The organism is Pseudomonas sp. 34 E 7 (assembly GCF_900005715.1).
In the GTDB taxonomy this organism is placed as follows: Bacteria; Pseudomonadota; Gammaproteobacteria; order Pseudomonadales; family Pseudomonadaceae; genus Aquipseudomonas; species Aquipseudomonas orientalis_A.
This window is the reverse complement of the sequence record NZ_CVTX01000193.1, coordinates 1-47,172: the sequence shown is the minus strand read 5'-3', so window position 1 is coordinate 47,172 and position 47,172 is coordinate 1. Positions and strand designations below refer to the sequence as shown.

The following is a 47,172-nucleotide window of genomic DNA, read 5'->3' as shown; positions in this document are numbered from 1 at the left end:
TCGGCCAGCGTGGTTTGACGGGGCGCTTAAGATCAAAAGCAGATCAAGATCAAGATCACGAGCGGCTCGCTTCGCATCGTGGTTACGGTTGGGCGCTGCTGAGTTGTGTGGGTACCTATGCTCCAGAGGGAGCAAGGTCACTCGCCACAGGGGGGTGGTTTATTCGACGCGCAGCACAATCTTGCCGATATGGTCGCCACCTTCCATGCGGGCGTGAGCCTGGGCGGCGTCGGTGTATTCGTACACCTTGTCGATGATCGGCAGGCAACGCCCTTCGCTCAGCACCGGCCAAATGTGTTCACGCAACTGCTCGGCGATGGCGGCCTTTTCTTCGCGGGTGCGTGCGCGTAGCAGGGAACCGGTGATGACCGCACGTTTGCCGAGTATGGTCAGCAGGTCCACCTCATTGGCCTTGGCGCCACCGAGGAAGCCCAGTATCACCAGGTGGCCGTCCATGCCCAGGGCCTTGAGGTTGTTGTTGAGGTAGGAGGCACCCATGATGTCGAGAATCACATCGACGCCTTTACCTGCAGTTTTCTCGGCGATGACCTGGGCAAAATCCTCTTCGCGATAATTGATCGGCTGCGCCCCGAGCTTGGCGATCGCCGCGCATTTATCGGCGCTGCCGGCGGTGGCGAATGCCTCGATACCGAATTCCCGGCAGAGCATCAGGGCGGTGGTGCCGATACCGCTGGTGCCGCCGTGGATCAGCGCGCGCTGGCCGTTGCAGGCGCCGCCGAGACCGAACAGGTTGGCCCAGACGGTGAAGAAGGTCTCCGGCACGGCCGCCGCTTGAATCCAGTCCATGCCTTCGGGAATCGGCAGCGCCTGGCTGGCCGGCACCGCGCAGAACTGCGCATAGCCGCCGCCATTGGTCAGTGCGCAGACCTTGTCGCCGAGTTCGTATTGATGCACGCCTTCGCCCAGCGCCACCACTTCACCGGCCACTTCCAGGCCGGGGATCGGGCTCATGCCGGGTTTCATCGGGTATTTGCCGGCACGTTGCAGGGCGTCGGGACGGTTGACCCCGGCGGCATGCACGCGAATCAGGATCTCGCCGGGGCCGGCCACCGGTACGTCTGCGCGACGCGGCTGCAGCACGTCGGGGCCGCCGGGAGCGGTGATTTCGATCAGGGTCATTTCTTGAGGCAGGGTCATGGATGGGTTCCTGTAACGATGAGCGTACGGGTTGGGACCATAACGAGCGGTCGACGGTTCAGCCAGATCATGCCCGCTTCCAGCTGCAGTGCAACCACCATGGCGCCAACCTTCCCCATCGGTCAGGTTTTGCACGAGTGGTTGCGAACCGAACACATTGAGCGTGCGATAGCGTTCATCCTGGTGTCAGAGAGTTCGCCCCTCAGTGCATCTTGCTATGGTCCATGTGGCTATGATCCATCCCATCCAAACCACGCGCTGGCGCTTCCACTTCGATGGTCTGCTCAGTGCCCTTGGCGTCTTTTACCACAAGGGTCAGCGGCACCTGGTCGCCTTCCTTGATCTGGCCGGTCAGGCCCATCAGCATCACGTGGTAGCCATTCGGGTCGAGCTTGACGGCTTTGCCTGCGGGCAGGGCCACCGAGTCCACCGGGCCCATGCGCATTACGTCGTCTTTCATGCTCATTTCATGGATCTGCACGTCTTTGGCCACTGGTGAAGCCACGCGCAGCAACTGGCTGTCAGCGTCGGCGGTGACGGTCATGAACGCGCCGCTGGACGGTTGGCCGGGCACGGTGGCACGTACCCAGGCGTCGCTCACTTGCACCTGGGCGCTGGCGTGGGCGGCGAGGCCGAGCAGGGTGAGGCCGAGGGTGAGACGCTTGAGGTGTTGAACGGCAGTCATTAGCAGACCTCCATGACGGTGAGCAGGTCTTCTGCGCACTCTTTAGCGGTAAGGGATGCCTGCAAGCCAAGGCGCAGGTTGCCACGGGTATCGAACACGAAACTGGTGGCGGTGTGGGACAGGGTGTAGGTGTCGCCGGCGGGGATCTTTTCATAAAAGATCCCGAATTCCTTGGCGGCCACGGCGATTTCTTCCGGGGTGCCATACAGGGCTTCGAAGCTGGGGTCGAAGGCCTTGACGTATTTATCGAGTATCTCGGGGGTGTCTCGCTCGGGGTCCAGGGTGATGAACACCACCTGCATGATTTCACCGTCGCGGCCCATCAGCTTCTTCGCCTGGGCGGCGCGCGCCAGGGTGGTCGGGCAGACCGCCGGGCACTGGGTGAAGCCGAAGAACACCACGGGCATCAGGCCACGGTACGAGCTCAGGGTGACGGTTTCGCCGTCGGTGTTCTTGAGCTTGAAGGTGCGCCCCATGATCTTGTCACTGAGGTCCTTGCCGTAATTGAAATCCAGCTTGGGGCTGTAGTCACAGCCGCCCAGCAGGCTGCCAAGGCCCAACAGGCCCATGCCGGTCAGCACTTTGCGGCGGGTGAATAACGTACTCATCAACTGTGCATCCTGTGAAACGCCTGAATGGCTCTGGAGTTGCCCACCCGGCTTTGAAAAGGAGTAACGAGAAGGGTGCAGAGTCTAGCAACCCTGGGCCCCGGCGTAATCTGCGACGTTCTGCCACAGGGGCGCGCTGCGCTCTATCCTTTTGTGGCTTCGGTGGTAGGGGCGCGGCGATGAAATCGAGCTGCCTCGAGCGGGCGCTGATCGCCTGGGCCCTGTATTCCTGCGTACTGGTGAACCTGTTCCTACGCGGTTTGGGGGCATGGGCACATGGTCGGTCAACAGCTTGATGGCCACGGCGGCCAGTCAGGCGCAGTGGACGGCGGCCAGCCGATAATTTTCCGACAAGGGGTGGGCTGGCCTGTCTTCCAGCAACATCTCGAACTACTTTGCCTGCCCCGTATGCAGGGCTTCAATCGTATTTTGACCGGCCTGGTTGCTGAGGATAAGGCGTCAGGGCCGGTAAACAGGCCCTGACGCTTGCGCCAATCAAAGCGCAGACAACGTGACCAATAGGCCTTACGCAGCCATTGGTTTACTCGTCATGGCCTTTTTATGAGCCGCTTTCATCGCTTCCATTTCAGCCCCGAGTTCCTCCAGCACCGCTTTGCCCAGAAGCTTCCTGGCCTCTGGAAACATCTCGGTTTCTTCTTCTTCGATATGGTGCTCCAGCAGCTCCTTGACCACTTTGACTCGACCGGAAAACTCGGTGGTGGACGGGTCGGTCTGCTTCAGGTCGGGCAGCACCAATGAGTCGACGGTGCGGTGCTCTTCCTTGGCTTCGTGGTACATGATGTCTTGTTCCTTGCCGCCGGCTTTTCTGAAAGCAGGGTAGAGAATTTCTTCTTCCAGCTTGGTGTGCAGGGTGATTTCCATCTCCAGCTTGGCCAGCAAGTCGGTGCGTTTTTTCACCCCGCGTTCGGTGGATTCGCTCAATTGGGTCAGCAGGGTCTTGACGCGTTCGTGGTCGGCTTTGAGAAGGTCGATGGCATTCATGTGGAACCTCACGGGTAATGGTCGGGCATGTCGAAACGCACGCCTCGTGAGTAAGCTCATTGCATCACGCGTACCAACTTCTCAGGCCAGTAAATTATGTTTTAAATCAAATGGATGGCGTCAACCCGTCGGGTGGTTGTCGTGCAGCTTGCATGATCGGGGGTTGCCGGGATTGCACAACGCACAACCGCCGCCGCTGTTGAAGTGCGTTGCTGAACAATTCGATGGAACCCCTGGCGCATTTGCTTGACCTAACCCTTAGACTTCAGGAGGTGAAGCATGCAAATTGAATATATCTGGATCGTACTGGCAGTGATTCTGCTGCTGTTGGAACTGTGGGCCATCAACATCGTGTTGCGCAGTACCGGCGGCTGGGAGACCAAGGGCTTATGGGTGGTGGTGCTGATCTTCGTACCCCTGCTGGGGCTGATCGCCTGGGCGATGTTCGGGCCCAAGCGCGAGATGGCGCAACCACGTAAACACTGAAGCGTTCAGTTAAAAAAACAGGCGCCCCATGGGGCGCCTGTTTTTATTGCGGTGGACGGATCAACCCGCAACAGCCTGGGCAATCGCCTCATTGAACGCCGGCAAATCGTCCGGCGTGCGTGAGGTGATCAAGGTCCAGCCATTGGCCTTGCATTCCTTCACCTGGGCGTCGACCACACTGGCGGCGCCAGCGTTCTCCAGATCGATACGCACGCTTTTAAACGCAGTCAGGGTCTTGCCTTTGACCACGCCCGCGTCGATCAACGTCCACGGGCCGTGGCAGATGGCCGCGATGGTCTTGCCGGCCTGGGCGAACTCGCTGATCAAGCGCAGCGCGGCGCTGTCCTGGCGCAGGGTATCGGCATTGACGGTGCCGCCAGGGATGACCAGCGCGTCGAAGTCGCTGCCGATCACGTCCGACAGTTGCACGTCGGATTCCACGGTCTGGTCCTTTTCCGTATCGCCCACGAAGGTCTGGGTAGTGCCACCTTTGCTGGAGGCGTGCGTCACGGTCGCGCCGAAACCACGCAGGGCTTGCAGAGGCTTGAGCAGTTCATCGCGCTCGATGCCGGTATTGGAGGTGATGATCAGGATTTTCTTACCGTTGAGTTGCGCACTCATAAGCGGGTGTCTCCTGTTTGGGTAAGTGAATTAATGGGCGTATTTGCCTTGCAGCGCCTTGGCTTTTTCCAGGTGTGCTTCAAGGGTCGGCAGGGTCTTGGTGGCGAAAGCTTTCAACTCGGCGTTGTCCGAGGACTCTGCTTCCTTCTTGAACAGTGCGACGGTTTTCTCGTGGGCGTCCACCTGGTTGTTGGCGTAGGCCTTGTCGAACGATTCATCGCGCATTTCCAGGATGGCTTTCTTCGCCTTGTCAGTCAGGGCGGCGTCATCCGGTACTTCGATATCGAGTTTTTTCGCCAGTGCCATCAGTTCCTGGTTGGCCTTGGTATGGTCGGTAATCATGTGCTGCGCGAAGGTCTTCACGTCCGCCGAACTGCTTTTTTCCAGCGCCAGTTTGCCGGCTTCCACCTCGGTGATACCGCCCTGGGCGGCGCTCTCGACAAAGTCGTTGGAGGTGGCGGCCATCGCGGTGGAAATCGAGCCTGCAACCAGCGCGAATGTCAGGCCCATGTGTTTCATCAGTCGAGTCGTCATGGTGTCTCTCCTTGGAAATGGCGTGTTGCCGTTACGAGACTGTTGAACCGGCGCCCGGGTAAAAGGTTTAAATTTTTTTTGCACGCATTGACCGAACGGCAAGCGTGGCAATTTCCTTGAACTAATCCAAATTCACAGGGTTCTGCTGCATAGGGTCGCCACTGTGGGTGACCTGTCATTACCAGGAGATAGCACCGTGACTGATCACAAGCCCGCCGATAAAACCCCCGCGCCCGTCAGTTCCGAAGACGCGCAAAAGGGCAATGCCGACGACACTAAAGGGCAGTCCCTGGAACGTCCGAACCCCAGGACCGAAACCATCGATAAAGTGGTGACGCCGACCTCGATCAAGGACCTTGAGCGCCAGACCGATGCGATCAATGAGAAGCTCAGCAAGGGACAGCTCAGCAAGGGGCAGTGAGCATGGCCCGTTCCATCAGCGCGTCGGAACTGGGAATCGAGCTCAAGCCTGGCGATGACAGCAGCCTGTTCAAGTGGTTTATCGCCAGCTTCCTGATGGGCAAGCGCATTCAGGCGCCGATTGCCGCGCAGGCGTACAGGGTGATCATTGAAGAGGAGGGCCGCGACACGCCGCGTAAATTGCAGCACTGCACGTCGCGGCAACTGGTCGCCATGTTGGGGCGCGCGCATTACGTGCGTTACGACGAAACCACGGCCCAGCGCCTGTTGGACCTGAGCGCAAAACTCAATGCCGATTACAGCGGCAGCATCACCCGGATGCTTGAGGCCAGCGACGACCGCCAGGCGTTCGAAAGGCGCCTGGGTGAGTTCGACGGCGTCGGGCCCAAGACCATCGAGATTTTCATGCGCGATGCGGCCACGGTGCTGTTTTGACAGCACCGCTGTATGTGGGCTGTGCTGGCTGGAGCCTGCCCCGCGAGCATTGGCCGGCCTTCCTTGGGCAAGGCACGCATCTGCAGCGCTACGCTTCGCGTTTCAATGCGGTGGAAATCAACAGTTCGTTTTATCGGCCCCACTTGCCGAAAACCTACGCGCGCTGGCGCGATTCGGTGCCTGCGGGGTTTCGTTTTTCGGTCAAGATGCCCAAGCGGATCACCCACGAGCTGCGCTTGCAGCAGTGCGCCAGCGCCCTGAACGAGTTTCTCGCGCAATGCCTGCAACTGCACGAAAAGCTCGGTTGCCTGCTGGTTCAGCTGCCGCCGTCCTTGAGTTATGAACCGCTGGTTGCCCGCGCCTTTTTCGAGGCGCTGCGCCAGGGTTTTGCCGGCGCCGTAGTGCTGGAGCCGCGCCATGCCAGTTGGCTGGCGGCTGGGAGTCTGTTGCGAGCCCTGGAGATTGGCTGGGTCACCGCCGACCCCGATGTCATTGCCGCAGGCGATGCCTGGCACGGCGTGCATTATTGGCGCCTGCATGGCTCGCCTCGCATTTATCACAGCGCTTATGGGCATGAGCGGGTGCAGGCGTATGCGCGGTTGTTGCGCCAGTCGATGGAGGAGGGCATTCCCACTTGGTGCATCTTCGATAACACCGCCAGCGGCCATGCGATCGCCGATGCCCTGGACCTGCTGGACCTTCATCGGTCGCACCTCCCGACCTGATTGAAAAAAGCCTCGCCGGTTTACCTGGGCCGGGGCAGGGCGCCGCCGTGTACAGCTCGCGAGATAAACGCAATGGCTGGTTGCCTGGGCGATCGCCGGTTACTCTCTGGGTTCAGTTCAGGGAGAGGTGACCCGATGTCGTTGATCACAACCATCGAAGACTTACGCAAGCTTGCGCAAAAACGTGTGCCCCGCATGTTCTACGACTACGCCGATTCCGGCTCCTGGACTGAGAGCACCTACCGGGCCAATGAAAGCGATTTTGCCCGTATCAAATTCCGTCAACGCGTGGCGCGCAATATCGATGAACGTTCGATCCGCGCCAGCATGATTGGCCAGGACATGGCCATGCCGGTGGCGCTGGCACCTACCGGCCTTGCGGGCATGCAGCACGCCGATGGCGAGATCCTCACCGCGCGCGCCGCTGCGGCTTTTGGCCTGCGCTATACCTTGTCGACCATGAGCATCTGTTCGCTGGAAGACATCGCCGAGCACGTCGGCCAGCCCTTCTGGTTCCAGTTGTATGTGATGCGCGATCGCGGGTTTATCGAGCGCTTGATCGAGCGGGCCAAGGCGGCGGGTGTTGATGCGTTGGTGTTGACGCTGGACCTGCAGATCCTCGGGCAGCGTCACAAGGATTTGATCAATGGCTTGTCGGCGCCGCCCAGGCTGACCCTGCCGAACATCCTCAACATGATGACCAAGCCGCGCTGGGTGATGGGCATGCTCGGCACGCAGCGTCGTGGTTTCGGCAATATCGTCGGGCATGTGACGGGCGTGGCCGACATGAGTTCGCTGTCGGCGTGGACTGCCCAACAATTTGACCCGCGCTTGAGCTGGGACGATGTGGAGTGGATCAAGAAGTGCTGGGGCGGCAAGCTGATCATCAAGGGCATCCTCGATGTGGAAGACGCACGCCTGGCGGTCAATACCGGCGCCGATGCGTTGGTGGTGAGCAACCACGGTGGCCGTCAGCTGGATGGTGCGCCGTCGAGCATCAGCCAGTTGCCGGCGATTGTGGAGGCGGTGGGCAATCGCATAGAGGTGTGGCTCGATGGTGGCATTCGCTCCGGCCAGGACGTACTCAAGGCCATGGCGCTGGGCGCCAGGGGCACGATGATCGGACGCCCGCATCTGTATGGCTTGGGCGCGATGGGCGAAGCGGGCGTGACCAGAGCGCTGGAGATCATCGCCCGTGAGTTGGATGTGTCGATGGCGCTGTGTGGCTATAACGATATACGTGATGTGAATCGCGAGATCCTGCTGCCTGGCACGTTTCCTGACGGCGTTTGATGGGCAAAAAGAAACGGAAAAGTAAAAAGAGTTGTCCACGAAAACCGTGGGTATCTCTGTGGATAACTTTGCAAGGCCCCGGCAGCATTGGCGATTTAACCTGCGATCAATATTTGATCAACTTTCAATGACGGCCAATACGGGCAGGGTTTGCGCTTGACAGGCCTTGGCCAAGCCAGTGCCGAAAAGTGCGTTTATGAGTCACCGTCTCGGCCTGTGGAGTGGCTGACCACCGGTGATGGCATCGTCGTTTGCATCAGCTTGTCCAGCGCCACGCCATAATTGCGCCCGGCCAGGCTCATGCTGTTGTTGTGGCCGGCCCCCGGCACCAGTAACAGCCGCTTGGGTTCCTGGGCGGCTTCGAATAACTGCTGGCTGAAACGCGGTGGTACGTAGCGGTCATCAAGGCCGTGCACCACCAGCAATGGCATATGGATATCGGCCATCTTGTCGATGGAATCGAATTTCTGCGACAGCAACCAGCGCACCGGCAGTGAGGTATCGGCAACGGCCGTGGCGACATCCCCCAGGGACGTGAACGTGGATTCGATTACCAGCCCGCGTACCGGCAACGGCACCTGCCTGCTCAACTCGGCCGCGAGGTCGATGGCCACCGCGCCACCCAGGGAATGGCCGTAGATCAGGCGTTTACCGGGGTCCGGCTGCAAGGTTTGAAAGCGTTCCCAGGCGATGCGCGCGTCTTCATACACCGTGGTTTCCGAAGGCAGGTCGCCCTGGCTTTTGCCAAAACCGCGATAGTCGATGGCCAGCACCGAATAGCCCAGGGCGTGCAACTGTTCGATGCGAAACAGCTGGCCGGTGAGGTTCCAGCGCACGCCGTGCAGATAGAGGATCGCAGGCGCATCCTTGCGCGCGGCCGGGTACCACCAGCCATGGATATTCTGGCCGGATTTGAACGTGGCGGGCTTGATATCGAACTCCTGCACGGCGCTTGGCAGGCCGGTGTACCAGCCTGCGGTGCCCGGCTCGATGCGAAACACCAGTTCGCGCTCCTTGTGTTGCAGCACGGCGCAGCCGACCGGCAGGCCGACGATCAGCAGGGCCATGCACAGCAGCACAAACCGGCGCAGGCCCCGGCGGGGTATGGAAAAAGCTGACATGAAGATTCCAGTACAAAAGCCAAGCTCGGGTTGTACCAGATGGCCCGGGCAGAGCAAAAATTAATACGACGGCCGTGACGCAGGATTGCTTGCAAAGTGTTGCAGCGACCCATCCGGGCAACCGGCTTGACGCTGCATGGCCTGCACGCGATGCTCCGCTTCTTTGAGCAAAGGCCCGACCATGGACAACAGCCCCGTGCGCATCACCGCCGAAGAAACCCTTTCGGACAACTGGTACCTCTTGAAGAAATACAGCTTCGACCTGCGCCGTCGCGACGGCAGTTGGCAAGCCCAGACCCGCGAGGTGTATGACCGGGGCAACGGTGCGACCATCCTGTTGTACAACCGCGAGCAGCGCACGGTGCTGCTGATCCGCCAGTTCCGCATGCCGACTTTCGTCAATGATTACCCCGGTTACCTGATCGAAGCGGCGGCCGGGTTGCTCGACAACGCCAGTCCCGAAGAACGCATCCGCCTGGAAGCCGAGGAAGAGACCGGCTACCGCGTGGGGCATGTCGAAAAAGTCTATGCGGCCTTCATGAGCCCGGGGTCGGTGACCGAGCGCATTCACTTCTTTACCGGCGAATACCAGGCGGGCGACCGGGTTGGCGCCGGCGGCGGCCTGGCGGAAGAGGGCGAGGACATCGAAGTGCTGGAACTGGGGTTCGAGCAGGCGTTGGGGATGGTGGCCAGCGGAGAGATTGTGGATGGCAAGACCATCATGCTGTTGCAGCATCTGGAACTGCGGATGTTGAAAGAGCGTTGGTAGGGGGGAGCCTGACGAGCAAAATGAGGGAGGGGCGGTGCGACGATTCGTCTTGCCCCCGATGGCCATAGATATCGACACAACGCAGTAGCGCCCACCCGTAACCACGATGCGAAGCGAGTCGCTCTGGCTCTGGCTTTTGATCTTGATCTCAGGCGCCCCGTTAAACCACGCTGGCCGAACGCAGGCTTGAATCCGTGGGCAACCCGGCAGGACGCCGGGTTAGCCGCACTGGGCCAAGGATGGCCCATTGCGGCGGCCCACGGATTCAAGCCTGCGTTCGGGCACACCGAGCCCAAGCGAGGTGCCGAGTGGTGGGGCAAGAGCCCTTTGGTTACTTTGGGGCTTTTCCAAAGTGACCCGCCGTCAGGGCGGAACCCTAAGCAGCCGTTACCGCAGAAACGGATATGTACTCGATCTGATCCAACATCCTGGTCGGCCCTGAGGCCGCCATCGGGGGCAAGCCCCCTCCCACATTTGGACCTCGGAGTGTCAGGTAAATACGCGTTGGCTGTTCGGCCGTCATTGGGGGCAAGCCCCCTCCCACCAAAACCAACAAACCCAACCGAAGACCCCCCTCACGCCACCATAATAATCTTCGACACCAACTCCACCACCGTCTTGGCCTGCAATTTCCTCATCAACCGTGCCCGATGCACTTCAACCGTGCGGTGGGAAATCCCCAGGCGCAGGGCGATTTCCTTTGATTTGAGCCCGTTCACGATATGCATGGCAATCTCGCGCTCCCGCGGCGTCAAGTCCCCGGTGCCCTGGTGACTGCGGTCCAGGCGTTCGAAGTGCCAGATCATCAGCTTGAACGGGTCCCTGGGCGTAAGCGTGTAGCCATGGGATTTGGCCCAGAACACCTCGCCGTTGCGATGCTGCATGAAGCGCTCGTCGGAATAAAAACCGTTGTCGCTGTCGAGCAACCAATCATGGCTGCGCTTGCCGATGGCGTGGTAGTCGGCCTTGGACGGGTAGATCAGCAAGGTCAACTGATTGACCAGCGCCTCGCGGGCATAGCCGAACAGTTTCAGGAACGCGTCGTTGCAGTCGAGTATCACGCGGTTGCTGGTGACCAACTGCGGAGCGGGGGACAGTTTGAACGCCAGGCGTTCGAGGTCTTGCAAGGGCTGGGTAAACACGGTCATGGGCATCCTGCCTCGTTGTTCAACTCACTGGCGAATACTTATCCTTGTAACTACTTATCCATGTAAGTAGTTACACGAATTGGCGTGCGGCCAGAGCTGGTTCATTGTAGGGGAAGTCCGGTTGAAGAACAGAAGAAATTGATTATGCCTGTTGATTGCGTGTCTATCGTTGCCGCTGGTCATTCGCGTTTTGGTCGTCTGGAAGGCACCACGCTGGAGGATCTGATTGTTCAGGTCACGCGTGAGGCCCTCGGCGATGCCGACCTTGAGGCATCGCAAATCGATGCGCTGTTCCTTGGCCACTTCAATGCCGGGCTGGTGCCCGACGGTTTTGCCGCGTCATTGCTGCTGCAGGCCGACCCCGGGCTGCGCTTCAAGCCGGCCACGCGCTGTGAAAACGCTTGTGCGTCCGGTTCGGCGGCGATCCAGGCCGGGGTCAATGCGATTCTCTCCGGCAGCGCCGAGTTGGTGCTGGTGGTGGGCGCCGAAAAAATGACCCACACCTCCACGGCTGCGGTCACCCAGGCGCTGGCCGGTGCCGGTTACCAGAACGATGCCGCCGAGGCCGGCCTGAGTTTCCCGCAGCTGTTCGGCCGTGCCGCGCGCCAATATGCCGAGCGTTACCACAGCCCGCTGGGCTCGATGGCGGCGATTGCCACCAAGAATCACTCCAATGCCATGGCCAACCCGTTGGCGCAGATGCACCGGGAGATGAATTTCGAGCACTGCAACAATGTGTCCCAGAGCAACCCGTTCGTGGCCGATTCGCTGCGCCTTACCGATTGCTCGCTGATCAGCGACGGTGCGGCGGCAATCATCCTGGCTTCACCCAAGCGGGCGCGGGCGTTTCGTCGCGATGTGCAGATTCGCGCGATGACCCAGGTTAATGACACCTTGCCTATCGCCCAGCGCGACATCCTCGCGTTTGAAGGCCCGCAGCGGGCCATTCACTCAGCCTTGCGCGGGGCCAGTGTGACCCTGGCCGACCTGAGTTTCGCCGAGGTGCATGATTGCTTCACCATCGCCGAACTGCTGATCTACGAAGCCATGGGCCTGGCGCCCAAAGGCGAGGGGCACCGTGTACTCGACAGCGGCGTGGTGCGCGCGGGCGGGCGCTTGCCGGTGAACCTTTCCGGTGGGCTCAAGGCCAAGGGCCATCCCGTCGGCGCGACGGGTGTCTCGATGCATGCCCTGGCGTTCCGGCAATTGACCGGCGAGCCGATCGGCCTGGCGGTGCCCAACGCGGAGTTCGGGCTGGTGTTCAACATGGGTGGAATGGCGGTGGCCAACTACGCCTCGGTCCTGCATGCGCGCCGGTACTGAGCCATGAACATTGCCAATTGGTTGCACGATACCCAACGTCGCGACCCGCAACGCCCGGCACTGTTCGACGGCGCCCGGCAAGTGGCCGACTACGCCACCTTCACCGCCCATGTGCGCCAGCGCGCCGCGCAGTTGCAGGACCAGCACGGCGTGCAGCCGGGGGATGCGGTGGCGGTGCTGATGAAAAACAGCTGCGACTACCTGGAGTTGCTCTACGCCATCTGGTGGATGGGTGCGGTGGCGGTGCCGATCAACGCCAAGCTGCATCCGACCGAGGCGGCGTGGATCGCCGATAACGCCCAGGCCCGCCTGATCTTTACCGATGGCGGCCGGGTGTTTTCAGCGCAGGACCTACCCCTGCGCTGCACAGAGCTCGATGGCCACGTGCTGCCGCCTGACCCTGGCGGGCCGACACGGGAGCAACCGGTGCCGCGCCAGGATCACGATCTCGCCTGGCTGTTTTACACCTCCGGCACCACCGGGCGTTCCAAGGGGGTGATGCTGTCCCATGGCAATCTGATCGCCATGTCGTTGTGTTACGCCACCGATGTCGATCCGGTGAGCGCCGACGATGCGGCGCTGTATGCCGCGCCGATGTCCCATGGCGCCGGGCTCTATAACTTCATTCACGTACGCTGCGGCGCGCGCCATGTGGTGCCGGCGTCCAATGGTTTTGACGCCGCCGAGCTGTTTGGCCTGGCGGCCGAGCTGGGCAGTGTTTCGCTGTTTGCCGCGCCGACCATGGTCAAGCGCATGGTCGAGCAGGCGCGGCGCCAGGGCTACAGCGGCGCAGGCATCAAGACCATAGTCTACGGCGGTGGCCCGATGTACCTGGCCGACTTGCGCGATGCTGTCGACACCTTTGGCGCCCGCCTGGTGCAGATCTACGGCCAGGGCGAGAGCCCGATGACCATCAGCGTGCTGCCCCGTGGGCTGATTGCCGACCGTCAACGCCCTGATTGGGCGACCCTGGCCGCGTCCGTCGGCCATGCGCAAGCCTGTGTGGAAATCCGCATCCTTGATACCGGGCACCAACCGCTGCCCATGGGAACGCGCGGCGAAATTGCCGTACGTGGCGCTACGGTGATGCAGGGGTATTGGCGCAACCCCGAGGCCACGCGCCAGGCCCTGGTCGATGGCTGGTTGCTGACCGGCGACATCGGTTTCCTCGACCCCGCCGGCTACCTGACCCTCACGGATCGCTCCAAGGACGTGATCATCAGCGGCGGCAGCAATGTCTACCCGCGCGAAGTCGAGGAGGTGCTGGCCCAGCATCCCGAGGTGTTTGAGGTGTGCGTGGTGGGTGAACCGGACCCGCAGTGGGGCGAGTCGGTGGTGGCGTTTGTGGTGACGCGCAGCGGCCAGCCCCTCGACGAAGCCGAGCTGACGGCCTGGTTCCTGGCGCGCATGGCATCGTTCAAGAAACCCAAGAAATATGTGTGGCGCAGCGAATTGCCCAAGAACAGCTACGGCAAAATCCTCAAGACCGACTTGCGGCAATCGCTCAAAGCGGCGAGTATCGCCGCGTTTTAGCATGGATCGACAAACAGACAAGGAGTCCCCCTCGATGGGCAATCACGCGCACGACACTGTCCGCAAACGCCGCCGCGCGTTTCTCGGTGCCACCTCCGGCCACTTGATCGAGTGGTACGACTATGGCGTCTACGGCTTTCTTGCCGTCTATATCGGCCAGGCGTTCTTCGTCTCCGACGACCCCACCACCAGCCTGCTGGCCAGTTTTGCCGCGTTCGCCCTGAGCTTCTTCATCCGGCCCCTGGGCGGGCTGTTCTTCGGCCCGCTGGCGGACAAGATCGGCCGGCGTAAAACCCTGATCATGGCGCTGGTGATGATGACCGGCTCCACGGTGATGCTCGGTTTGCTGCCCACGTACGCGACCCTGGGCATCGCCGCCCCGATTCTGTTGATCCTGGTGCGCTGTGTACAAGGCTTCTCGGCGGGCGGTGAAATCGGCACGGTCACCAGCTTCATTTCCGAATACGCCGGTCCCGGCCGACGCGGCTTTGCCACCTGCTGGTTGATGGTCACCGCCGTGCTTGGCCTGCTGCTGGGCGGCGCCGTGGCCAATGGCATGACCTGGGTGCTGGGCGCCGACATGATGCAGGACTGGGCCTGGCGCGTGCCGTTCCTGATCGCCGCGCCGCTGGGCTTCATTTCCATGTACATCCGCCTCAAGCTCGAAGACAGCCCCGAGTTCCTTGCCCTGCAACGCGCCGGGCAAACTTCTCGCGCACCCCTGCGCGAAGTCTGGCAGTGGAAGCGCGCGATTGCCCTGGTGTTCTTCATCATCACCTTGCACAGCTCGATCTTTTACCTGGTGCTGACCTTTGCCTCGACCTACATGGCCAAGATTCTCAAGTTCGACAGCGGCACCACCTTGCTTTATGTGTTCGTCGCCAGCTTCTCGGCGGCCTTCGTCATGCCGTTCGGCGGCGCCTTCACCGATAGGTACGGGCGCAAGCCGTTCCTGATGGTGATCGGCACACTGGCGACCCTGGCGATGTTCTGGCTGTTCAAGATGGCACCGACCGCCACGCCGGCAACCTTCTTCGCGCCGTTGATGGCGGTGGCGATTCTGTTCGGCCTGTACGCTTCGTCCACCTATGCGCTGATGAGCGAACTGCTGCCCACGCGCATCCGTTCCACCGGGATTGCCGTGGCGTACAACGTGCCCGTTGCGGTGTTTGGCGGCAGCGCGCCGCTGATCTCCACCTGGCTGATCAAGGTGACCGGTGACATCACCTCGCCCTGGTACTTCTATGTGGCGACCGGGGTGGTGTCGCTGATCGCTTTGGTGCTGCTGCGCAAGGAGGACTTTGTGGCCAGCACCAGCCCGGCGGCAGTGCCTGCGGCGGCGGCATTGGCTTGAGGGCGCGGTCGCCGGGCGTTGCATCGAGGCGTTAACTGCGCCAGGCTTGGCAGCCTGATCCCGGCGGAGCGAATGGCGTGCAGGCTACCCGATTGACCCTGATCTGCCATGCGGCCACGGCGGCGCAGAAACAGGCACGTTTTGCCGATGACGAGTCGCTGCTCATGGACTGGCAAGGCTCGCAACTGTCTTTGGCAGGCCATTACCCCAAGGCTGCGCGCCTGGTGTGCGGGCCGGAGGCACGAGCCCGGCAGACGGCGGCGTTATTCGGTGCGCAGCCGTGCATCGAAGCGGCCCTGCGCGACCTGGACCTGGGGCGCTGGAAAGGCCAGGCTATCGGCGATCTCGACAGCGATCAGATGAACGCCTGGCTCAACGACAGTGCCGCCGCGCCCCATGGTGGCGAGACGCTGGGGCAGTTGTGCCGGCGGGTCGGGGACTGGATCAAGTCCCAGGAACGTCAGCCCGGCCATGTGCTGGCAGTGACCCATCCGTTCGTTATCCGCGCTGCGCTGCTGTTCGTCATGCAGTGCCCGGTCTCGATGTTCTACCGGATCGACGTTGAACCGCTGTCGCGCACCGAACTGCGCTTCAATGCAGTCTGGCGCCTGCGTCTGGAAACTCACGCCTGACCCCCTGATCATGGCAAAATCCACGCTCCGCAATGAGAGCAACCCATGAAACGCATCTTGATCATCGGCATCGGCGCCGGCAACCCCGACTACATCACGATGCAGGCCGTGAAGGCGCTGAACCGCACCGACGTGTTTTTCCTGATGGACAAGGGCCAGAGCAAGGACAAACTGATCGACCTGCGGCGTGAAATCTGCGAGACCTATATCACCGAGCCCGGCTATCGCTTCGTCGAGGCCGATTGCCCTGAGCGCGCGCGCGGTGATATCGACTACACCACCGCCGTGCGTGACCTCAACCGCGACAAGCAGCAAACCTTCGAGCGTATGATCAACGAGGAAATGGCCGACGGCGAAGTGGGCGCGTTTCTGGCCTGGGGTGACCCGGCGTTGTACGACAGCACCATTCGCATCCTGCAGGCGATCCTGGCCGACGGCCGCTGTGAATTCGAGTTTGAGGTGATCCCCGGCATCACCAGCGTGCAGGCTCTGGCGGCCCGGCATAAAGTGCCGTTGAACCGGATCGGTAAATCCATTGAAATCACCACCGGGCGGCGCCTGGCGGCGGGGCAGGCGAGTGATGCCGACACCCTGGTGGTGATGCTCGATGCCGAAGACTCCTACCGCAGCGTGGCCGATCAAGACCTGGACATCTATTGGGGCGCCTACCTGGGCACGCCGGATGAAATCCTGATCAGCGGCAAAGTGGCTGATGTGGCGCAAGACATCCAACGGGTACGCAAGGCTGCGCGGCTCGCCAATGGCTGGATCATGGACACCTATTTGTTGCGCAAACCCTGAGGGACAGTTCCCATGCTCAAATTGCTCGCGCTCACCCTGACCCTGCTGGCCGGTGTCGCCCAGGCGGATGCCGACCTGCACACCGACTTGCCGCTGTCGTACCTGGAGCAAACCCAGGGCGATTCACGCAACCAGCCGCTGGTGATTTTCCTGCATGGCTTTGGCAGCAACGAGGAAGACCTGTTCGGCATCAAGGATGCGCTGCCTTCCACCTGGACCTACCTGTCGGTGCGTGCGCCGCTGCCGGTGGAGCCACGTGGCTATCGCTGGTTCACCAAGGCCCCCGGTGACGGTGATTACGATGGCGTGACCGCCGATCTGCAGAGCAGCGCCAGGCTGATTGAAGACTTCGTGGCCAAGGCCACCGCCAAGTATCACACCATGAGTGATCGTGTGTTTCTGGTCGGGTTCAGCCAGGGCGCGATCATGTCCTATGAAGTGGGCTTGCGCAGACCCGAGCTGCTGCGTGGCATAGCGGCCCTGAGCGGCAGTGTGTTGCCGGTGCTAAAGGCCGAGCTCAAGCAGGGTGAAGCGTTGGGCAAGCTGGCGATCTTTATCGGCCATGGCACGTTGGACCAGGCGCTGCCTTATGCGTTGGGGACGCGGGCGAATGCGGTGCTCGAGGGGATTGGGTTGAAGCCGGAATTTCATGGGTATCCCGGGATGAACCATACGATCAGCGAAGCGGAAATCCAGGATTTAAAAGCCTGGCTGGAGAAAAGTTTGAAGTGAAACGCAGTTGAAAATGTGGGAGGGGGCTTGCCCCCGATAGCGATCTTTCAGTCAAAGATATTGAGACTGACACACCGCTATCGGGGGCAAGCCCCCTCCGACATTGGAGATTGGCTTACTTGCCGCCGGTAATCTGCTTGACCAGCGCAGCATGCCCCTTTACATCATCCGCTCGCGAAATCGCCTGGATCACCAGCAGCTGATTGCCGGAACCGCCGAGAAAGGTGGAGTTCAACGTCTTGCCGCCGCCCTGGGTGGCGGTGCTGTCGACTTGCCGCAGGCCGAGGCCTTTGTAGGTGAGTTTTTTCTCGTTTTGCTTCTTGAAGTCGGGCAGGGCGGCGCTCTGGTTCTTGACGAAGTCGGCTACGGCGCCATCGAGGAACTGCGGGTCGTTGTCCTTGATGGCTACCCCATCGTTACGTACGGTTTCGGCGACGATCACCACGCTTTTGGTGGTGGCGTTGGCGTACAGGGTGCCCTGGGTATCGGCGGTGCCATCATCGGCTTTACCGGAAGGCAGGGTGTCGGCGGTGTAGGCCTTGGGCAGGTCGAAGGTGAACTTGCCGCCCAGGGTGGAGATGGTTTGCGTGGTCGCCTTGGAGGCAGCCCATACGCTGCCGGCGGTAAGCGCGAGGGCCAGCAGCAGTGCGGTCTTGGTGAACGTGGCCATGAAGCGCTCCAGAGATGAACGAAATTGCGGCGTATTCTGTCAGAAAAATCGCAAGATCGTTCACCTGCCACCTCACACCTTGTCGGACTCTTCTTGCAGTCGATCCATCTCGAACAGGCGCGCCAGTTCGGTACGGGCTTCCTGGGCAGTCTGCATGACTTTGGCCGCATCGTCGTACACCGCATGCTGGGCGGCGAGGACCTGCTGGTCGTGGGCCTTGAAGCGGTCGATGCGCGCATCGGCCTGAGCCTGGCTCAAGCCGAGGCCGACCAGGGTGCGTCGGCTCATCTCCAGGCTGGAATAAAAGGTTTCACGCACCGGTGAGGCGTCCAGGTCCACCAGGCGGTGTACGTGCTGGCGGTTACGCGCGCGGGCGATGATCTTCATGTGCGGGTAGAGGTTGCGCACCAGTTCGGCGGTCTTGATGTTGATCTCCGGGTCATCCATGGCGATCACGAAGAACTCCGCCTGTTCGACCTTGGCCGCATGCAGGATTTCCGGGCGTTGCGGGTCGCCGTAGAACACCGGCATGCCGCCGAAACTGCGGGTCAGTTCGATGGTTTCCACCGAGGTGTCCAGGGCAATGAACGAGACGTTCTGCGCGCGCAGGATACGCGCGACGATCTGGCCCATCCGGCCCATGCCGGCGATCACCACACGCGGTGCATCGCCTTCGATGGCGCGGTATTCCTCGGGTACGTCCACCGACTTGACCTTGGGTTTGAACAGCTTCGGGCATATCAACAGCAGCAGCGGTGTCACGGCCATGGACAGGGTGATGGTCAGCACCAGCACATCGTAGAGATGCGGCTCGAACAGGCCCTGGTCGCGCCCGATCTTGAACACCACAAAAGCAAACTCACCGCCGGCCGCCAGCACCACGCCCAGGCGCAGGGCACTTTCACGATTGAGCTCACCCACCTTGCGACCCACGGCGTACAACAGCGGCAGTTTCAACCCGATCAACAGCAAGGTCAGCCCGATCACCACCAGCGGTGTGCTGAGCAGCAGGCTGAGGTTGGCGCCCATGCCCACGCTGATAAAGAACAGACCCAGCAGCAGGCCCTTGAACGGTTCGATCTGGGATTCCAGTTCGTGGCGGTATTCGGAGTCCGCCAGCAGCAGCCCGGCGAGGAAAGCGCCGAGAGCCATGGACACGCCCACCAGTTCCATCAGCCAGGCGGTACCGATCACCACCAGCAACGCGGTGGCGGTGGAGACTTCGCGCAGGCCGGTCTTGGCGACGATGCGAAACACCGGGCGCAACAGGTAGCGCCCGCCGATGATCACTACGGCGATGCTGCCCAGGATCTGCAAGACGTGCTGCACGCCCTGGGCTTCGGTGGTCGGATGATCGCTGCCGGCCAGCAGCGGCACCATGGCGATCAAGGGGATTGCCGCGATGTCCTGGAACAACAGGATCGCAAAGGCCAGGCGCCCATGGGGTTGGTTGAGTTCCTTGCGCTCGGCCAGGCTTTGCAGGCCGAACGCGGTGGAGGACAGCGCCAGGCCCAGGCCCAGCACAATCGCGCTGTTCCATGACTGGCCAAACAGCCACAGCGCCACCACGCCCATGACCAGCCCGGTGAGCAGCACCTGGGCCAGACCGACACCGAATACCGCCTTGCGCATCACCCACAAGCGTTTGGGCGAAAGCTCCAGGCCGATGATGAACAGCAGCAGCACCACGCCCAATTCGGAGAACTGCGCCACGCTTTGCGGGTTGCCGATCAGGCCCAGGACCGAGGGGCCGATGATCACACCGGCGAACAGATAGCCCAGCACCGCGCCCAGTTGCAGGCGCTTGGCCAGGGGCACGGCCAGCACGGCGGCGAACAGGAATACCACGGCTGCTTGTAACAGGTTGCCTTCATGGGGCATTACGAACTCCAGGATGCTCAAAACCAAATCGACTGGCGCGTATTAGAGCGCTTTTTACCGCGTGATAATTGTGTTTTTGCCGCGTGGGGTGGCATGTTTGCCTGGATTAGGGCATTGAATACACAGGATTACATCGGCATGTCGCGCAACTGCCATCCGCGCGATGGGCGGTGAGTTGGCGATCATTGCGACGTTTTCCGGTGGTCAGGTGAAGATCGATTATATTGGATAAGTCAACCTCATGAACCAGCTCCTTGCCCTACGCGCTTTCGTCCGTGTCGTCGACACCGGTTCATTCAGCCGTGCGTCTGACCAACTGGGGCTGCCACGTTCCACCGTCAGCAAGTTGATCATCGACCTTGAGAAGCACCTGGGCGTCCAGTTGATGCACCGCACCACCCGTGTCCTGACGCCGACGTCCGATGGGTTGGAGTATTGCCAGCAGGCCCGTCGCCTGGTGGCGGAGCTGGATGAAGTGGACAGTGCCATGCGCGGTCAGTTGCTCAAACCCGGCGGGCACCTGCGGGTGGATGCGCCGGCGTCGTTTGCCAACTGCCTGCTGATTCCCGCGCTGGTGGATTTTCATCGTGAGTATCCGGATATCACCGTCGCCCTGGGGATCAGTGATCGTGCGGTCAATATCGTGGGGGAGGGCGTGGATTGCGTGATCCGCGCCGGCAAGCTTGATGACATGGCGATGATCGGCCGCAAAGTGGCGGACCTGCAATACCTGACCTGCGCCGCGCCCAGTTACCTGGCGCGTCGGGGGCTGCCGGTATCCCCGGAAGACCTGGCGCACAACCACCTCAAGGCCGGCTATTTCTCTGCCGGGTCGGGTAAGGCCCAGCCGCTGGTTTTCGAGCGGGACGGCAGGTGCATCGAGGTGGGCGATTGCGCCTACTCCAGCAATGACGGCAACGGCCTCAAGGAAATGCTGCTGGCAGGCTTGGGCGTCGGGCAGCATTTCAAGTCAATCGTGCAGCACTACGTGGACAATGGCCAATTGGTCAGCGTGTTGTCGGACTGGTCACGCCCGGCCACGCCGCTGCACATTCTCTACCCACCCAATCGCCATCAGAGCGCGCGACTCAGGGTGTTTGTCGAGTGGGTGATTCATACGTTCGGGGTCAGGGAATAATCGCAGTCACGCGGATTTCCACGCGCATCGCCGGCAAGCCCAGGGCTTCGACACCCACCTGCGTCCAGATCGGCGCATGGTTGGGCATGTACTGACGGTAGTGCTTGACCATCGCCTCGTTGACCTCGGGCGGAAAACCGCCGACGTGGTAGGAATTGACGTGAATCACGTGCTCCCAGCACGTGCCGGCGGTCGCGAGGGTGCGTTCCAGGTTATGGAAGGCCTGGGCGATTTCGTCCGCCAGGTCGGCGGGAATCTGGAACTCATCGTCCCAGCCGCCCTGGCCTGAGGTTTCCACGTGATCGCCGACTTTTACCGCTTGCGAATAATGCAGGTGCTGGCGCATGTAATCGCCGTAGCCTGGGGTGACAAAAAATTCGGGCTTGCTCATGGTGATTCCTCGGTTCGGTAAAGGACTGAACCCAGGCTATAGCAGCCAATACGCGAACAAAATCCCGAATTTATGCCATGACTTTCCATCCACCTGGATAATCGGCGAATCCTTGTGGGGTGGCTGCGGTGCAGGTTCACGCAAGAAAGAGGGCGCCAGCGCAGGCCTTTTCCCCCTGCGGCACGACGTTCAACCCTGGCCTTTGATACTATCCTCCTCCCTCGTCACCAGGAGTCACCGCCCCATGCAGCACCAGTGGGATGAAATGCACCGTACCCGCAAGCCCACGTTTGTACTGTGCGGCGAGCCCCAGGGGGACGTGCTCAATCTCTATGTTCACGGTTATTCGGCGTTTTTCAGCCGGCAGCAGTTGGCTGGCTTCAAGGAACAGTTGGCGGGCATTGAAGGCTCGACCAACCTGATGCTGTTCTGGCCGGCGGGGCACTTTCTGGAAAACCTGTTTGCGCCGTTCAAGGAGGTGATCGCCTCGATGCTGGGCGGAGGCGGCCTGGGCGCGGCGACGGTGGGGGTGGGCAAGGCGATTGCTTACTTTCTCGACCATTACAAAAGTGTCGAGGCGCGTGTCGATGAAGTGGCCAGGACCTTGTTGCCCGAGCTTGCGAGCTACCTGCACGCCGAATCGCTCCAGGTGCGGCAAATCAATCTCATCGGTCACTCTCTGGGTGCGCGGATCGTGGTCAAGAGTGTGCTGGCCAGCCCTGAAATCGCCCATGAACTGCCGTTGAACAATCTGTTGCTGATGGGCGGGGCGATTTGTACGTCGAGCCCGTGGGAGGCGGTGACGGCGCCGCTCAGGGGGCGGGTGATCAATTGCCACTCCAGCAAGGACTGGGCACTGGCGATGAAACCGGACACCGAGCGTTGCATTGGCCGCTATGCCATCGCAGTGACGCCGGCCCTGAAGGCCAAGGTCACCAATGTTCACCTGGCCAGTTTCGACCATGCCGCCTACTGGCCGCAGTTGAAAACAGTGGTGCAGTACACCGATCTGCTGCAGGAGCGCCGGGGCATGATCCGCGCCGACCTGCGCAGCAGTGAAGTGCGCTTTGCCGAAGAGGATGCGGACTTGTTCCCGATCCTGATGCAGGCGCGACCGGATGAGTTGAAATTTCTCGCCGAGTTGATGGCACAAAAGCGCAGTGCCTCGATTGATGCCGGAGTGCGCGAACCGCGCAAGCTCGCCATCGAGTTGCAGCGCATGGGCGGCGACAGCTTTATGAACCTGGCCCGTGGTCACGGTGTGGCCTATCGGCAGATCGCCGAAGCGGTGGCGCAACGCCTGGGCATCAAGTTCGACGATGCCGTTGCCAGCGTTGCCCTGGCGGATATCGAAGCGCAGGTTGCGCAAACGCTGATCGAGCAGTACCAGGACAAACTCAGCGCTGCCGACCGTCAGGCGTTCGAGGCCGAACTCAAGGCCGCGATGCACAAAGAGCAAGGCTTGTTCAGGCGTTTCAACGTTGGCCGTTCGGCCACCACCGCCTTGAGCGGCACCGCATTGGCCGGGCTTACCGGGTTTATTGTGCGACGCGGTGCCGCCACGGCGATTCCGGTGGTGGGCCAGGCGGTGGCGGCCGCAATGTTGCTGGTCAGCGGCGTACGGGCGTTTTCCGGACCGGCTTATTCGATCACAACCCTGGCGGTGCTGGTGGTCGGCGTGATTCGCCAGCGCCTGGAACGTGAGGCGCTGAATCAGGAACTGGACCTTGTGGTGCAAGTGGTTGAAACGTTTGACCTGCCCCGGGAGACGGTGATGCGCACGGTCGCGTCGGACTGCTAAGCTGGCGCCCTGACTTGTGTGTTTGCCTGGGATACCGCGTGAAATTCAGCCTGCCGAAAATTGCTACCGCCCCCTTCTGCCCGCCGGAAGTGGCCGGCTCCGTTGCCGTTGACCCCAAAGCGTCGTTTTTCAAGCGCGCCCTGATGTTCGCCGGCCCCGGCCTGTTGATCTCCATCGGCTACATGGACCCCGGCAACTGGGCGACCGCCATCGAAGCCGGGTCGCGCTATGGCTACAGCCTGTTATTTGTAGTGTTGCTGGCGAGCCTGGCGGGGATGGCGGTGCAGTGCCTGTGCTCGCGGCTGGGTATCGCGACCGGCAAGGACCTGGCGCAACTGTGCCGCGAGCGCTACAGCACGCGCTCGGCACGCACACAGTGGGCGCTGGCGGAAGTTTCCATCATCGCCACCGACCTCGCCGAGGTGCTCGGCTGCGCCCTGGCGTTTCACCTGCTGCTCGGTGTGTCGCTGACCACCGGTATCGTCATCACCGCCTTCGACACGTTGTTGATCCTGGCCTTGCAGAACCGTGGTTTCCGCCGACTGGAAGCAATCATGCTGGCGCTGGTTGCGACCATTGGCGTGTGTTTCTTCATCGAACTGGTGTTGATCAAACCCTACTGGCCGGACGTGCTCAGTGGCTTCACCCCATCCCTGTCGGCCATCAGCGATGCCGCGCCGCTGTATCTGGCCATCGGTATCCTCGGTGCGACCGTGATGCCGCATAACCTCTACCTGCACACCTCCATTGTGCAGACCCGCCTGATCGGCAAGGACCTGGCCAGCAAACAGGACGCGGTCAAGCTGGCACGCATCGACACCATCGGCTCGCTGGCCCTGGCCCTGCTGGTCAACGCGGCCATCCTGGTGCTGGCCGCCGCAGCGTTCCACAAGACCGGCCATACCGAGGTGGTGGAGATTCAGGACGCCTATCATCTGCTCGACCCGCTGGTGGGCGGCGCGTTCGCCAGCATCCTGTTCGGCATCGCCTTGCTGGCCTCCGGCCAGAGTTCGACCTTCACCGGCACGATCGCCGGGCAGGTGATCATGGAGGGCTACCTGAACCTGCGCATCCCGTGCTGGCAGCGCCGCCTGATCACCCGTGGGCTGGCGCTGATCCCGGCGTTTCTCGGAGTGTGGCTGATGGGCGACGACGCCATCGGCAAGCTGCTGATTCTGAGCCAGGTGGTCCTGAGCCTGCAGTTGCCCTTCGCGCTATACCCGCTGATCCGCATGACCGGCGACAAGCAGCTGATGGGACCATTCGTTAACCGCCTGCCCACCCGATTGCTGGCATGGTTTTTATTTGCGGTGATCAGTGGAGCGAATGCCTGGTTGATCGGGCAGTGGGTGTTCTGAGTGACCTGTCTGCTGCTGGGCCATGACCTACACCAGAATGGCGAGAGGGCTGTAATGGGCAACTTGCGGATCAGAGGTCAACAGTTTCATGGGTTCACTAATTGCTGTGGCGACAATCAGTCGATCGAAGGGATCTTTTTGATGTGGCTCGAGCTCCTTGACCGCAATAGCGTGCTCTGAGGTGATCGGCAATTGGATAAACCCGCTCTCCAAACAGTGATCACGGATTTCGTCCAGATCGACATCGAGCTTCCCCATGCTGACCTTGATGGCCATTTCCCAGAATGTCGCGGCGCTCACGTAAACATCGGCGGCATTTTCAATCAATCTGAGCGCTTTGCTGGATAACCTCGGGTCATCATTGAGTGCCCAAAGCAGAATATGGGTATCCAGCAGCACCCTCATGAATGGGCACCTTCGAACGCATCCAGCAGGTCTTTCGACAGCGGTGCGTCAAAGTCCTGGGGGATGACCAGCTTGCCTTTCATAGCGCCGATTCGCCGAGCCTTGGACTTGCCGATGGGAACAAGCTGCGCCATTGCGCGCCCGTGCTTGGCGATGGTAATGACTTTGCCGGCGGCAGCCTCATCGACCCATTTCGACAGATTATTTTTTGCCTCGCCCAAAGGTATGATGGTCATCTGGTTTTCCCCGTGTTTTGGCCAAAAACAGCCAAAACTACGTGAGCTATCAAAAATGGCTGAACCACCTGCTGAAGCCGCTCGTTCAGTGGGCGACGGTTTGCAGTACATGACATCCATGGCATTACTCCAAAATAGGTTTCGCCGAGAGTCTGCCGCAGCTCGGCGTACCAGGGAATGCTGGCCCGGAAAAACAGAATGAGCCTACATTTTTCCGTAGGAATTCCCCTCACAGATGTCCGTTCGACGTTCAGGGGAACTCACCGATCCCAATACGGCACCGTCCCAAAACACTCCACGAAATAATCGATCACCGTGCGCACCTTGAGCGAGAGCCTGCGGCTGCCCGGCCATAACGCCGCGATCTGCTGGGGCTCCAGGGTGGTTGCCACCTCGTACTCGGTCAGCACCGCCTGCAAGGTACCGGCGCGCAGGCTCTCGCCGATCAGCCAGGAGGGAAACACCACCAGCCCCAGGCCTTGCTCGGCGGCGTGGGTCAGGGTGTCGGCGTGGTTGCCGGTAATCGGGCCCTTGACGCTGTAGGCGCTCCAGTCGCCCTGGTCGCGACGCAAGAACCAGCGCTCCTGGCCTTTGATGCCCTTGTAGGCCAGGCATCGGTGATTGACCAGTTCGTCGGGATGGCGCGGCGTGCCGTGCCGCGCCAGGTAGGCGGGGCTGGCGGCGAGGCGAAAGCGTTGCGGCGCGAAGATCCGCGCCTGCATGCTGGAATCATTGAGTACGCCGATGCGAAACAGCAGGTCGGTGCCGTCTTGCAGCGGGTCGACGAAGGTATCGGTTTGCTGGATGTCCAGTTGCAGCTTCGGATAGCGTCGGCACAGTTCCCCCAGCCACGGCGAAAGGTGGCGCTGGCCGAACACCATTGGCGCATTGATGCGCACCAGTCCGCTGGGTTCGCTGTCCTGCTCTTGCAGGGCCTGGCTGGCAGTCTCCAGTTGCTCGAGCATCAGCCGCGCATGCCGCCCGAGCAGGCGACCGGCTTCGGTGGGGCTCACGGCGCGGGTGTGGCGGTACAGCAACTGCTGGCCGAGGGCTTGCTCCATCAGTTGGATCTGCCGCGAAATGGAGGAGGGCGCAAGGCCTTCGCGGCGCGCTACCTCGGAAAAACTGCCTTGGTCCAGCACCGCGACGAACAGGCGCAGCGCCTTGAAACTCAACTCGTTCAAACCTTGCATGGCGGCTCCGGGCTGTGCGTTTTGCGCAAAGGTGTTGTCTGCATGCTGCCATTTATCGCACAACTCGACCACCGGATAATGCACCCCTGTTTTTTTCTTGAAGTGCGGGTGATGTATGCAGGCAGGTTCTATCGAAGGTACGGCCCAGTCGCGGCCGAAGCGGAACATGCTTCGGTTGCTGTTGCTGCCGTTGGTCATCCTGGCAGGCATGGGCCTGTCGGTGGAGGCCGGTTTGCTCGGGCCATTGGGGGTGCAGGTCGGGCATTTATGGGCCACGTTGAGCATCTTTGGCGTCGGCTCGGCGATCCTGTTTCTGCTGTTGTTGTTCAGCGGCCCGCAAAAGGGCCCGGCTTTCACGCAACTGCCGCGCTGGCAGTTGATCGGCGGTTTCCTGGGGCCGATGTACGTGGTGGTGCTGACCCTGGCCACGCCCCATATCGGTGTGGCCATGACGATGATTGCGATCCTCTCCGGCCAAGTGGGCAAGAGCGTGCTGATCGACCATTTCGGCTGGTTCGGCACGGCGCGCAAGCGGGTCAATGTGGAGCGCTGGATAGCCCTGGCGTTGATTGTGGCGGCACTTGTTCTGATTGCACGAGGGTAAGGCGATGAATCTGATTGTGTTGTTGGTCGTGGTGGTCGCCGCAGGTGCGGTATTGAGCGTGCAGGCCGCCATTAACGGTCGTCTGGGTCAGACCGTCGGAGTGTTGCGCAGCAGCCTGCTGACCTTTGCGGTCGGTGCGCTCACCACCGCGCTGCTGATTTTTTTCTTTGAGCCCGCCCAGGCTGTCAGTTTGCTGGAGGTGCCCAAGTGGCAGTTGACCGGTGCCCTGTTTGGCGTGGTGTACATGATGGTAATGGTCGGTGCCGTGCCGGTGGTGGGTACGGCGGTTGCCACGGTAGCGGTGATCGTGGGGCAATTGGGCATGGGCATGCTGATCGACAACTTCGGCTGGCTGGGCAACCCTGCGATCGAGTTGTCCGGTAGCCGGATCGTGGCGATGCTGTGCCTGGCCCTGGCCCTGGTATTTATGTATCGCAGCAATACGCGTCAGGCTGACTGATGGCGCTGAACCTTGGCGCCGTGCCTGGAGTCACTGTTTAAGGTGTGGCATTCGCCGCGCCGTGACGACCATGAAGAAGGAGTCTGACCATGCCGGATCAAACCTGTGCCTGCCCACACTGCAAATGCGTACTGGGTGTCGACGCGATAATGAAGGACGGCAAGGGCTACTGCTGCCAGGGCTGCGCCGAGCATCATGCGCACGGTGAGCCGTGCGCGGCGGCAACGGGTTGCGAATGCGCCAAGTCGTCTGCCAACGCCTGAGATGATTGATCGGCGGGCCCTTGCCCCGATAGCGGTGATCAGCCAATCACGTACTGGCTGATGCATCGCTTTCGGGAGCAAGCCCCCTCCCACAGTTGGATCTGTATCAGGCCTCTGGAACGCCTTTTTCCCAGGCCGACCAGTTGTTCAGGATCGCCTGTACCAGCGGATTGCCCGTGCGGTAGAGGTTCTCCAACGCCGGTACAAACCCACCCTGGTCGGCGTACTTGAGCAGGTTGTCCACTTCGCTGTAGCCCGGGTACGGGCGGTCAAAGTCGGAGCCTGCACGCACCACCGCCAGGCGCTGGATGTCCACCAGCCCTTCGCGGCTGGCGCGCAGCAGCGCTTCATAGGTGGAGTTGTCTTCCTGCTGGGTGGTGCAGTATTCGCCTTTGTTGTCCGTAAGCAGTTTGGTCCACACCTCGGCGCGTTCGCTCAGGCGGGTGCCGGAAAACCAGGTATTGCCCGCCAGGGTGTCGCAGCGTGTGACCTGGGGCGGCTGATTGGCCGGGGCGGCGGGGTAGTGCTTGCGCCAGGCGGCGGACTCCTTGCTTTCAGTCAACTCAACCTTGTGCGACAAGGCAAACGCCTTGGCCTGAAGCTTTGGGTTGAGCTCGAAGACTTCGGTCTTGTAGTCCAGCGGCGGTTTTTCATTGGGGCCCTTGGTGTTGATGCCGATATAACCCGTCGGCCAATCCTTGGGCGCGTCGCGGGAATCCAGCTCCCACTGCGTACCGAATTCCACCAGGTAATGCGCCCAGGCGGCTGTGCCGATGGTGCCATGCTTGGGGCTGATACCGGCAATCCCGGCGATCAGGAAATAGCTCTGGCGCAGGTCGAACCTGGGCGACAGGGCCAGTGCCAGGGTGGAGGCGGCGGCGTTGGTCTGGCCCATGCCGGTCACCAGCAGGCACACGTCCTGGGTGTTGCAGCGAATCGCCGGGTACTCGGCGGACAAGCCGGGCACGCGTACCTCCTGTTTGAGCTCCAGGCGATCGATCCAGGTTTGCGCCTCGGGGGCGAACATGGTGATCAACATCACCTTGGGCTTGATCGGCGCAGCGCTGTCCGCCAGCACCACGTGGGGCAGCAGGGCGAGGCCGATGGCCATCGAGAGGCGGGTTAAAGTTTTCATCTGCAGCTCCTTGATCAGAATTGGTAGCCCACGCCGGCGTAGTAACCCCAGCCGTCGGAGCGGGCGCGAAAGTTGCCTTCGCCGAAATTCAACTCGCTGCCATCCTCCCAGTTGCCGCCGTTATGAAAGTAACGGCCGACCAGGGTGAAGCGCAGATGGGTGAACGAGTACAACAACACGTTGGTGGCCACCAGGGAATTGGCGGTGCGCGCCGGGTTGTCCTTGTGCAGGTCCGAGCCGAAATCGTAGTTGGTAAAACCGATGTAGGTCAGCGAGGCGCCGTTGTCGAATTTGCCGATGGGCACGATGTATTTCATCTGCGCGCGGTAGCCGTCCCAGGAATATTCATTGCTGGCGCCGTAGTTTTCCCACTGGTAGCGCCCGTAGAAGTTGGCCGACAGGTTGACCCGCGAGTGGGTGTCGATGTCGGTGCCAAGGCCGCTGTACAGGGTATTGGCGCGATTCTCTTTGTTGCTGCCGTGGTCGTAGATCCAGTCGAACGCCACATACCATTCCTTGAACGGCCCGATCGCCAGGCTGCGACCGGCCAGGTAGTCGATGGAGATACGCGGCTCATGTTCCATGAACACGGGCGAGCCGTGGTCCCACGCGCCTTTGTCGTTACTGTTACCGATGCCGAGGATCTTTGGCACGTCGATGTAGCCGTACAGCTCGAATGGCCCCTTGCGGCCGAAATACTCGTATTCCAGGTAGACGTCGTCCTGGGGCTTGGGACCGAAGCTGATGTCCTTGCTGCCGATCAGCGTGAGGTCCTGGTTGAACCATTCCGACAGGTAAGCGCCTTTTTTCGCCGGCGGGCTGGCCTCGGGGCTGAGGGTTTCGCCCTGTGCCGAGTCATCCGAAGGTTGGTCGTGCGCCAAAATGGGTGCACTGAGTAGTCCCGTAACGGCGGCCAGTAGCAAGGAAACACCAAGGCAAGCACGAGGCGTTGAGGTGGGGTGCATTGAAAATCCCTATTCGTACGCGGTTTGAACCCGATTGCTCGGGCAGGGTGAACCTGGCGACCAGGTTCGTTCCGCAAACGTTTGCACAGGCTGTACCAACTTTCGTCAATGGTCTGAATCGACTGAGAAAAGGCGGAAATAACCGTCTCTTTGATCAGAAAATGACAGGGTGTCATTCAGCCGAGGTGACTGACCGCGTGCAGGCCGGTCTCACGCCGATATTCACTCGGCGTCTGGTTCATCTCGATCCGAAAATGCCGGTTGAAGTTGGACAGGTTGGCGTAGCCCACTTCAAAACAGATGTCCGCTACCGATCTGTCGCTTTGCAGCAACAGCCGGCAGGCGCGCTGCACGCGAAATTTGCGCATCAGTTCGATAAAACCATGGCCGGTATTGCGTTTGAAAAAGCGCGAGAAGCCTGGTTCGCTCATTTCCAGCTGCCGGGCGATATCCGACACGCGCACCTCGCCGCTCAATTCACGCATGAGGTAGTCGAAGGCCTGGTTGATGCGGTCGGCGCTGCGCGGGTCCAGGGTCGGTGCGTAGCGCGGGCTGGCCAGGACCTTGATCTGTCGGGGCGGGGCGTTCTTGAGGGTGTCGAGCAGTTGCAGGAACAGCACCAGGCGTTGCAGGCCCTGGGCGTTGCCGATGGCTTCCATCAGCCGCGCCGCCTGCGCCGCTGTTTCGTGCTTGAACTCCAGGCCGCGTCGCGCCTGTTCAAACAGCGGCTGCAGGTTGCCAAGTTCCGGCAGGGCCTCGCGCAGGGCAAGGAGGGCGGCGCCGTCGAATTGCAGTACCACGTCACGGCCGCGCTGGTACTCGCCGGGTGCCAGGTCGCCAATCCAGTCGTGGGGCAGGTCGGGACCGATCAGCGCGACATGCCCGGCACCGAATGCACCGATATAGTCGCCCGCCACCAGCTTGCCGCTGCCGTGGCGGATCAGGTGGATTTCGAATTCCGGGTGGTGGTTCCAGCGCGCCAAGTCAATCGGGTAGTCATGCTCGAACCAGCGAAAACAGTGCTGCGGCTCGGGCAGGATCACTTCACGTTCGGCGCGGCGTTGCTCGAACAGGGGAGCGCGGATGGGCATGCGGCTGCCTCTTGTGCGTTGGATAACCGCCAAAATACGCGCCTTGGCAGGCTCGGCGCTACCCACGGTGCTATCGGGCGCTGATACTTTTTTGCACGTTTGAGGTCGGTTAAAAAAGTACCGGTCGAGCGTGTGCGGTGCGTTTGTGAGAGGTCGTCTCCAACTGCTGTAATCAGCCGTGCAGGAATCCGACATGATTGCAAAGGACACCGCCATGAAACGACTTGAAGGTAAAAGCGCACTGATCACCGGATCGGCGCGCGGCATTGGTCGCGCGTTTGCCCAGGCCTATATTCACGAAGGCGCCACGGTCGCCGTTGCCGATATCAACCTGCAGCGCGCCGAGCAGACCGCTGCCGAACTGGGCCCCCAGGCTTACGCGGTGGCAATGGACGTCACCGACCAGGCCTCCATTGACGCAGCCATCGCCGCCGTGGTCGCCCACGCCGGCAAGCTGGATATTCTGATCAATAACGCGGCACTCTTCGACCTGGCACCCATCGTCGAGATCACCCGCGACAGCTATGAACGGTTATTTTCGATCAACGTCGCGGGTACGCTGTTTACCTTGCAGGCCGCCGCGCGGCAGATGATCCGCCAGGGCCACGGCGGCAAGATCATCAACATGGCCAGCCAGGCCGGGCGGCGCGGCGAGGCGCTGGTGGCGGTGTATTGCGCGACCAAGGCGGCGGTGATCAGCCTGACGCAATCGGCGGGGTTGAACCTGATCAGGCAGGGCATCAACGTCAATGCCATCGCCCCGGGCGTGGTGGACGGTGAGCACTGGGATGGAGTGGATGCACTCTTCGCCCGGCATGAAGGCCTGGCGCCGGGCGAGAAGAAGAAACGGGTAGGGGACGAGGTGCCTTACGGGCGCATGGGCACGGCTGAAGACCTGATCGGCATGGCGATCTTCCTGGCGTCGAAAGAGGCTGACTATGTCGTCGCGCAGACCTACAACGTCGATGGCGGTAACTGGATGAACTAGTGGCGTGCACCGATCAACACGGTGGGCACGGACAACCAGCCCCACCCCGTTGATATTCGTTGTTCGGTTACTCGGCAAAGCTGCGATCAAAGAAGTAGATCTCTCCTGGCTTCAACATGTCTACCGTCGCCTGGGGCCGGCCGCCTTCACCCTGCTTTTTGCGCCCGGTTTCGCGCAGATACCCGGCCTCGGTCAGTTTCAGCAAGCGCTGGCGGATACTGGTCTTGAGCACCGGCCGGGCGAGTACCAAAGAAAAAATCGTAGTCGCCTCCGGTGCGCTGAACTCACGGCCCAGGAACATCAACGGCAGGCTGCTGTACAGCGATTTGGAAAACAATCGCTCCTGTACGGCCGCCACAAGCCTGTTGTGATCAAACGGTAACTTGATACTGCCATCGGCTACCGCACTCAACGAATACCAGGCCTGATGGCCGCCCAGCGCGACTTCTTCGGCCACGATCGCCAGGTAGTAAGTGGACGATGACCAGCAGCGCGGGTCGCGAAACGCATCGCCCACGGTGCCCACCTGTTCGTTCCAGACCAGATCGAGGCCGACCTTGTCACTGGCGCGAAGTCGCTCCACCGCATCCTGCAGGCTCAGGTCCTGCACATCGCCATTGACCACCACACCCGGCAATGCCCAATGTCCGGCAAAGGGCTCGGCATCGCGCTTGTTGAGCAACAGCTTCAATTCCCCGCAGGCACGGGAGTAACACAGTACGCACAAGTCGACGGTGTGCAGGTAGGGGCTCAATGGCATGTGACGTCCTTCTTACAACGTAGGCACCTAGTCTAACGCTTCGGACAGATATGTCATGTACTCGAGCTCAGGCAGTCGTGAAAATACTTGTTGCCTTGAAAGTACATGACATGTACTTTTGTTTCCAGGCCACCGGAGAATCACCATGACCCTCGCCAAAACTGCCATTGCCTCATTCGATGTGGATGCCCAGAAGAGTTTCACGCCGCTGTGCCCCGACGAACTGCCCGTAGCCGGAGGAGACCTGATCGGTGCCGAACTCAACTACATGGCCAGCCTTGCCGGGCGCCGTATCGGCAGCAAGGACGCCCACAGCCCGCAGGCGCCCTGGGTGGTCGAGCAGCACAGCCAGATGCTGCAACCTACCGGCCTGGCTCACGCCGATGTCACCTGGGTCAGCCACTGCGTGCCGGGTACCGAGGGCTTCACCTTGCTGGCTGAATTGCCCAGCCCTTATGACTACGACTACTTCGTGTGGAAGGGCGTCGAACCCGACCTGCACCCCTACGGCGCTTGCTACCACGACCTGCACGACAAGCTGTCGACCGGCGTCATTGAATACCTCAAGGCCCGGGGCATCGTCCGCGTGCTCGTCGGTGGCCTGGCCCTGGACTACTGCGTCAAGACCACCGCCCTGCAACTGCTCAAGGCCGGGCTGCAGGTGGTGTTGCACCTGCCGGGGTGTCGAGGGATCACTGAAGAGGGCGGCGTGCAGGCCGTCAACGAATTGCTCAAGGCCGGTGCCGCTATCAGCCGCACCCGCGAAGAACTGGCCGCGATGGCCACGCTTAAGGAGATCCACCATGGAAAGCGCCTATGACACCGAGTCCCCGGTCATCCAGGGCTTGCTCGACACCGATTACTACACCTTCACCATGATGCAGGCGGTGCTGCACCAGCACCCCAATGTGGATGTGGAGTACAACTTCATCGTCCGCTCCAGGGAAAAACTCGGCCATCTGATCCCGCAGCTGCGCGCCGAGCTGGAACAGCTGGCCGGCCTGCAGATGCGTGAAGGCGAGCTGCGCTTCCTGTTCAACCCGCGCTTTCGCGAATACCTCACGCCGGATTACGAGCGCTTCCTCGGGCTGTTTCGCTTCAACCTGCGTTATATCCACGTCAGTGAAGTGGACGGGCAATTGAACATCCGGGTGATCGGCCCGATGCTGCACTGCATCATGTTCGAGCAACCGGTACTGGCGCTGGTCAGCGAGCTGCGCAACCGCGACAAGTACCCCGACGTCACCCTCGAAGACGTCACCCGCAAGCTCTACCAGAAGTTCGACTGGCTGGAGAAAAACCTCAGCCGCGACGAACTGGCCGACCTGCGCGTCTCCGACTTTTCCACGCGGCGGCGCCTGTCATTCAAGGCCCAGCGCGAAGTGGTGGACATCATGCGCCGCGACTTCCCCGGCCAGTTCCTCGGCACCAGCAACGCACACCTGGCCTATGAATTCGACTTGCCGCTGATCGGCACCATGGCCCACCAATGGCTGATGGTGCACCAGCAACTGGGGCGCCTGCGCGAAAGCCAGAACGCCGCACTGGAAAACTGGGTGCGCGAGTACCGCGGCCGTCTTGGCATGGCCCTGACCGATTGCATCAGCACCGATTTCTTCCTCAAGGATTTCGATCTGTACTTCGCCAAGCTCTACGACGGCCTGCGCCAGGATTCCGGGGACCCCATCGTGTGGGCCGACAAGGTGCTGGCCAGATACAAGGCGCTCGGTATCGACCCGATGACCAAAGACCTTATGTTCTCCGATGGTCTGAATTTCGAAAAATGCCTGCCGATCCTGCGGCATATCCGCGGCAAGGCCAGGTTCGGCTTCGGCATGGGCACCAGCCTTGCCTGTGATGTGGACGGCGTGGAGCCATTGAGTATCGTGATGAAGCTGGTGCGAGTACACGGCGAGCCTGTGGTGAAATTTTCCGATGACCCGGTCAAGAACGTCTGCGAAGACCCATCGTTCCTGCAGTACGCAGCACAGGTATTCAACGTTGGTAGCGTGGAGGCATGACATGCACACTCAAGAACGCATCGCCCGTGAGTTGAACGTAGACCGCTTGCTGGTCGCAGGTGGCGAGGCCCGGGAAATTCAACGACGCATCGATTTCATCAAGCGCGTGTTGCGCGCTTCTGCCTGCAAGGCGCTGGTACTGGGTATCAGCGGCGGTGTCGACTCATTGCTCGCAGGCCGCCTGTGCCAGTTGGCGGTGCAGCAACTGCGCGACGAAGACTACGCCGCGCGCTTTATCGCCATGCGTCTGCCCTACAAAACCCAGGGCGACGAACACGATGCCCAGGCCTCCCTGGATTTTATCCTGCCGGACCATGTCGACACCCTGGACATTGCCGTCAGTGTCGACGGCCTGATGGCCAACCTGGCCGCTGCGCAAGCCAGTGCCGCACAACGCGATTTCATCAAGGGCAATGTCAAGGCCCGCGCGCGCATGATCGCGCAGTATGCACTCGCCAACCTGCACAATGGCCTGGTGGTCGGCACCGACCAGGCGGCCGAAGCGCTGATGGGGTTCTTCACTAAATTCGGCGACGGCGCCTGCGACCTGGCGCCGTTGTCTGGCCTGACCAAATCCCAGGTGCGCCTGCTTGCCACCGCACTCGGTGCCCCGGCAAAACTGGCGCAAAAGCCGCCGACTGCCGATCTTGAAGAACTGGCACCGGGAAAACTCGATGAGGACGCCTACGGTTGCTCGTACGCCGAGATCGACGCGTACTTGATGGGCGAACCGGTGAGCGAGCGGGTGAGGGCGATTGTCGAGGCGGCATATGGCAAGACAGCGCATAAACGTGCGCTGCCGATTGCCCCGCAGTAGGCGCGGGCTGCAAGCCATATCAGGAAGTGTCTCGCCATGAAATGGAATTTTTCCTACATTATTGAAGGATGAGGATTCTTTACGCTCTGAGCTTTCAATGAGTTCAGGATCAACGGAATGGCTTCCAGCGTATTGAAAGCGAGTGACTCAATTGCTGGCGTCTTGCGCCGCTACCTGCCAGTGCTTCTCGGCACGACGGCCATGGCGATTTTGTCAGGCATCCTGGTGACGGTATTGGATGATGCGACCTATCTGCGCCGGTTCGACCCGTCGCTCAAAGCGCAGATGTCGGGGTGGAGTCTTGTCGCATTGGCGACTGTTGCCGTGTTTTCCAATGCCATGATGGTGTGCGGTCGGCGTTGGGCGGGTGTTGTCCTGGCAAGCTATTTTGCGATGTGTCTGATGCTGGTGGTACCGACCCTGCAGTACCATCCCCACACCTTGGCCTATACGTTGGGTGTCGTATGTCCGCTGTGCGGATTGCTGCTGCTCAATAGCGAACGCCACCGCGAGATGCGCCACTCGCTGCTCAAGCTACGTGTTCTGCGCCACGACGGCGGTCGGGCCGCAGATCGCTCCGCTTGACCCTGCACTTCGCCGGCCCTCGCAGGCGTTTGGTGGATAGTCCGATTCTGATGCGAAACCCTATGTGTGTTTGGAACTGCACTGTTTCAGTTGCCACCAACAGGCAGCCGAACCGAGCGCTTGTTTGTTTGGCCAGGCCGTTGTTACGTCCAAGACATGAGGTGTTGCCATGATGAATACTTACTTAAACCAGCCGTTCTATTCGCCTCCGCCTGTGCAGAACCGCGAATTTCCCTCAGCGGGTAATGCGATGGCGAATATGCCCAGCGTAATGACCAGCAATTATTCCCACTCGGCCGTTGCAGACATGCTGCTGCAAAACTTCGAGTATTTCAGATCGCCTGGCAGTTCTTTCGCGTCTCGAGAGTCGCTGGCTGATGTGGCCAATCGTCCATTGGGGATGGGCGGTCATGATGATCAGATGACGTTGCTTGCCAGGGATATATTGGGTCGGCCCGGTCTCGCAAGCCTGTTTGACGGTGTTCAAAATGGCGCTCAGGAAGATGGCCTGATTAACCGCGAGGATATGCAACTGGCTATCGGTCAGTTGTCTCAGCAGGAGGCGGGCGGCTATTCCCCACTGTCAGGCAATCGATTTGCCGGGGGCGATTACGGCGCGATGCAACAGCAGAGAATAAATCAGCAATGCTCTCCTCAGTTCAACGCGCAACCTGCATTTGGTGGTGGGCCGCAAGGCATGCAAGGCTGGCAGGCGTCGCAGCCCCCGTCTTATATGGGTGTGCAAGGTAGCCAGCCATGGAGCCCGGTGATGGCCGCAGGTCGACCCTATGCCAATGACAGTGACGAGGCGTTCTCGGCCAAGGTGCTTTCCCATTTCGGTGCCCTGCAAGATCCTTCACGAGGTAGCATCACGGATGAGTCGCTGAGCGCCGCTGCGTCGGGACATACCCTGGATGGACGGCCCATCAGTGCGGCCGATACTGCTGTCGCGCAGGAATTGATGGAGCGAGGACAACTGTTCAAGACACTGGATCAAGGCCGCAGTGGCGTGCTTGACGGCAGTATCTCCCGGCAGGACCTGGGGGATGCATCAAATACATTCAGGACGATGAGCGACGAAGGGCTGCTGCATGCCGTCAAAAATAATTTCAGACAGTTTACCGCCGGTGCGGATGACAAGTACGTCAATGTGAATGAGCTGAAAGAGGCGGCGGGTCTTACCCCGTCCACACGAACCTTCAGTCCGCAAGCGCGCGAAGTGGCCCTGGAATTGCTCAATCGTCCTGGCTTGTTGCGTGAGCTGGATATCGGCGTTCGGGAGGAGGGCAAGCCGGGCGCTGAAGACCAACGCTTTGATATGGTCAACATCGACCATATGATCGACCAGCAATCCTCCCGTGCGCCAAGCAAACCCTACGCCAGCGCGTATGCGGGTAACTTCTCCGTATCCGCCGGCGGGTAATATTTGCGGCTATCAAAGGCTGCTTTCCGGTAGGCGGATAGCAGCCGTCCCTGGCACCTGCCTCGTTGCACGCAACTACCTGCCCTCTGGAGTGGTCCATCGATCTCGGCGTACCATTGGCGGTTCAGCGCCAACAGCCTCAAGCGATTGACCACTCCACTGCCACCCAGGGGCCCAAACCATCATGGAAGTCACCCAGCAACGACCGTTGTGGCAGGTTTACCTGTTCTTTCTGGCACCGATGGTGCTCTCCAATTTTCTGCAAAGCTTCTCCGGTACGCTCAACGGTATCTATGTCGGGCAGATGCTCGGTACCCACGCGCTGGCGGCGGTGTCGGGCATGTTCCCCATCGTGTTTTTCTTCATCGCCCTGGTGATTGGCCTGGGTGCCGGCGCCTCGGTGCTGATCGGCCAGGCCTGGGGCGCCGGGGAGACTGGACTGGTCAAGGTGATCACCGGCGCCACGCTGACCCTGGGCGCACTGATAGGCTTGCTCGCGGCCGTACTGGGTGGGCTGTTTGCGCGCCCCGCGTTGCAGGCCCTGGGAACCCCCGTCGATGTGCTGGACGATGCGGTGGGCTACGCCCAGGTGATGATGCTGATCATGCCGCTGCTGCTGGTCTTTATCCTTTATACCCAGCTGCTGCGCGGCGTCAGCGACACGGTTTCGCCGTTGTTGGCGCTGATGGTATCGACCCTGGTGGGCTTGTTGCTGACGCCGGCGCTGATCCGCGGTTGGATCGGCCTGCCGCCCATGGGCATCCAGAGTGCGGCGTACGCCGGGCTGGCGGGGAATGCCCTGGCGATGCTGTTCCTGATTCTGCGCCTGCGCCACAAGCACCATGTGATGGCGCCGGATCGCGACATGCTCGCAGCCCTGCGCCTGGACCGGGTGATCCTCGGCAAGGTCCTGCGCATCGGGTTGCCTACCGGCTTGCAGATGGTGGTGCTGTCGTTGTCCGAATTGGTCATCCTGGCGCTGGTCAACGGCCATGGTTCCCAGGCAACGGCGGCGTACGGCGCGGTGACGCAGATCGTCAATTACGTGCAGTTTCCGGCGCTGTCGATTGCCATCACCGCCTCGATCCTGGGCGCGCAGGCCATTGGCGCCGGTCGCCTGGAGCGCATCGGGCCGATCCTGCGCACCGGGCTGTTGATCAATACCGGCCTCACCGGTGGCCTGATCGTGCTCGGCTACGGGTTGTCGCATTGGCTGCTGGGTCTGTTCATCACCGACGCCGCCGCGCGCGTCAACGCCGAGCACCTGTTGCATATCATGCTGTGGAGCATCCTGGTGTTCGGCTTCCAGGCCGTGATCGGCGGGATCATGCGTGCCAGCGGCGTGGTGCTGATGCCGGTCGCTATCTCGATTTTCTGTGTGCTGTGCGTGGAATTGCCGGTGGCGTACCTGTTCAATGCGCACTTTGGCCTGGAAGGCGTATGGATGGCATTTCCGGTGACTTACCTGGCGATGCTGGTGTTGCAGACAGCCTATTACCGCCTGGTATGGCGGCATAAGCAGATCAAGCGGCTGGTGTGATACAAGGTTGCCCCACCTAAGGACAGAAGGCGCTTTATCAATGGCAAATCCCTACGCCGCGTTGTTTCAGGTTCCCGGCGCTCGCGCTTTTGTCCTGGCGGGCATGCTGGCACGCATGCCGATATCCATGACCGGTATCGGCCTGATCACCATGCTCTCGCAGGTGCATGGCGGTTATGGCCTGGCGGGCTCGGTGGCGGCGGTGTTCGCGTTGGCCACGGCATTTTGTGCGCCGCAGGTATCGCGTCTGGTGGATCGATACGGCCAGGGCAGGGTGCTGCCGATCGCCGCGCTGATCGGTGGGGGCGCGTTGTTGATGGTGCTGCTGTGCACGCGTGTGCAGGCGCCGAACTGGACGTTGTTCCTGTTCGCCGCGCTGGCCGGTTGCATGCCCAACATGTCGGCCATGGTGCGAGCGCGCTGGACCGAGTTGTACCGCGGCCAGCCCAGGCTGCAAACCGCGTTCGCCCTGGAGTCGGTGCTCGATGAGGTGTGCTTTATCATCGGCCCGCCCATTTCGGTCGGTCTGAGCGTGGTGCTGTTTGCCGAGGCCGGGCCTTTGGCGGCGGCGCTGTTGCTGGCGGTGGGCGTGACCACTTTCGTGCTGCAACGCGAGACCGAGCCGCCGGTGCACCCACGCCACGACCACCATGGACGCTGGCTGATCGCCTCGCCTTCGGTGCTGATCCTGATGACCCTGTTGCTGGCCATGGGTGTAATTGTCGGGGTGGTGGATGTGGTCAGCGTCGCCTTTGCCCAGCATCAGGGTCAACCCGCCGCGGCGAGTATCGTGCTGTCGGTCTACGCCATCGGCTCCTGCCTGGCCGGCCTGGCTTTCGGCACGCTCAAGCTCAAGGCCTCGTTGCCCCGGCAGTTTCTGTTCTGCGGCGTGGCCACGGCGTTGACCACCTTGCCGTTGCTGTGGGTGACCGATATTCCGGGCCTGGCCGTGGCGATCTTTATCTCCGGCCTGTTCTTCGCCCCGACCCTGATCGTGTCCATGGCGCTGGTGGAGCAAGTGGTCCCACCGAGCCGCCTCACTGAAGGCATGACCTGGCTGATCACCGGCCTGAGCATCGGCGTGGCGATTGGCGCCGCCAGCTCGGGCTGGATGATTGACCACTCCGGCGCCGCCAGCGGGTTCTGGGTGGCGCTGGCGGCGGGGTTGGTGGTGTTGGGTTCGGCCGTGCTGGGGTATCGGCGGTTGGGCAGTCAGCCAATCGCCGGGCAATGATGTTGTAAAAACTCATTCAGCGCCTGGCGTGTCAGATCGTTCAACGTCACTTTCTTGCGGGTCGCCGCCAGCGCTGCCGCCAAATGCAGATCATGACCCACGCGTACGTTGAACGAGCCCTTGCAAGGCTTTTCCGGCGTTTGCCCGAGGGCCTGGCAGGTGGCGAGGTAATCGTCCACCGCCTCTCTGAAGGCCGCGTCCAGCTCGGCGACGGTTTTGCCTTCGTAGCTCACCAACGCCTTGATGAACAGGATTTTGCCGAACAGGCAGTTGTCTTCGAGGCTGGCTTCGATGGAGCCGATGTAGCCTTTGTGTTTCAGCTGGTTGTTCACTGAATCAGTTCTCCTGATTTCAATTGTTCGATGATTTGGCGCCGAATGTAGTGTTTCAGTTCGTTGCCGGGGTGAGGCTTGTGCAGGGTAATCAGTGCACTGGGGTCGCCGATATCGAATTTGACCCGGCTTCCAGCCCCTTCAATCTGTGTGTAGCCCAGTCGGCGTAACAGCGTTACGAGTTCAGACCAGGTGAATGCCACGTGCTCATCGAGCAGTTTGGCGAGCAGCTTTTCATTTTTGGACACGGCGTTCCCTGCGTGTAACTAAATGTAGTTGCAAAAAGTGGTGTACGTCAATGCTAGCTTGGGTTGACGTGTCTTTCTCAAGATTGATGTAACCCTTGATGACACCTCGCTTGCAGCCCCCATTGCTCGCTAATTTTTCCCTCTGCGGTTCGTTTTATAGGGACGACGTGCCTTTGTGCTTCCTGCCTATTGCTCCGGACTCCAACAAATGAATGCTGAAGACTCCTTGAAACTTGCTCGCCGGTTTATCGGGTTGCCCCTGGAAAAGCGCCAAGTGTTCCTGCAGGCCCTGCAGAAAGAAGGCGTGGATTTTTCCCGGTTTCCGATTCCGGCGGGGGTGGAGGCAGAGGACCGCCAGGCGCTGTCCTACGCGCAGCAGCGCATGTGGTTTCTGTGGCAGTTGGACCCGGCCAGCGGCGCCTATAACCTGCCCGGCGCCGTACGCTTGAAGGGTGCGCTGAGCCTGGACTCCCTGGACCAGGCGTTCGCCAGCCTGGTGGCGCGCCACGAAACCTTGCGCACGGTGTTTCAGCGCCAGGCGGATGAGCGGCTGGCCCAGGTTCCAATCGAACCGTCAGGGGTAGTCGAGCACCTGGACCTCAGTAACTTGGCCCCCGCTGACCGTGAGCAGGCCGTCAACGCGTCGGCAACGCGTCAGTCGCTGTTGCCGTTCGACCTGGAACACGGCCCGCTGCTGCGCGTGCAACTGCTCAAGCTCGATGCACACGAGCACGTGTTGCTGCTGACCTTGCACCACATCGTCTCCGACGGTTGGTCGATGAATGTGTTGATCGACGAATTCATCCGTTTCTATGACGCTCACGAGCGCAACGAAGCGCCGCAATTGCCGGCGCTGGCGATCCAGTACAGCGACTACGCCCTCTGGCAGCGTCGCTGGCTGGAAGCCGGCGAGCAGGCGCGCCAGCTGCAATACTGGCAGGCGCGCCTGGGCGATGAACACCCGGTGCTGGAGCTGCCGACCGACCGTCCACTCCCGGCCATGCCCAGCTACCAGGGCACGCGCCACACCTTCGAGATCGACCCGGCGCTGGCCGCGCAATTGCGCACGTGCGCGCAAACGCACAACGTCACCTTGTTCATGCTGCTGCTCGGCGCGTTCAATGTGCTGCTGCATCGCTACACGGGGCAGGGCGATATACGCGTCGGCGTGCCCATCGCCAACCGCAATCGCACTGAAGTCGAAGGGCTGATCGGTTTCTTCGTCAATACCCAGGTGCTGCGCACCGAACTGACCGGACAAACCCGCGTCGCCGAACTGCTGCAAGGCATCAAGGAACACGCCCTGGGTGCCCAGGCGCATCAGGAATTGCCGTTCGAACGCTTGGTGGAAGCCTTGAAAGTCGAGCGTAGCCTGAGCCATACGCCGCTGTTCCAGGTGATGTACAACCATCAGCCGGTGGTGGCGGACATCGCCTCCGTCAGCACCGCCTCCGGCCTGGAACTGGCCCTGGTGGAATGGCAGGGTCGCACCACGCAGTTCGACCTTACCCTCGACACCTATGAAAAATCAGGCACCCTGCATGCCGCGCTGACATACGCCAACGACCTGTTCGACGCGCCTTCCATCCAGCGCATGGCCCGCCATTGGATCAGCCTGTTGCAGGCGATGGTGGCGGACGGTGAACAGCGCATCGGCGAGTTGCCGATGCTGGGCGCTGACGAGCAGCAGGTATTGGTCAAGGCCTGGAACCACACCGCCGCGCCGTACCCGACCGAACGCGCGATCCATCACCTGATTGAAGACCAGGCCCAACGCACGCCGGATGCCCCGGCGCTGGTATTCGGTGAGGTCACCCTGACCTATGCCCAGCTTGACGCGCGCGCCAACCGGTTAGCCCATGCATTGCGCGAGCGAGGCGTCGGCCCGGATGTGCTGGTGGGGATCTGTGTCGAGCGTTCCATCGACATGGTCGTGGGCCTGTTGGCCATCCTCAAGGCAGGCGGCGCCTACGTCCCGCTGGACCCGGAATACCCTGGGGAACGCCTGGCCTACATGATCGACGACAGCGGCATCACGCTGCTGCTCAGCCAGCAAAACCTGTTGGCGCGACTGCCGACCGCAGGCATCCAGGTGATAGCCCTGGACCAGCCCGCCGACTGGCTCGACGCCTACAGCAGCGAGTCCCCGAACGTCACCCTCCATGGGTTGAACCTGGCCTATGTGATCTACACCTCCGGCTCCACCGGCAAGCCCAAGGGCGCCGGTAACAGCCATCGTGCGCTGGTCAACCGCCTGTGCTGGATGCAGCAGGCCTACGCACTCGATGGCAGCGACGCGGTGCTGCAGAAAACGCCGTTCAGCTTCGACGTTTCGGTGTGGGAGTTTTTCTGGCCGCTGATGACCGGCGCGCGCCTGGTGGTCGCCGCACCGGGAGAGCACCGTGAACCGGCCCGCCTGATCGAGACCATCAAGCGGCACGCCATCACCACCCTGCATTTCGTGCCGTCCATGTTGCAGGCGTTCATCCATGAGCCAGGCGTAGGCGCCTGCGCCAGCCTCAAGCGCATTGTCTGCAGCGGCGAAGCCTTGCCGTTGGACGCGCAACTGCAGGTGTTCGCCAAGCTGGCGAATGCGGCCTTGTACAACCTCTACGGCCCGACCGAAGCCGCGATCGACGTGACCCACTGGACCTGCATCGATGAAGGCGCCGACAGCGTGCCGATTGGCCGGCCGATCGCCAACCTCGGCACCTACGTGCTCGATGCCCAGCTCAACCCGGTACCGGCCGGTGTTGCGGGTGAGCTTTACCTGGGCGGCACCGGTCTGGCGCGCAGCTACCATCGTCGCCCGGCGCTGACCGCCGAGCGCTTTGTGCCGAGCCCCTTCGTGGCCGCTGAGCGCCTGTACCGTACCGGCGACCGTGTGCGTCAGCGCGCCGATGGGGTGATCGAATACCTCGGCCGCCTCGACCACCAGGTCAAGCTGCGCGGCTTGCGCATCGAACTGGGCGAGATCGAAACACGCTTGATGCAGCACCCGCAGGTGCGCGAAGCAGTGGTCCTGGTACAGGGCGGCAAGCAGCTGGTGGCCTATCTGGTCCTTGAAAGCGAGGCCGTCGGCGACCTCAAGGCCTGGCTGCTCAACAGCCTGCCGGAATACATGGTGCCGACCCATTTCATCACCCTGGCCAGGCTGCCGGTGACCGCCAACGGCAAGCTCGATCGCAAGGCGCTGCCACTGCCGGACACTGCGCCGCAGCAGGCTTTCGCCGCGCCTGAAAACCCCCTGCAACAAGCCTTGGCCGCGATCTGGAGCAGTGTGCTAGGCATCGAAGCCGTAGGCCTGGACGATAACTTTTTCGAGCTGGGCGGCGATTCGATCATTTCCATCCAGGTGGTCAGCCGTGCCCGTCAGGCCGGTATCCGCCTCAGCCCGCGCGACCTGTTCCAATACCAGAGCGTGCGCAGCCTGGCGCTGGTGGCGAGCTTCGATGAGCTCAATGCGATCGATCAAGGCCCGGTCAGCGGTGAGGTCATCCTGACGCCGGTGCAGCAGGGCTTTTTCGCCCAGACCATCCCGGCGCGTCAGCATTGGAACCAGTCATTGCTGCTGACGCCGCGTGAAACCCTGGAGTTCTCTCGACTCGATGCGGCGGTGATGCAATTGATCCGGCATCACGACGCCCTGCGTCTGCGCTTCGTGGCGCAGGGCGAGGGTTGGCAACAGCATCACGCCGCGCAGGTCGGCGCATCGGTGTTGTGGCAGGCCAGTGCCGGCAGCGACGCCGAATTCGCCGCGCTGTGCGATGAGGCCCAGCGCAGCCTGGACCTGGAGCACGGCCCGCTGCTGCGCGCCGCCCTGGTCGATATGGCCGACGGTACCCAGCGTTTGCTGTTGGTGGTGCACCATTTGGTGGTGGATGGCGTGTCCTGGCGCATCCTGCTGGAAGACCTGCAACAGGCTTATCGCGAACAGACATTGCCGGCAAAGACCAGCGCCTACCAGCACTGGGCGCAGCGCCTGCAAGACCACGCGCAGGCCCTCGATCACCAACTGCCGTACTGGCAGGCGCAATCCATCGATGCCGAGTTGCCTTGCGATCACCCCGAGGGTGGCCTGCAAAATCGCCTGGGCGCCAAGCTTGAAACGCGCCTCGATGCCGAGCACACGCGCCAGTTGCTGCAAGAGGCGCCGGCGGCCTATCGCACCCAGGTCAATGACCTGTTGCTCACCGCCCTGGCACGGGTGGTCAGCCGTTGGAGCGGTCATCCCGCCGCGCTGATCCAGCTGGAAGGACATGGTCGCGAGGACCTGTTCGATGGCATCGACCTGACCCGCACCGTCGGCTGGTTCACCAGCCTGTTTCCATTGCGCCTGCAAGCCGATGGCGAGCTGTCCGGTGCAATTAAGGCGGTCAAGGAGCAACTGCGCGCCGTCCCCGACAAGGGCCTGGGCTATGGCCTGCTGCGCTACCTCGGCGCGCCGCAAGCGCGCGAATCCCTGGCCGGGCTGGCCGCGCCACGCATCACCTTCAACTACTTGGGCCAGTTCGACCGCCAGTTCGATGAGTCGGCGCTGTTCGTACCGGCCGGCGAGGGCAGTGGCCAGGCTCAGGACCCCGAGGCGCCGCTGGCCAACTGGCTGACGGTGGAAGGGCAGGTGTATGGCGGTGAGTTGGCCTTGCAGTGGGGCTTCAGTCGCGAGATGTTCGAACCCTCGACCATCCAGCGCCTGGCGGACGAATACGCCGCTGAACTCAAGGCCCTGATCGAACATTGCTGTGCCACGCCGGCCGGGCAGGTCACGCCATCGGATTTCCCCCTGGCACGCGTCACCCAGGCGCAACTGGATGCATTGCCGGTGGCCGGGCCGGCCATCGCAGACCTTTACCCCTTGTCGCCGATGCAGCAGGGCATGCTGTTCCACACGCTGTTGGAACCCGAGGCCCAGGCCTATATCAACCAGCTGCGTCTGGACATCGACGGCCTCGACCTGCTTGCGTTCGGGCGCGCCTGGCAGGCCGCGCTGGACCGTCACGACATCCTGCGCAGCAGCTTCCATTGGCTGGGCCTGGACAGCGCGCATCAAGTGATTCGCCGCCAGGTCGACCTGCAACTGCAAGTGATTGAAGACCCCCGCGCCGATTTCGATGCACTGGCCAATGCCGAGCGTGAGCGCGGCTTCGAACTCAATGCCGCGCCGCTGTTTCGCCTGGTGCTGGTGCGTGGCGCGGGCACGACCTGGCAGCTGATTTTCACCAGCCACCACATCCTGATGGATGGCTGGAGCAACGCCCAGTTGCTCGGCGAAGTGCTTGCTCATTACGCGGGCCAGGCCGTGCCTGCACCGCTTGGGCAATTTCGCGATTACCTGGGCTGGCTGCAACAGCAAGGCAATGGCGAAGCATTCTGGAAAGCCGAGCTGGCGCCATTGCCGGCGCCGACCCGGTTAGCCCAGGCGCTGCGCGCGCCGGTTGACGGTGCGGGGACTGCAGAGCATCACGTCGTGTTGGGCAGTGACTTCACCCAGCGCCTCGGTGAGTTCGCCCGCCAGCATAAAGTGACCCTCAACACCCTGTTGCAGGGCGCCTGGGGCCTGCTGCTGCAACGCTACACCGGGCAGGCTTGCGTGGCTTTCGGCGCCACCGTGGCCGGGCGTTCCGCGCCGTTGCCGGGGATCGAGCAACAGTTGGGCCTGTTCATCAATACCTTGCCGATCATCAGCGCCGCCTCGCCGGCGCAATCCGCCGCCAGTTGGCTCAGCCAGTTGCAGGCGCAGAACCTCAGCCTGCGCGATCACGAGCATGTGCCGCTCTACGACATCCAGGGCTGGGCCGGCCAGCAAGGCGCCGCGCTGTTCGATACCCTGCTGGTGTTTGAAAACTTCCCGGTGGCCGAAGCGCTGAAACAGGGCGCGCCGGCCGGCCTGACCTTCGGGCCGCTGCATAACCATGAGCGCACCCATTACCCATTGACCCTTGGCATCGAACTGGGCACCGGACTGGGCCTGGAGTTCAGCTACGACCGCGCGCAGTTCAGCGCGTCTCAGGTCACGCGGCTGGGGGACAACCTGCACCATCTGCTGGCGCAACTGCTGGCCGACGCTCACGTCCCCCTGGGCAATCTGCGCCTGCTCGACGCCACCGCGCAGCGCGACGTGCTTGCCCTCAGCCAGTTGCCGGCGACCGCCGGAGGTCATCAACACGCCCATGAGCGCATCGCGGCCCAGGCCCAGGCCACGCCTGACGCACTGGCGGTGCAGGCCGGCAGCGAACGCTTGAGTTACGCCCAA

48 protein-coding genes and 1 pseudogene are annotated in these 47,172 nt (G+C 61.6%); 29 read left to right on the top strand and 20 right to left on the bottom strand.

Translation table 11 applies throughout. The features are described from left to right. Nucleotides 1–159 precede the first annotated feature (159 nt). The 3 genes from BFP96_RS28125 to BFP96_RS28115 all read right to left on the bottom strand — a co-directional run bounded on the left by BFP96_RS28125 (nt 160) and on the right by BFP96_RS28115 (nt 2,451). Nucleotides 160–1,158, bottom strand: coding sequence for an NAD(P)H-quinone oxidoreductase (locus tag BFP96_RS28125; RefSeq protein WP_065884735.1), 999 nt, complete (start codon nt 1,156–1,158; stop codon nt 160–162). A gap of 202 nt (nt 1,159–1,360) precedes the next feature. Further along, nucleotides 1,361–1,843 carry a copper chaperone PCu(A)C gene (locus BFP96_RS28120; RefSeq protein WP_065937431.1) on the bottom strand — a complete coding sequence of 161 codons (483 nt, stop codon included), beginning with the start codon at nt 1,841–1,843 and terminating at the stop codon, nt 1,361–1,363. Further along, on the bottom strand, nt 1,843–2,451 hold the full coding sequence (locus BFP96_RS28115) for an SCO family protein (protein WP_065937430.1): 609 nt from the start codon (nt 2,449–2,451) through the stop codon (nt 1,843–1,845). Before BFP96_RS28115 ends, BFP96_RS28120 begins: the two co-directional genes overlap by 1 nt. Before the next feature lie 179 nt (nt 2,452–2,630). Between BFP96_RS28115 and BFP96_RS31930 the strand changes: the two are divergent. Continuing rightward, a pseudogene (locus BFP96_RS31930) lies at nt 2,631–2,878 on the top strand (DUF2946 domain-containing protein); the annotation flags it as partial. A gap of 98 nt (nt 2,879–2,976) precedes the next feature. Here the strand turns inward: BFP96_RS31930 and BFP96_RS28105 are convergent. Next, nucleotides 2,977–3,453 carry a hemerythrin domain-containing protein gene (locus BFP96_RS28105; protein WP_065894243.1) on the bottom strand — a complete coding sequence of 159 codons (477 nt, stop codon included), beginning with the start codon at nt 3,451–3,453 and terminating at the stop codon, nt 2,977–2,979. 279 nt (nt 3,454–3,732) lie between these two features. Between BFP96_RS28105 and BFP96_RS28100 the strand changes: the two genes are divergently transcribed. Further along, nucleotides 3,733–3,939: a PLD nuclease N-terminal domain-containing protein gene (locus BFP96_RS28100; RefSeq protein WP_065884730.1), complete on the top strand. Its 207-nt coding sequence runs from the start codon at nt 3,733–3,735 to the stop codon at nt 3,937–3,939. Between the two features lie 60 nt (nt 3,940–3,999). Here BFP96_RS28100 and BFP96_RS28095 read toward each other — a convergent pair whose 3' ends face one another. Together BFP96_RS28095 and BFP96_RS28090 are read right to left on the bottom strand one after the other, a co-directional pair. Beyond that, nucleotides 4,000–4,560 (bottom strand): type 1 glutamine amidotransferase domain-containing protein, encoded by a 561-nt coding sequence (locus tag BFP96_RS28095; protein ID WP_065937428.1) that lies wholly within the window; start codon nt 4,558–4,560, stop codon nt 4,000–4,002. A gap of 30 nt (nt 4,561–4,590) precedes the next feature. Beyond that, nucleotides 4,591–5,094, bottom strand: coding sequence for a DUF4142 domain-containing protein (locus tag BFP96_RS28090; protein ID WP_065884728.1), 504 nt, complete (start codon nt 5,092–5,094; stop codon nt 4,591–4,593). 196 nt (nt 5,095–5,290) lie between these two features. Between BFP96_RS28090 and BFP96_RS28085 the strand changes: the two genes are divergently transcribed. The 4 genes from BFP96_RS28085 (at nt 5,291) to BFP96_RS28070 (ending at nt 7,967) form a co-directional block, all read left to right on the top strand. Further along, nucleotides 5,291–5,515: a hypothetical protein gene (locus BFP96_RS28085; protein ID WP_065894245.1), complete on the top strand. Its 225-nt coding sequence runs from the start codon at nt 5,291–5,293 to the stop codon at nt 5,513–5,515. A gap of 2 nt (nt 5,516–5,517) precedes the next feature. Beyond that, nucleotides 5,518–5,949: a DNA methylase gene (locus tag BFP96_RS28080; RefSeq protein WP_065894246.1), complete on the top strand. Its 432-nt coding sequence runs from the start codon at nt 5,518–5,520 to the stop codon at nt 5,947–5,949. Beyond that, nucleotides 5,946–6,674, top strand: coding sequence for a DUF72 domain-containing protein (locus BFP96_RS28075; protein WP_139113461.1), 729 nt, complete (start codon nt 5,946–5,948; stop codon nt 6,672–6,674). The genes BFP96_RS28080 and BFP96_RS28075 overlap by 4 nt, the downstream gene beginning before the upstream one ends. A gap of 135 nt (nt 6,675–6,809) precedes the next feature. After that, the gene (locus BFP96_RS28070) at nt 6,810–7,967 is read left to right on the top strand and encodes an alpha-hydroxy acid oxidase (RefSeq protein ID WP_065897153.1); all 1,158 of its coding nucleotides are present in this window, start codon (nt 6,810–6,812) and stop codon (nt 7,965–7,967) included. Nucleotides 7,968–8,161: 194 nt separating this feature from the next. On the opposite strand, the gene BFP96_RS28065 is transcribed toward BFP96_RS28070, so the two are convergent. Then, nucleotides 8,162–9,088 (bottom strand): alpha/beta hydrolase, encoded by a 927-nt coding sequence (locus BFP96_RS28065; RefSeq protein ID WP_065894251.1) that lies wholly within the window; start codon nt 9,086–9,088, stop codon nt 8,162–8,164. A gap of 181 nt (nt 9,089–9,269) precedes the next feature. On the opposite strand from BFP96_RS28065, the gene BFP96_RS28060 reads away from it, so the two are divergent. Continuing rightward, nucleotides 9,270–9,857: an NUDIX domain-containing protein gene (locus tag BFP96_RS28060; RefSeq protein WP_065884722.1), complete on the top strand. Its 588-nt coding sequence runs from the start codon at nt 9,270–9,272 to the stop codon at nt 9,855–9,857. 575 nt (nt 9,858–10,432) lie between these two features. Here the strand turns inward: BFP96_RS28060 and BFP96_RS28055 are convergent. Further along, on the bottom strand, nt 10,433–11,005 hold the full coding sequence (locus BFP96_RS28055) for a LuxR C-terminal-related transcriptional regulator (protein WP_065884721.1): 573 nt from the start codon (nt 11,003–11,005) through the stop codon (nt 10,433–10,435). A gap of 144 nt (nt 11,006–11,149) precedes the next feature. On the opposite strand from BFP96_RS28055, the gene BFP96_RS28050 reads away from it, so the two are divergent. The 6 genes from BFP96_RS28050 to BFP96_RS28025 all read left to right on the top strand — a co-directional run bounded on the left by BFP96_RS28050 (nt 11,150) and on the right by BFP96_RS28025 (nt 17,380). Continuing rightward, nucleotides 11,150–12,328, top strand: a complete 1,179-nt coding sequence (locus tag BFP96_RS28050) for an acetyl-CoA acetyltransferase (RefSeq protein WP_065897151.1) — start codon at nt 11,150–11,152, stop codon at nt 12,326–12,328. A gap of 3 nt (nt 12,329–12,331) precedes the next feature. After that, complete coding sequence (locus tag BFP96_RS28045; protein WP_065937427.1) at nt 12,332–13,861, top strand: class I adenylate-forming enzyme family protein; 1,530 nt, start codon at nt 12,332–12,334, stop codon at nt 13,859–13,861. A 34-nt stretch (nt 13,862–13,895) separates the two neighbouring features. After that, nucleotides 13,896–15,215, top strand: coding sequence for an MFS transporter (locus BFP96_RS28040; protein ID WP_065894258.1), 1,320 nt, complete (start codon nt 13,896–13,898; stop codon nt 15,213–15,215). 77 nt (nt 15,216–15,292) lie between these two features. After that, nucleotides 15,293–15,847, top strand: coding sequence for a histidine phosphatase family protein (locus BFP96_RS28035; RefSeq protein ID WP_065937426.1), 555 nt, complete (start codon nt 15,293–15,295; stop codon nt 15,845–15,847). A 45-nt stretch (nt 15,848–15,892) separates the two neighbouring features. Beyond that, complete coding sequence (gene cobF, locus BFP96_RS28030) at nt 15,893–16,648, top strand: precorrin-6A synthase (deacetylating) (RefSeq protein WP_065884716.1); 756 nt, start codon at nt 15,893–15,895, stop codon at nt 16,646–16,648. 12 nt (nt 16,649–16,660) lie between these two features. Continuing rightward, nucleotides 16,661–17,380 (top strand): alpha/beta hydrolase, encoded by a 720-nt coding sequence (locus tag BFP96_RS28025; RefSeq protein WP_065937425.1) that lies wholly within the window; start codon nt 16,661–16,663, stop codon nt 17,378–17,380. 115 nt (nt 17,381–17,495) lie between these two features. Here BFP96_RS28025 and BFP96_RS28020 read toward each other — a convergent pair whose 3' ends face one another. Together BFP96_RS28020 and BFP96_RS28015 are read right to left on the bottom strand one after the other, a co-directional pair. Next, on the bottom strand, nt 17,496–18,050 hold the full coding sequence (locus BFP96_RS28020) for a hypothetical protein (RefSeq protein ID WP_065894261.1): 555 nt from the start codon (nt 18,048–18,050) through the stop codon (nt 17,496–17,498). Between the two features lie 72 nt (nt 18,051–18,122). Further along, on the bottom strand, nt 18,123–19,931 hold the full coding sequence (locus BFP96_RS28015; RefSeq protein ID WP_065894262.1) for a monovalent cation:proton antiporter-2 (CPA2) family protein: 1,809 nt from the start codon (nt 19,929–19,931) through the stop codon (nt 18,123–18,125). Here BFP96_RS28015 and BFP96_RS30750 point away from each other — a divergent pair. Beyond that, nucleotides 19,923–20,105, top strand: a complete 183-nt coding sequence (locus BFP96_RS30750; protein ID WP_130138709.1) for a hypothetical protein — start codon at nt 19,923–19,925, stop codon at nt 20,103–20,105. The two genes, BFP96_RS28015 and BFP96_RS30750, sit on opposite strands and share 9 nt — an antisense overlap. A 67-nt stretch (nt 20,106–20,172) precedes the next feature. Then, complete coding sequence (locus BFP96_RS28010; RefSeq protein WP_065894264.1) at nt 20,173–21,069, top strand: LysR substrate-binding domain-containing protein; 897 nt, start codon at nt 20,173–20,175, stop codon at nt 21,067–21,069. Here BFP96_RS28010 and BFP96_RS28005 read toward each other — a convergent pair. Continuing rightward, nucleotides 21,059–21,460 carry a RidA family protein gene (locus tag BFP96_RS28005; protein WP_065937424.1) on the bottom strand — a complete coding sequence of 134 codons (402 nt, stop codon included), beginning with the start codon at nt 21,458–21,460 and terminating at the stop codon, nt 21,059–21,061. The two genes, BFP96_RS28010 and BFP96_RS28005, sit on opposite strands and share 11 nt — an antisense overlap. Nucleotides 21,461–21,704: 244 nt before the next feature. On the opposite strand from BFP96_RS28005, the gene BFP96_RS28000 reads away from it, so the two are divergent. Beyond that, nucleotides 21,705–23,261 (top strand): DUF726 domain-containing protein, encoded by a 1,557-nt coding sequence (locus BFP96_RS28000; protein WP_065934718.1) that lies wholly within the window; start codon nt 21,705–21,707, stop codon nt 23,259–23,261. Between the two features lie 38 nt (nt 23,262–23,299). Next, nucleotides 23,300–24,619 (top strand): Nramp family divalent metal transporter, encoded by a 1,320-nt coding sequence (locus BFP96_RS27995; protein ID WP_065937423.1) that lies wholly within the window; start codon nt 23,300–23,302, stop codon nt 24,617–24,619. A gap of 27 nt (nt 24,620–24,646) precedes the next feature. Here the strand turns inward: BFP96_RS27995 and BFP96_RS27990 are convergent, their stop codons facing one another. The 3 genes from BFP96_RS27990 to BFP96_RS27980 form a co-directional block, all read right to left on the bottom strand. Beyond that, entirely contained in the window at nt 24,647–25,024 is a 378-nt protein-coding gene (locus tag BFP96_RS27990; RefSeq protein ID WP_065937422.1) for a type II toxin-antitoxin system VapC family toxin, read from the bottom strand. Next, entirely contained in the window at nt 25,021–25,380 is a 360-nt protein-coding gene (locus BFP96_RS27985; protein WP_170876043.1) for a type II toxin-antitoxin system Phd/YefM family antitoxin, read from the bottom strand. The genes BFP96_RS27990 and BFP96_RS27985 overlap by 4 nt, the downstream gene beginning before the upstream one ends. A gap of 140 nt (nt 25,381–25,520) precedes the next feature. After that, entirely contained in the window at nt 25,521–26,453 is a 933-nt protein-coding gene (locus BFP96_RS27980; protein WP_065884706.1) for a LysR family transcriptional regulator, read from the bottom strand. Between the two features lie 115 nt (nt 26,454–26,568). Here BFP96_RS27980 and BFP96_RS27975 point away from each other — a divergent pair, with 115 nt between their 5' ends. The 3 genes from BFP96_RS27975 to BFP96_RS29850 all read left to right on the top strand — a co-directional run bounded on the left by BFP96_RS27975 (nt 26,569) and on the right by BFP96_RS29850 (nt 27,780). After that, a complete protein-coding gene (locus BFP96_RS27975; RefSeq protein WP_065897141.1) occupies nt 26,569–27,057 on the top strand; it encodes a DMT family transporter in 489 nt (162 codons plus the stop codon). Between the two features lie 4 nt (nt 27,058–27,061). Beyond that, nucleotides 27,062–27,517: a DMT family transporter gene (locus tag BFP96_RS27970; protein ID WP_065884704.1), complete on the top strand. Its 456-nt coding sequence runs from the start codon at nt 27,062–27,064 to the stop codon at nt 27,515–27,517. An 89-nt stretch (nt 27,518–27,606) separates the two neighbouring features. Beyond that, nucleotides 27,607–27,780 (top strand): metallothionein, encoded by a 174-nt coding sequence (locus tag BFP96_RS29850; RefSeq protein WP_083203250.1) that lies wholly within the window; start codon nt 27,607–27,609, stop codon nt 27,778–27,780. Between the two features lie 106 nt (nt 27,781–27,886). Here the strand turns inward: BFP96_RS29850 and BFP96_RS27965 are convergent, their stop codons facing one another. From BFP96_RS27965 to BFP96_RS27955, 3 genes are all read right to left on the bottom strand, one after another. Further along, nucleotides 27,887–28,915 carry a purine-nucleoside phosphorylase gene (locus BFP96_RS27965; RefSeq protein ID WP_065894274.1) on the bottom strand — a complete coding sequence of 343 codons (1,029 nt, stop codon included), beginning with the start codon at nt 28,913–28,915 and terminating at the stop codon, nt 27,887–27,889. A 14-nt stretch (nt 28,916–28,929) separates the two neighbouring features. Further along, complete coding sequence (locus BFP96_RS27960; protein ID WP_065884702.1) at nt 28,930–29,880, bottom strand: nucleoside-specific channel-forming protein Tsx; 951 nt, start codon at nt 29,878–29,880, stop codon at nt 28,930–28,932. Between the two features lie 176 nt (nt 29,881–30,056). Continuing rightward, nucleotides 30,057–30,971, bottom strand: a complete 915-nt coding sequence (locus BFP96_RS27955; RefSeq protein ID WP_065897138.1) for a helix-turn-helix domain-containing protein — start codon at nt 30,969–30,971, stop codon at nt 30,057–30,059. Nucleotides 30,972–31,185: 214 nt separating this feature from the next. Between BFP96_RS27955 and BFP96_RS27950 the strand changes: the two genes are divergently transcribed. Then, nucleotides 31,186–31,959 (top strand): L-iditol 2-dehydrogenase, encoded by a 774-nt coding sequence (locus BFP96_RS27950; RefSeq protein WP_065937434.1) that lies wholly within the window; start codon nt 31,186–31,188, stop codon nt 31,957–31,959. Between the two features lie 67 nt (nt 31,960–32,026). On the opposite strand, the gene BFP96_RS27945 is transcribed toward BFP96_RS27950, so the two are convergent. Then, entirely contained in the window at nt 32,027–32,719 is a 693-nt protein-coding gene (locus BFP96_RS27945) for an NUDIX hydrolase (RefSeq protein ID WP_065894278.1), read from the bottom strand. Nucleotides 32,720–32,864: 145 nt separating this feature from the next. On the opposite strand from BFP96_RS27945, the gene BFP96_RS27940 reads away from it, so the two are divergent. The 7 genes from BFP96_RS27940 to BFP96_RS27910 all read left to right on the top strand — a co-directional run bounded on the left by BFP96_RS27940 (nt 32,865) and on the right by BFP96_RS27910 (nt 40,339). Then, nucleotides 32,865–33,539 (top strand): nicotinamidase, encoded by a 675-nt coding sequence (locus BFP96_RS27940; RefSeq protein WP_065937421.1) that lies wholly within the window; start codon nt 32,865–32,867, stop codon nt 33,537–33,539. Next, a complete protein-coding gene (pncB, locus tag BFP96_RS27935) occupies nt 33,523–34,740 on the top strand; it encodes a nicotinate phosphoribosyltransferase (RefSeq protein WP_065894281.1) in 1,218 nt (405 codons plus the stop codon). Before BFP96_RS27940 ends, pncB begins: the two co-directional genes overlap by 17 nt. Nucleotide 34,741: 1 nt before the next feature. Then, the gene (nadE, locus tag BFP96_RS27930) at nt 34,742–35,557 is read left to right on the top strand and encodes an ammonia-dependent NAD(+) synthetase (RefSeq protein ID WP_065894283.1); all 816 of its coding nucleotides are present in this window, start codon (nt 34,742–34,744) and stop codon (nt 35,555–35,557) included. Nucleotides 35,558–35,674: 117 nt separating this feature from the next. Next, nucleotides 35,675–36,142: a hypothetical protein gene (locus BFP96_RS27925; RefSeq protein WP_065937420.1), complete on the top strand. Its 468-nt coding sequence runs from the start codon at nt 35,675–35,677 to the stop codon at nt 36,140–36,142. A 169-nt stretch (nt 36,143–36,311) separates the two neighbouring features. Then, on the top strand, nt 36,312–37,565 hold the full coding sequence (locus tag BFP96_RS30985) for a hypothetical protein (RefSeq protein WP_065937419.1): 1,254 nt from the start codon (nt 36,312–36,314) through the stop codon (nt 37,563–37,565). Between the two features lie 184 nt (nt 37,566–37,749). Then, nucleotides 37,750–39,105 carry an MATE family efflux transporter gene (locus BFP96_RS27915; protein WP_065884695.1) on the top strand — a complete coding sequence of 452 codons (1,356 nt, stop codon included), beginning with the start codon at nt 37,750–37,752 and terminating at the stop codon, nt 39,103–39,105. A 40-nt stretch (nt 39,106–39,145) separates the two neighbouring features. Next, the gene (locus tag BFP96_RS27910; protein ID WP_065894291.1) at nt 39,146–40,339 is read left to right on the top strand and encodes an MFS transporter; all 1,194 of its coding nucleotides are present in this window, start codon (nt 39,146–39,148) and stop codon (nt 40,337–40,339) included. On the opposite strand, the gene BFP96_RS27905 is transcribed toward BFP96_RS27910, so the two are convergent. Both BFP96_RS27905 and BFP96_RS27900 read right to left on the bottom strand, forming a co-directional pair. Further along, complete coding sequence (locus tag BFP96_RS27905) at nt 40,318–40,671, bottom strand: type II toxin-antitoxin system HicB family antitoxin (RefSeq protein ID WP_065894293.1); 354 nt, start codon at nt 40,669–40,671, stop codon at nt 40,318–40,320. The two genes, BFP96_RS27910 and BFP96_RS27905, sit on opposite strands and share 22 nt — an antisense overlap. Then, nucleotides 40,668–40,919 carry a type II toxin-antitoxin system HicA family toxin gene (locus BFP96_RS27900; RefSeq protein WP_065894295.1) on the bottom strand — a complete coding sequence of 84 codons (252 nt, stop codon included), beginning with the start codon at nt 40,917–40,919 and terminating at the stop codon, nt 40,668–40,670. The genes BFP96_RS27905 and BFP96_RS27900 overlap by 4 nt, the downstream gene beginning before the upstream one ends. A 208-nt stretch (nt 40,920–41,127) precedes the next feature. Between BFP96_RS27900 and BFP96_RS27895 the strand changes: the two genes are divergently transcribed. Next, on the top strand, nt 41,128–47,172 hold a 6,045-nt coding region (locus tag BFP96_RS27895), incomplete at its 3' end, for a non-ribosomal peptide synthetase (RefSeq protein ID WP_139113460.1).

What these genes read in the sequence shown, in the direction of transcription:
- BFP96_RS28125 (WP_065884735.1), bottom strand. Translation starts at nt 1,158, where the DNA reads ATGACCCTGCCTCAAGAAATGACCCTGATCGAAATCACCGCTCCCGGC.
- BFP96_RS28120 (WP_065937431.1), bottom strand. Translation starts at nt 1,843, where the DNA reads ATGACTGCCGTTCAACACCTCAAGCGTCTCACCCTCGGCCTCACCCTG.
- BFP96_RS28115 (WP_065937430.1), bottom strand. Translation starts at nt 2,451, where the DNA reads ATGAGTACGTTATTCACCCGCCGCAAAGTGCTGACCGGCATGGGCCTG.
- BFP96_RS28105 (WP_065894243.1), bottom strand. Translation starts at nt 3,453, where the DNA reads ATGAATGCCATCGACCTTCTCAAAGCCGACCACGAACGCGTCAAGACC.
- BFP96_RS28100 (WP_065884730.1), top strand. Translation starts at nt 3,733, where the DNA reads ATGCAAATTGAATATATCTGGATCGTACTGGCAGTGATTCTGCTGCTG.
- BFP96_RS28095 (WP_065937428.1), bottom strand. Translation starts at nt 4,560, where the DNA reads ATGAGTGCGCAACTCAACGGTAAGAAAATCCTGATCATCACCTCCAAT.
- BFP96_RS28090 (WP_065884728.1), bottom strand. Translation starts at nt 5,094, where the DNA reads ATGACGACTCGACTGATGAAACACATGGGCCTGACATTCGCGCTGGTT.
- BFP96_RS28080 (WP_065894246.1), top strand. Translation starts at nt 5,518, where the DNA reads ATGGCCCGTTCCATCAGCGCGTCGGAACTGGGAATCGAGCTCAAGCCT.
- BFP96_RS28070 (WP_065897153.1), top strand. Translation starts at nt 6,810, where the DNA reads ATGTCGTTGATCACAACCATCGAAGACTTACGCAAGCTTGCGCAAAAA.
- BFP96_RS28065 (WP_065894251.1), bottom strand. Translation starts at nt 9,088, where the DNA reads ATGTCAGCTTTTTCCATACCCCGCCGGGGCCTGCGCCGGTTTGTGCTG.
- BFP96_RS28060 (WP_065884722.1), top strand. Translation starts at nt 9,270, where the DNA reads ATGGACAACAGCCCCGTGCGCATCACCGCCGAAGAAACCCTTTCGGAC.
- BFP96_RS28055 (WP_065884721.1), bottom strand. Translation starts at nt 11,005, where the DNA reads ATGACCGTGTTTACCCAGCCCTTGCAAGACCTCGAACGCCTGGCGTTC.
- BFP96_RS28050 (WP_065897151.1), top strand. Translation starts at nt 11,150, where the DNA reads ATGCCTGTTGATTGCGTGTCTATCGTTGCCGCTGGTCATTCGCGTTTT.
- BFP96_RS28045 (WP_065937427.1), top strand. Translation starts at nt 12,332, where the DNA reads ATGAACATTGCCAATTGGTTGCACGATACCCAACGTCGCGACCCGCAA.
- BFP96_RS28040 (WP_065894258.1), top strand. Translation starts at nt 13,896, where the DNA reads ATGGGCAATCACGCGCACGACACTGTCCGCAAACGCCGCCGCGCGTTT.
- cobF (WP_065884716.1), top strand. Translation starts at nt 15,893, where the DNA reads ATGAAACGCATCTTGATCATCGGCATCGGCGCCGGCAACCCCGACTAC.
- BFP96_RS28025 (WP_065937425.1), top strand. Translation starts at nt 16,661, where the DNA reads ATGCTCAAATTGCTCGCGCTCACCCTGACCCTGCTGGCCGGTGTCGCC.
- BFP96_RS28020 (WP_065894261.1), bottom strand. Translation starts at nt 18,050, where the DNA reads ATGGCCACGTTCACCAAGACCGCACTGCTGCTGGCCCTCGCGCTTACC.
- BFP96_RS30750 (WP_130138709.1), top strand. Translation starts at nt 19,923, where the DNA reads ATGGGGCATTACGAACTCCAGGATGCTCAAAACCAAATCGACTGGCGC.
- BFP96_RS28015 (WP_065894262.1), bottom strand. Translation starts at nt 19,931, where the DNA reads ATGCCCCATGAAGGCAACCTGTTACAAGCAGCCGTGGTATTCCTGTTC.
- BFP96_RS28010 (WP_065894264.1), top strand. Translation starts at nt 20,173, where the DNA reads ATGAACCAGCTCCTTGCCCTACGCGCTTTCGTCCGTGTCGTCGACACC.
- BFP96_RS28005 (WP_065937424.1), bottom strand. Translation starts at nt 21,460, where the DNA reads ATGAGCAAGCCCGAATTTTTTGTCACCCCAGGCTACGGCGATTACATG.
- BFP96_RS28000 (WP_065934718.1), top strand. Translation starts at nt 21,705, where the DNA reads ATGCAGCACCAGTGGGATGAAATGCACCGTACCCGCAAGCCCACGTTT.
- BFP96_RS27990 (WP_065937422.1), bottom strand. Translation starts at nt 25,024, where the DNA reads ATGAGGGTGCTGCTGGATACCCATATTCTGCTTTGGGCACTCAATGAT.
- BFP96_RS27985 (WP_170876043.1), bottom strand. Translation starts at nt 25,380, where the DNA reads ATGGATGTCATGTACTGCAAACCGTCGCCCACTGAACGAGCGGCTTCA.
- BFP96_RS27980 (WP_065884706.1), bottom strand. Translation starts at nt 26,453, where the DNA reads ATGCAAGGTTTGAACGAGTTGAGTTTCAAGGCGCTGCGCCTGTTCGTC.
- BFP96_RS27975 (WP_065897141.1), top strand. Translation starts at nt 26,569, where the DNA reads ATGCAGGCAGGTTCTATCGAAGGTACGGCCCAGTCGCGGCCGAAGCGG.
- BFP96_RS27970 (WP_065884704.1), top strand. Translation starts at nt 27,062, where the DNA reads ATGAATCTGATTGTGTTGTTGGTCGTGGTGGTCGCCGCAGGTGCGGTA.
- BFP96_RS29850 (WP_083203250.1), top strand. Translation starts at nt 27,607, where the DNA reads ATGCCGGATCAAACCTGTGCCTGCCCACACTGCAAATGCGTACTGGGT.
- BFP96_RS27965 (WP_065894274.1), bottom strand. Translation starts at nt 28,915, where the DNA reads ATGAAAACTTTAACCCGCCTCTCGATGGCCATCGGCCTCGCCCTGCTG.
- BFP96_RS27960 (WP_065884702.1), bottom strand. Translation starts at nt 29,880, where the DNA reads ATGCACCCCACCTCAACGCCTCGTGCTTGCCTTGGTGTTTCCTTGCTA.
- BFP96_RS27955 (WP_065897138.1), bottom strand. Translation starts at nt 30,971, where the DNA reads ATGCCCATCCGCGCTCCCCTGTTCGAGCAACGCCGCGCCGAACGTGAA.
- BFP96_RS27950 (WP_065937434.1), top strand. Translation starts at nt 31,186, where the DNA reads ATGAAACGACTTGAAGGTAAAAGCGCACTGATCACCGGATCGGCGCGC.
- BFP96_RS27945 (WP_065894278.1), bottom strand. Translation starts at nt 32,719, where the DNA reads ATGCCATTGAGCCCCTACCTGCACACCGTCGACTTGTGCGTACTGTGT.
- BFP96_RS27940 (WP_065937421.1), top strand. Translation starts at nt 32,865, where the DNA reads ATGACCCTCGCCAAAACTGCCATTGCCTCATTCGATGTGGATGCCCAG.
- pncB (WP_065894281.1), top strand. Translation starts at nt 33,523, where the DNA reads ATGGAAAGCGCCTATGACACCGAGTCCCCGGTCATCCAGGGCTTGCTC.
- nadE (WP_065894283.1), top strand. Translation starts at nt 34,742, where the DNA reads ATGCACACTCAAGAACGCATCGCCCGTGAGTTGAACGTAGACCGCTTG.
- BFP96_RS27925 (WP_065937420.1), top strand. Translation starts at nt 35,675, where the DNA reads ATGGCTTCCAGCGTATTGAAAGCGAGTGACTCAATTGCTGGCGTCTTG.
- BFP96_RS30985 (WP_065937419.1), top strand. Translation starts at nt 36,312, where the DNA reads ATGATGAATACTTACTTAAACCAGCCGTTCTATTCGCCTCCGCCTGTG.
- BFP96_RS27915 (WP_065884695.1), top strand. Translation starts at nt 37,750, where the DNA reads ATGGAAGTCACCCAGCAACGACCGTTGTGGCAGGTTTACCTGTTCTTT.
- BFP96_RS27910 (WP_065894291.1), top strand. Translation starts at nt 39,146, where the DNA reads ATGGCAAATCCCTACGCCGCGTTGTTTCAGGTTCCCGGCGCTCGCGCT.